Genomic DNA, 57,671 nt, shown 5'->3' with positions numbered 1-57,671 from the left:
ATTATTACGGTAATAAATTTGTCAAATTCTGCCGCTACGCTTCCTGATCCCGCGCAACAAAGTGCCTGGTGATGCACTAAGGCAGTTGGCAACCGGGCTGACTCCTGTTAAAACGTTCGTTCGACATTACTTTCCCTTATCGTTGAACGGCAGAGAATCATGAGTGACAGCCAGACGCTGGTGGTAAAACTCGGTACCAGTGTGTTAACAGGCGGATCGCGCCGCCTAAATCGCGCCCACATTGTTGAGCTTGTACGCCAGTGCGCTCAGCTGCATGCCGCAGGGCACCGTATTGTGATTGTGACCTCCGGGGCGATTGCCGCCGGGCGTGAACACCTGGGTTATCCCGAACTTCCCGCGACGATCGCCTCTAAACAGCTGCTGGCCGCCGTGGGACAAAGCCGACTCATTCAACTCTGGGAACAGCTGTTCTCTATCTACGGTATTCACGTCGGGCAGATGCTGCTGACGCGTGCGGATATGGAAGACAGAGAGCGCTTCCTGAACGCCCGCGATACCCTGCGCGCGCTGCTGGACAACAATATCGTTCCGGTCATTAACGAGAACGATGCCGTTGCTACCGCTGAAATAAAAGTGGGCGATAACGATAACCTCTCTGCGCTGGCCGCCATTCTGGCCGGTGCCGATAAACTCCTGCTTCTGACCGATCAGCAGGGGCTGTTCACCGCGGACCCGCGCTCCAACCCGGAAGCCGAGCTGATTACCGATGTTCATGGTATCGACGATGCGCTGCGCGCCATCGCCGGTGACAGCGTGTCCGGCCTCGGAACGGGCGGGATGGGGACCAAGCTGCAGGCCGCCGACGTGGCGTGCCGCGCCGGTATCGACACCATCATTGCCGCGGGCAGCCGCCCTGGCGTGATTGGCGACGTGATGGAAGGCATTTCCGTCGGCACCCGCTTCCACGCCCAGGAATCCCCGCTGGAGAACCGCAAGCGCTGGATCTTTGGCGCGCCGCCTGCCGGTGAACTCACCGTTGATGAAGGGGCAACCGCGGCGATTCTGGAACGAGGGAGTTCATTGCTTCCTAAAGGAATTAAAAGCGTGACAGGAAACTTCTCCCGTGGTGAAGTGATCCGCATCCGTAACCTTGAAGGTCGCGACATCGCGCATGGCGTAAGCCGCTATAACAGCGATGCCCTGCGCCGCATTGCGGGCCACCACTCGCAGCAGATCGACGCCATTCTGGGCTATGAATATGGCCCGGTTGCCGTGCATCGCGATGACATGATTATTCGTTAAGGAGCCAGAACATGCTGGAACAAATGGGCGCAGCCGCGAAGGCCGCCTCTTACAAACTGGCGCTCCTTTCCAGCCGCGAGAAAAACCGCGTGCTGGAAAAAATCGCTGATTATCTGGAAGCTCAGTCTCAGGACATTTTGCTTGCCAACGAGCAGGATCTGCTGGAAGCGCGTCGAAACGGCCTGAGCGAAGCGATGCTCGACCGCCTGGCGCTGAACCCGGCGCGTCTTAAAAGTATCGCCGACGATGTCCGTCAGGTTTGTAACCTGGCCGACCCGGTAGGACAGGTGATTGACGGTGGGCTGCTCGACAGCGGTTTGCGTCTGGAGCGTCGCCGCGTGCCGCTCGGCGTCATCGGCGTGATTTATGAAGCCCGTCCAAACGTGACGGTTGACGTCGCTTCCCTGTGCCTGAAAACCGGTAATGCCGCCATTCTGCGCGGTGGGAAAGAGACCTGGCGCACCAACGCCGCGACGGTGAAAGTCATCCAGCAGGCGCTGGAAGAGTGCGGCTTGCCGGCTGGTGCCGTGCAGGCGATTGAGAGCCCTGACCGCGCACTGGTCAACGAGATGCTGCGCATGGACAAATACATCGACATGCTGATCCCACGCGGTGGCGCGGGCCTGCACAAACTGTGCCGCGAGCAGTCGACCATTCCGGTCATCACGGGCGGCATCGGCGTATGCCATATCGTGGTGGACGACAGCGCCGAAATTGAGCCAGCGCTGAAGATTATCGTCAACGCCAAAACCCAGCGCCCAAGCACCTGTAACACCGTGGAAACGCTGCTGGTGCACCAGGGGATTGCGAGCGCCTTCCTGCCAGCCCTGAGCAAACAGATGGCGGAGAGCGGGGTGACGCTGCACGCTGATACCAATGCCCTCGCGCTGCTCCAGGGGGGCCCGGCTAGCGTGGTTCCCGTAAAAGCGGAGCAGTACGACGACGAGTTCCTGTCGCTGGATCTGAACGTAAAGGTGGTTGCGGATCTCGACGACGCTATTGCGCACATTCGTGAACACGGCACGCAGCATTCTGACGCGATCCTGACGCGTACGCTGCGCAATGCCGATCGCTTTGTGAATGAAGTGGATTCCTCTGCGGTATATGTGAACGCCTCCACCCGCTTCACGGACGGCGGCCAGTTCGGACTTGGCGCAGAAGTGGCGGTCAGCACGCAGAAACTGCACGCGCGCGGTCCGATGGGCCTTGAAGCGCTGACCACCTATAAGTGGATCGGCTTCGGTGACGATACGATTCGTGCGTAAATAGTCACGGGTGATGCAAAAATAGCCGTTTGATTCAAAAGGGCATTGACGCATCACCCGGTTAGATCTAACCTTTTGCCCCGTGGTTACACTCGTAACCGGCCTCTCAGGGCCGATATAGCTCAGTTGGTAGAGCAGCGCATTCGTAATGCGAAGGTCGTAGGTTCGACTCCTATTATCGGCACTCACACAACAAAATCCTATAAAAACAATGACTTAAGGCGATTGTCGCTCTCAAGGTACAGTCTTTTTTTAAGGGATTCTATGACCAACAGTTGCCGCTATGGTTAACAGTGGCTATTCAGGGATGTTAGCATGTAGCGGCCTGTAGTTGTAAAGCTCGAACAGGTACAAAGCGTGAACAGTCCCCACGAACCGCTATCAACTCGAAGCTGATGACGCTGCCAACGTCTCTAAAACCTCCCGAAACAGATTGATCACACGCATTTAAGCCCGATGTGTGGCCGTATGAGCCACGTAAACAGGTGAATAGTGGTAAACGTACCTGCACACGACATGCAGGCTCTGCCAGCGTTTCGCTCACGCTCCGAAAGGTACACGAGCACCCTGATAAGGTTGATCCCTCTGACAATCTGATTTGGTCACTGGTGACTTCCGCAAAGCGAAACCAACCAGGTTGGCCAGATGAAGTCGCTACGCTCCGCTTGTCTTCTTACCACTAACGGGGCTTTATGGCTTCTATTGTCTGAAATCTGCTACATTGCACAAACATCATATGGATTACTGTAAAGTTCATCATTATGATTATGTGTGCCATTGCCAGTTAAGAAATGCGGAGAGGACAATATGGATGTTACTGATGAGGCTTTGTTGAGTTCTGGCTTTACACCATCGGATTTGAAGAAGATAAAGAACAACGTTGAAAGCTATGGTGGAACGTTGGGGAATGCAATCAGGGACCTGGCCAGGCGATTTATTCTAGCCGTGTGGGTTGTATCCGGTTGCCTTGCTGTATTCATTTTTCTTGTGATGTTCGCATCTGAGCAGAGTGTTTTCTCTGGTGCTATTGGCCTTTCTTGTGGCGCAGCGGTTGCAATTTTTATACAACCGCCTGTACTTGCTTATAAATCTTGGCGATTCTGTAGAGCGAACAAATCTTAATTAGTACTGTTATCAGTAGCCAGAAGATCAAAAATGACTTTCGCTTTGACACCATATCCAGCGATTTTCATCGTTAGCTTAGGCTTGCTCATTGTGTCAACTTTTCGGTAGTAATCACGCGGCAGCCAACGGAATAATCGCCAAGCTCCGGGTTTCCTTGCTAAGCCGAAGATACTATAGACACTCACCCCTAGAGTCACCGTATTATAAAGAGCTAATCCACTTTCTGGGCTAAACCCCATAAATTGTGCGGTCTCCATTGCGCCATCAGCAAAAATTCCTTCCGATTTGGATTGTTCACCATAGCGAAGATGGCTTGCTTCTTTTGTTATACCGTTAATACCATCAACAAATAAAACGGCTCCTGCAAGAACTCCAACAGGGGTCATAGTGGACATCATAACCATCCCACCAAATAATGCTGCTCCAGATACCACTATATGGATTGCCGAAATAACGTATCCGACGATTTTATTGTTTTCCCTGACAAACTCGACCTTTGCATAAAGTTGGGCGGCTCTGGTTCTTAACAGGCGTTCTTGTTCTTGCAGATTATCTGTTTCGGCACGCAGATTTTTGATGCATGCAATGCATTCTTCATCGGTTTTGGCCCGTCGTGCAGTTTCAAATTCTTTCTCTACGACCTGCCTTATCTCTTCGACAAACTTGATACGTGTTATCCCATCTTGCAAATAGAATGCTGATAGCCGATTTGCAGTTTCGACGAGTTTCCGGGCTTCCAGATTTACCATGGTATCTGACCATGTTCTGTTCCAGCCCCTGTTGAGCAGCGCAATATCCATTAAAGACTCCTTCCCAAAATGTGTCTGGTCATTTTACGTGCAATAAAGTCGAAGATAACAGGAAATACTTTCACAACCCGCCACTGTGGGTGTCCCGTTCCTTTATCCTTCCAGTTTACATTCTCCTGTTCAAAATATCCCCGGCTCTGTTGGTGATCTGCTAGACCGTCAGCCCAGGCTCTCGGTGAAAAGCGCTTTTCTTCGCCAAATATCGCTACGTGATGCCTTCAGCGACACGCCTCACTGCAACAAGGAGTGCAGTTACACAATGCTGCTTTGGGCTGACGCAAGGGAGATAACTTGATGTTTTGAAGTGCATCTGTTCACTAATTGTACAGCAATTTAACATGTTGTATCTTATAAGTACTTGGCTTTTTTGGTCAGGTATTGCTTTTCGGCGCGTTGGCGTGAAGCGGGGTATACAACAGCGATTTGATCAACAGAAGGATAGCATTCGGGAGGATTTGAGGTGAGTTTACTTGTTCAAGGATTTTGGATGAGTTTATCTGGTCACCCCACAACTTCGGGTTTCAGGCCTTTGATCCTGCCAGAGCATTAAACGCCATAAAAGCATATTTTTCTATTCACCAGCAGATGCAAAGTCACCACGGCGACGTTACCACAACGGGTAGAAGGTCTACCCTCACCTGGCGAAATTCTCCCGTCCTGGCGGTCATAGATGCGTATCTTTTTCCACACCAGCGCATGCAGTCCCATCAATCCCTTCTACGCTTCACCAGAAGCCCTCAGCTGCGATTTCTAGCACCAGATATAACTGGCGTAACGATAATCCATGACTTCCCACAGCGCGATACAGGATTCACCAGAGGGCATCTGTCTTGATGACAGTACGTCGTCTTGCCCTTGAATAGCAATAAGTGTCGCGGCATAAGCAACTTAATCCTCGTCATCATTCTGTAATACCCTACGCAGGATTCGGCTCGATTCCAGTATCGGCAGATCTTCCATTAATAACGCTGATCGCGATGGCAATTTATTAAACAAGCGCTCTGTTTGCGAGGCGAGATAGGCCACCAGAGGATGTGCGTCAGGGTCGCCTGAAATCAACTCCACGTTGTATTGCGTGACCGTGCCTTCACCAAAGACCCCCGAGCAGTAGTTGGTCCCGCCCAAATATCTGAAGTCTTCAATAAAAAAGCTGAACATGCGCATTATTTTGTGAGCATCGCGTTGGTCAGTGCGGTTGTCTGCTATCCGAAACAGTATGGTATTACCTTCAATGTCATATTGATAACGAAGGCGGTGCTGCTTAAATAGCAAGATAAGCAGTAAACGATTTATCCTGCTGAACTGTTCCGTCACCCTGACAACGTTGTTAATCATAGTATCTGACTGTTTTTTCATTTTCGCGTGGCGATGCGCCGCGCTTTTGCCGGGCCGAAGCTGTGGCTTTTCGATTCCCTGAAGGAGCTGAGCATCAATGACCCCATGCTCAATGACGTAATGAATATGCTTAATGGCGGGCTCCAGCGCCTCAATGGAAAACAGCTCGGTATAGCCGTCGCCGGCATCAATGCCCGTTTGATATTTGGCCAAAAGAAAATGCAGCATTTTTTCCAGCTTAAAGACCTCGGACTGCGGTAACGCAATGCGGTAAGAATGGGCATAATCCACATCGCCCCAGACCCGTTTTAGCGACTGAATGCGGTTATAGATATTATTGGCTTTACCCACTTTCATCATCTTTTTGGCCGGGAAAAGCAATAAATAGAGAAAAGAAGGGGTGTCCATAAAGCGCCTGTGAATGCGGTAACGGAAAAAGCAATGATAGAAGTTTTTTCATGCCAGGCGTAGCGTAGCGTTCACAATGCTGAGCGCTTCATGCTTAAGGCCGGTATAGCCCCAAAAGGCTATACCGCCACTCCCTCCTATCGTGCAATTAACGCAAACACGCCCCAGCCAATATATTCCCTTGTGTAAGCCACATGGCGCTTAGGCGCTGCCGTCAGCTCCGCGCGCACCTCCTGTGCAAAATCATCGTCGGGGTTTTGATCCAGCCAGCGGCGCAGGGTCATCCATTTCGCGGCTTCGTATCTGTCCCAGCCTTCCTGATCTGCCAGCACCATTTCGACCAGGTCATAGCCCTGGCGATCGAAAGACGCGACAAGGTCGGGCAGGGTGAGAAAGTCTGCGGTGGACGAGACGCCGCAAGCCCGAGCCGTCTCCTCCGTTGCGGGAACCTGTCGCCAGTAAGGTTCACCGATGAGCATGATTCCCCCGGGCTTAAGGCTTTGTGCCAGCAGGTCCATCGTCCCGGCAACGCCGCCCGCAATCCATGTGGCGCCAACACAGGCCGCCACGTCGCATTGTTCATCAGCCACGTAGCCCGCCGCGTCGTTATGCACAAAATGGACGCGTTCGCTGACGCCGAGCGCCTCTGCGCGCCGCGTTGCCTGCGCGGTAAAGATTGGGCTCATGTCGATACCGGTACCGGTAATCCCGTGATCGCGCGCCCAGGTGCAAAGCATCTCTCCCGAACCGCTGCCGAGATCGAGAAGGCGCGCGCCTGGCTTCATGCGTAACACGCGCCCCAGCGTGGCGTACTTTTCTGGCGTGAAGGGGTTATGAATGCGGTGTTCGCTTTCGCTAACAGTAAATATGCGTGGGATATCCATCATCCTCTCCTTAACGATTATCAGGCTGGGCACGGACGTTGTTCAGCCCGGTAGTATTGATACGGTAGGGCTGACCGTTAACGGATTTGATCAGCTTTTTGGTTTTGAGCTTTTTGAAGACGGCGAGCGTGCAGTCGCTGAGCAATAGCCCTTCGCGGCTGTAACATTCAACGGCGGTGACGCGGCCGGACGTATCGCGGACGTGCACAATACGGCCACCTTTGGCGAGAACGTGTAAGGTACGCTGTTCCTGACGGGATAAATTCATACTGGAAAACCTGTTTAATCATCATGTGCAAAACGTGCAAACACACAGCGGTGTCCGCATTCGATTTCGGCGCATTGATAATCAGTCCGGCCTGAAAAGGTCGGGGAGCTGATTATCGGATGATTACATTCTCCAGCATCAAAGCCTCGGATTGAGTTGAAAGGTATTTACGGGGTGAATGATAACACCCGGTCATTGTATGTGTATACCCAGGGTTGAAAAGTGTGATCCCGGTAAGATCACACTGTACCGTTTTTTATATTTTTATCGATTTCAGCCTGTGGCTTTCCGAACAGATAGCCCTGCACGAGATCGCAGCCCAGCGCCTGAAGCCGTTCAAGCTGCGCTTCGGTTTCCACACCTTCTGCAATGACCCGCATATTGAGGCTCTTCGCCATGCCGGTAATCAGTTTAACGATATTAAGCGCATCGTCTTGGGTGGATATCGGATTCACAAAGGATTTATCAATTTTAATTTTATCAAAATTGAGTTCACTCAGCCTCGAGAGCGAGGAATAACCCGTTCCGAAATCATCAATGGAAATTTTTACCCCCAGCGATCTGAGCTTTTTGAGAATAGTGAGCGGCGTGTTGCTGTCACTGAAGAGCGAAGACTCCGTAACTTCCAGCTCAAGGCGGCTGGCCGGCAAGCCCGTCTCTTTCAGGATGGACTGAACCATTGCAGTAAATGATTTAGTCCCCAGCTGAACAGGTGAGACGTTTACCGAGATTCTGGCCGGAACCGCCCAGGAAGCTGCCTCCCGGCAGGCAAGTTCAAGCACATTTTTGCCAATCTCATTAATCATCCCTGTTTTTTCAGCAACAGAAATAAAGTAATCAGGCGACAAAATCCCCTTTACCGGGTGTATCCAGCGAATAAGCGCTTCATAGCCGTAAATTTCATTGCTGAATGAATCGACAATAGGCTGGTAATAAACAACGAATTCATGGTTGCTGATCGCGAGAGCCATATCATGCTCAAGGGTTCTGCTTTCCTGCAGCTTCTGCAGCATCCACTGACGGAAGACTTTTATCTGCTGTGAGCCCTCTTTTTTGGCTTCGTAGAGGGCCAGATCGGCAAATTTATAGAGATAATCCGAGCGCCGCTCATTATCAGATAAGACGATACCTACACAGGTGGCAATTTTTATCAGCTGGTTATTGATTGTATAGGGCAGACTGATGTGAGCGCTGATCTCTTTGGCGCGCGAAACCGCTGCGTTCTCGGTCAGGCCGCTGGAGAGAAGTGCAAATTCGTCACCGCCCAGGCGGTAAAACGTATCCGTCGCGTTACTCATTGAGGTAAGCCGTCGGGATACCTGATTCAACAGTAAATCGCCGGCGTCATGGCCATAGGTATCGTTGACCTCTTTGAACCGGTCTAAATCAAATAACATCACCGTGACAGGGGTATGGTTTTTATCTGCCTGAAGGGTAATTTTATTGAGATCGTCCCAGAAGAACAGACGGTTTTTCATGCCGGTAAGGGAGTCATGATACACATCATATTCCAGCTTCGAATTCTGTATTTGCAGCGTTTCTTTTGAACGCTGAAGTTCGTCAGCGAGGGTTTTAACCTGCATGTGGGCTTTAAGAATATTTTTATTCTGATAGATCATTAAGAACCCCAGAATAAAGCTTAATATCACCAGAAGTAACGAAAGTACAGAGTAAATATAATATAGGATCTGTATTTTATGGTTAGATTCATTAATTGTGTTAATATCTTTGGTTAATGCGCTTGAAGACAGTTGACTGAGCGGCGCGTCGAGCAGATGCATATTTGCCAGGTACTTTTTTAATTCTTCATGGCTCATTTTTTCCAGGTTACTGTCCAGATACGCCAGTATTTCTTTCAGGCGTGCAGCGATTTCTTGATGCGTTTTATCGCTCTCAATATAGCGGCCTAAGTCTCCCCCGTTCAGTAACTCGCCCTGGCTGAGCATAATTTCGAGCCGCATGCGGGCCTGGTCTATCGTAACGTCATCAGTATCGGTTGCGTATAGACCAAGCCATGATTCAAATCGGTAGTACTCTGATACCAGTTGAGCCACGGACCAGGACTCAGTGTAGTGAGTCAGTTTTTGCAGCTCTTGCTGACGATCGTAAACAAGAAATGCAATATATCCCGTCGTGATAAAAAGAGAAAAAATGATACCAACCAGTATCCTGTTCATTATGTTCTCCTGAACTGCTATTCAATCTTCATTTTGCTAACCTGCCATGCTGAACGCGAGTAATAAATTTGATTATTCAACTCAGGAAGACTGTCATAAGGGTATACAATGAATGATGGGCCTTTATCGCGGATACGCATATATTCGCCATTAATCTTTAAGGCAAGAATAGCATTATATTTCTTAAAATCGCTGAGAGGAATAGCGGTAGCGTAATCATTAAGGGCAATAACATTAACGACAGAACCCTTTGCTCCAACATAATCCATGAGTTTGTTCATTGGAACACCCTCAAACTTCGTCCTGCCCGTATACCAGGGAGATGTCGTCTCGAAACTCACCATGCCGAGTTTTTCAAGGCTTGCGAGATCAAACACTGCTTTTCCATCTTCGTTAGTATTTTCTATATTCCCGTAAATCGTCAAAATGGGTTTTCCGGCGGGTTTCGGCAGTTCACCCGCCCAGGCTAAACTCTGAACCAGACAGCATACCAGCATTAGGATTAATCGCATTATGGCCTCCACTTTTGCACAGAAGTATATGAATTATAATTTAGTTATCCTACTAGTTTATGTATTTTGTTGAGACGCTACCGTTTTTGGATATGCGTTGCAGGAAAATGTTTTAAAATCATCGAGTTGAAGTGGTTTGGTGCGAGCGGGTTTTACAGCACTGTGAGTGCTTCTTTTTTTAAGTACGCGACCATTATGTGAATAAAGTCGCTTTCGGCTAAAAAACGATCGTTTTTTATTGACGCGCACGAGGCATCGCCCGGGCAGCGTTGCTAACCATAACGTCGGATGCCCCAGACTGCAGGTTACCGGGACAACGACGCCTGGTTATTTTTCGCCAATTTATATGTCGCGCTAATTGTGCCGTTTAATTATCACACTCCGGCGATTTTTTATTCGAGAGCGGATAAAAAGGCCTTTTTTTTATTTAATTTTTCTGGTTGCCGCTTTTCGTCATGCTGGCAAAAACGCTATCCCGGTAGATCCAGGCATGTACTAATGCAGCAGAAATATGTAATAGCACCACGGCAAAAAGGAGTTTTGCCAGAAGGCTATGCGCATCGTGACACCAGGCGAAAAGGGTTGGGCTTACTGGCAAAATCGGTGGGAGATTAAATCCCTCGAACATGACGACGGGCAAGCCTGCTGCCGACAGCTGCGCCCAGCCCAAAAATGGCATTGCCAGCATGAGCGCATACAGCAGCCAGTGCGACGCTTTAGCCGCAAGCACTTGCCAGAAGGGTAAATCAGCAGGCAGCCGGGGCGTCTTGCTACGAAGTCGGTTCACCAGACGGAGCAGCGCCAGCAGTAATATGGCAATCCCCAGAGGGCGATGCAGGTCGATAAGCGCAATCCGGTGATGAAGCGTCGTCATCATTGCGGTACCAATAAACAGCATGGCCAGAATCATCGCCGCCATTAGCCAGTGTAGTCCTCTTGCCAGGGCGTTGAAATGCTGCGGCGCTTTTCCGTGTTCTTGATTCGGGTTCATTTTATCTCCTGCTTTTCAACAGCTTCGGTGGCTTTGCCGTAACCAATTTCCCGTTCCCGGCGACTAAAGGAGTGTGAATACGCGGCGGAACGCGCGTTTAACACCGGATCGTCAGACACGTTCACACCCGAAGGAACCGTCGAGGGGTCGAAGTTAACGTCGCGGCACGGACCGTCAGCCTGGGCTTCGACGCGCACCACTTCCAGCGTACCGGCCACGATCTGCCTGCGATCGTTAGGCCACGGCCGGGAAGGGTCATCCACCGGATCGCCCGGCTGGGCGAGTTGCAGAACAAAATCCCAGTAGAGAGGCTTCTGAGCAAGCCTCTGGCTGACGCCCTCGAACATGATGTTGCGATCGGCCTTCTGGCGCTGCTCCTCGCTCAGCGACACAAAAGGATCGTGCGGGCGCATCATCCAGCGTACCGCCTGGCGATTTCCGAGACCGTCCACGAGGTAAAAGGCGTTAATGCTGTAGAACGTTGCGCCGGCAAAGCTCCCGGGGGCGGGCTTTTGTGCCGCCCATTTGAGGTATTTCTCTGCTTCCGGATAGGCTTTTAAGAATGCCGCGAGGCGCTGTGGATCCGGCTTGCCGGTGGCCGGGTCTGGCGCGGTTGCCTGGTGCAGCGCCAGAAATCCTTCAGGGTCCCGGGTCGCAAAGAAGGGTTCGTTGTTCATCGCCATACGCCACTGCTGGTTATCGTCTGTTCTGAACATCAGGGCCATGCTCAGGGTTTTCGTTGAGCTATCCGCCGCGTGGGGGTCGCCAGTGCCGATGGAAAACCGTCCGACAACAGGGGTATGCTGCTGGGAAAAAAGGCGCGCGGTTGACAAAGACGTTGCTGAACCGGCTGGAATGAAGTTTCCCGTAAAACACATTCCTTTGCCGTGTGCCCGGCGAAATCCGGGAGGAAACGGCGTTGGTGTTTCCGAGACTAATGCCTGACTGGTGGTGCGAGAACCGATCCAACCCGCCGTCCACGCAAATGCGGATGCTATCGCGCCCACGATCGCGGCGATGATGGCCAGCGCTCCCCAGGATTTTTTGGATCGTAAATCCACATTAGACATAGACGTTTTTCCAGTGTGAAAGAATAATACCTGTCACGCGCACGAACATCGGCGAGCCACGCATTAATACAGGGATAAAGTTGAGGCGATTATTTTTTTATAATCGCGGTAATATGCCAGAGGATATTTTTATGATGAGGCGATTATAGACGCGCTAAAGAATAATAGACTGAAAAGCCACTATTTTTATAACGTGCGTTTTACGCTCTGAGAAGAGTATATAAGGTAAACTTTATTAAAAAAGAATATCACGAAAAGTTTATAATTTTTGATGCCAGATATTTTCGCGTTCGCCACCCGGCGGGCGGTCTAACCCGCCTCCAGCATCCCAAAACTCACAATTCGCGAGCGTCCCAGCTCTTTCGCCCGGTACAGTGCCACGTCCGCGGCGCGCAGCAGGTTGTCACTTTGAGCATGCTCTGGATAGCTGGCGATACCAATCGACACATCCACCGGCCCAATCTCGGTCAGCCCGTAGCGAAGCGATAGCGCATGCACGCCGTTGTAAATCTTCTGCGCGCAGGCGTGCGCTTCTGCTTCACCGGCCCCGGGAAGCAGAACCAGAAACTCCTCGCCCCCGTAGCGGAATGCCAGCCCGCCGTCGTGCGCGGCCCGCTGAACAATCGTCGCCACGTTTTTGATTACCTGATCGCCGGCCTCGTGACCAAAGCGGTCGTTAATGCTTTTAAAGTGATCGATGTCGATCATCATGCAGCTTAACGGCTCGCCGTTGCGCATGGCCTGCGTCATTTGCGTGTGCAGGGTGTCTTCCAGATGGTGACGGTTACGCAGGCCGGTGAGCGGGTCAAACAAAGCTTTTTCCAGCAGCGCGTCGCGCAGGCGCTGATTCGCCAGCGCCAGTCCGAGCGCCTCGGCCATCAGCTCCAGATACGCGCGTGCAGGAGCATTTTCCGGGGTGATGTTCTGGAACGAGAGCAACCCAATGGCCTCGCCCTGGGCGATAAGCGGTACGCACAGCGCGCTTTCCGCCTGTGATGCCGGGAGATGATAGCAGGCGACATCCGGTTCACCGTTAACCGGCGGGTGGCTCTGACCGCGACGCACGGCCCAGCACGCATCGGGGTGGAATGTGGCCTTATCATCTGCCGGTGAAAGCCACTGGGCGACGCAGCGCATTTGCCACGGATCGCGGTCAAAAACGTAGAGCCGGCCCGCTATCCCCGGCGCGATATTGGGCGCAAACAGCTCCGCCACGTTGATCACATCGTCAAAGTTTTCACACCCCTGCAGCCGCTGGGTCATGCGCGCCAGCAGCTCGCGGATGGCCCAGTCGGCGTCGCGCTCTTTTTCCAGACGCTGTCGCGCAAGGCCGTTTTCACGAAAGATGCGGATGGCCTGGGCCATATCGCCAATCTCATCAATCTGGTTAAAGTTGGGCGTTTCAACGGCGAAGTCCTGAGAGGCCAGACGGTGAACCACGTCGCTCAGGCGTACCACCGGGCGCAGCACGCGGCGTTTTAATATAAAGCCGAGCACAAACAAGAACAGCAGGGCGGTCAGGCCAACCATCACTTCAGAAGCCGTGCGCAGCGCTTTCGATTTTTTCGTCGCCTCCCGCACGGAGGCAATGACACGTTTGTCGAGTATCTGGCGAAAGCGATCGATTTGGGTTTGTGCGCGCTCAAGCTCCTGCTCGTAGGGCATGCCATAGAGCAGGGCAACGGCCTGCGCATCTTCACCCCGGGCCGCGCTCGTCAGTGCCGCCTGCTGCTCATCCTGCAGTGCATCAATGATTTTTAAACCATCATGCAGCAGGGCCAGCTCGTCATCTGAAGCGCCGGTGTCCTGCAGTTTCTCCAGCTTCAGCTCGATGCTCTTCAGTTTTTTCTCTGACGCATTGTACTCATCCAGGATTTGCGGATTTTTTTTGATGACATACAGGCGCGCTAAATCGGACTGTATCCAGGCGTCGGTTTCAATATTTTCTGTAAGCTCATCAAAACGCTGGCGTTGTTCAATGGCCTGACGTTCGGCGGTGTCAGCACCGGAGGCCATCAGCATGATAATGCCGGAGGCGATAGTTAGGCAGACCGTGGCACCGTAGGCCCAGTTGGTTATTGTCGCGATTCGCACCTGGAGATCCTTTTACTGCATAAAGAGGATGGCGTTCTTCAAATTATAGAAAACGTATGATTTAAGGCGAAAAAAAAGGCGGCACAGCGCCGCCTGATGTGGTCGTTATCGTCACGTCCCTACAAATCTGGAGAGTTTTTTCCCTCTTCGATGAACTCGGCGTCCAGCTCTTCGGCATTCCCCGCGTGATCGCGGCCGGAGAAGAGGTTCCAGCAGGCGATAAACAGCGCGGCGATGAGCGGCCCAATCACAAAGCCGTTAATGCCGTACAGCTCCATACCGCCGAGGGTAGTGATCAAAATCAGGTAATCCGGCATTTTGGTGTCTTTTCCCACCAGCAGCGGGCGCAGGATATTGTCCACCAGCCCGACAATAATCACGAAGAAGCCAACAATAAACAGCCCCTGCCAGATCTGGTGCGTGGCGAACAGGTAAATGGCGGCTGGCACCCAGACAATCGCCGAGCCGACGGCGGGGACCAGCGAGAGGAACGCCATCAGCGCACCCCAGAGCACGCTGCCGTCGATGCCCACGATGGCAAACGCGATCCCGCCGAGCGTGCCCTGAACGACGGCCACCACCGCCGTCCCTTTCACCGTCGCCCGGGAGACGCCGACGAACTTGGCGAACAGGTGCTGTTTAACAAAATCAGACAGCGGCAGGGAGTCGAGGATCTGGCGTACCAGATACGGTCCATCCTTCAGCAGGAAGAACAGCAGGTAAAGCATGATGCCGAAGCTAATCGCAAAGCCAAACGTGCCTTTGCCGATCAGGAACGCGCTGCCTGCCAGATACTGCCCGCCCTGCAGCGCAACGTCGGAGAGTTTTTTCTGGATCTGCGCCGCGTTGGTCAGGTTGTGATCCGCCAGGAAGCCGCTGGCCCAGTCCGGCAAGTGGTTGAAGATGCTCGCCACTACCTCCGGGAATTGGGTGTTGTTCTCCTGAAGCTTCGTGTAAACCACGTTCAGCTCAATGGCGAGCGAGGAGAGGATCACCATCAGCGGGATAAAGACAATCAGGCAGATAATGCCGATGGTCAGCAGCGAGGCCAGCCCGTTGCGCTCCCCCAGCGCGGTGCGCAGCTTGTTTTTTACCGGGTTGAAGATGACGGTCAGAATGGCGGCCCACAGTATCGCGGAGAAGTAGGGCGACAGCACGTCAAAGAAGGCCCAGGTCACAAGGGCGAGAATGAAAATAAAGAAACCTTTAGTCAGTCCGTTAAAGCGCATCAGTCAGTCCTGGTTACTAAGAAACTGTGACGACTATAGAACCGATTGCGAGAATTACCAACCCGGCGGCCAGTTCAGCAATATCGCAGTATGAATTTGCGCTTCACGGATAGCACTTTCGACTGACCGAAGATCGCACGCTCCCGCACCATGCTGTTAGTATCTGCTTGCGGAGGTGCTTATGGCCTGGCGTCCCATTCTTTATGTCATCCTCACAACCCACCCCAGACTCAGCGCGCGGCGCGCCCGTTTGCGTCTGGTCATCTAGCTTTTTATTAACAATCGCGGTATAACACCTTCTTTGGATGTTTAGATGTCCATACGTATAGAAGGTAATATGCAAACACAACAAGAAAATGGACAGCTTAAGCGCACCATGAAAACACGCCACCTGATTATGCTCTCGCTGGGCGGCGTGATTGGGACAGGGTTATTCTTCAATACCGGATACATCATTTCCACCACCGGTGCGGCGGGCACGCTGCTGGCGTACCTGATCGGCGCGCTGGTGGTCTGGCTGGTGATGCAGTGTCTGGGCGAACTCTCCGTGGCGATGCCGGAAACCGGCGCGTTCCACGTCTATGCCGCCCGATATCTCGGCCCGGCGACGGGCTATACCGTGGCGTGGCTCTACTGGCTTACCTGGACGGTGGCGCTCGGCTCGAGCTTTACCGCCGCCGGGTTCTGTATGCAGTACTGGTTCCCGCAGGTGCCCGTCTGGGCGTGGTGCGTGGTCTTTTGCGTGGTGATATTCGGCCTTAACGTCATCTCCACGCGCTTCTTTGCCGAAGGGGAATTCTGGTTCTCGCTGGTGAAGGTCATCACCATCATCGCCTTTATCATCCTCGGCGGGGCGGCCGTCTTTGGTTTCATTCCGATGCAGGACGGTTCACCCGCGCCGGGCTTAAGCAACATCACCGCCGAGGGCTGGTTCCCGCACGGCGGTCTGCCGATCCTGATGACCATGGTGGCGGTGAATTTTGCCTTCTCCGGGACCGAGCTTATCGGTATCGCGGCGGGTGAAACGGAAAATCCGCACAAGGTCATTCCGGTTGCGATCCGCACCACCATCGCGCGGCTGATCATCTTCTTTATCGGCACCGTGTTTGTGCTGGCGGCGCTGATCCCGATGCAGCAGGCGGGCGTGGAAAAAAGCCCGTTCGTGCTGGTGTTTGAAAAGGTCGGTATTCCTTATGCCGCTGATATCTTTAACTTCGTGATCCTGACGGCGATCCTCTCGGCGGCGAACTCTGGCTTATATGCGTCCGGGCGCATGCTGTGGTCGCTCTCGAATGAGAAAACGCTCCCGCGCTGTTTTGCCCGCGTGAACAAAAACGGCGTGCCGCTGACGGCGCTCTCGGTTTCCATGCTCGGCGGCGTGCTGGCGCTGTTCTCAAGCGTGGTGGCCCCGGACACGGTGTTTGTCGCACTCTCGGCCATTTCTGGCTTTGCGGTGGTGGCGGTGTGGATCAGCATCTGCGCGTCGCACTTCGTTTTCCGTCGCCGTCATCTGCAGTCCGGCCAGCCGCTCTCTGCGCTGCAGTACCGCGCGCCGTGGTATCCGCTGGTGCCGGTGCTCGGTTTTATCCTCTGCGTGGTGGCCTGCGTCGGCCTGTGGTTTGACCCCAGCCAGCGCATTGCCCTTTATTGCGGGCTTCCGTTCGTCGCCCTGTGTTATGGTGCCTACTACCTGACCCGAAATATGACATCGCAGGAGCCTGAACATGTCGCAGAATAATCCGCTTACCGCCATCCTTGAAAAACAGCCGTTTGTGGTGCTGGATGGCGCAATGGCAACGGAGCTGGAAGCGCGCGGCTGTAACCTTGCAGACAGCCTCTGGTCGGCCAAAGTGCTGGTGGAAAACCCGGATCTTATCCGTGAAGTGCATCTTGATTACTACCGCGCGGGCGCGCAGGTGGCGATCACCGCCAGCTACCAGGCCACGCCTGCGGGCTTTGCGGCACGCGGTCTGGATGAGGCGCAGTCCCGCGCGCTGATTGGCAAAAGCGTGGAGCTGGCGCGTAAGGCGCGCGAAGCGTACCTGGCCGAAAACCCGCACGCGGGCACGCTGCTGGTAGCGGGCTCCGTAGGGCCGTACGGCGCGTATCTGGCGGATGGCTCAGAGTATCGCGGCGACTACGTGCGCAGTGCCGAAGAATTCACAGAATTCCATCGCCCGCGCGTGGAAGCGCTGCTGGACGCGGGTGCAGACCTGCTGGCCTGCGAAACGCTGCCGTCGTTCACGGAAATAAAGGCGCTGGCCGCGTTGCTGACGGCGTATCCCCGCGCGCGGGCGTGGTTCTCCTTCACCCTGCGCGACAGCGAGCACCTGAGCGACGGCACGCCGCTGCGGGAGGTGGTTTCTTCTCTGGAGGACTATCCGCAGGTCGTCGCGCTGGGCATCAACTGTATCGCGCTGGAAAACACCACGGCGGCGCTGAAGCAGTTGCAAAGCCTGACGCCGCTGCCGCTGGTGGTCTACCCGAACTCGGGCGAGCATTATGATGCGGTAACCAAAACCTGGCACCACCACGGCGAAGCGTGCGAGACGCTGGCGGGGTATCTGCCGCAGTGGCTGGCGGCGGGAGCGAAGTTAATCGGCGGATGTTGTCGCACCACGCCAAAGGATATTGCAGAGCTGAACGCGCAGCGCTGAGTTTGTGCCGGGTAAGGCGCAGGCGCCACCCGGCACAAACCAACCGCACAAAATCAACTATCCTTTCCCGCTTTTTTTCTAAAAACGAATCGTCATTAGCGATTCTTTTTTATTCCTTTATCAAAATTCCCGCGCCGGAAATACTGCCCTCATAACAACAGGGGAGCAGGCACTATGGCAATTTCATCGCGAATCACACTTCTCGGCGCGCTGGCGCTGTGGGCATTTCAGGCGCAGGCGGTGGACGTTACCGTCGCGTATCAAACGTCGGCTGAGCCGGCGAAGGTTGCGCAGGCGGATAATACCTTTGCGAAAGAGAGCGGCGCGAAAGTCGACTGGCGCAAGTTCGACAGCGGCGCGTCCGTCGTGCGTGCGTTAGCGTCCGGCGACGTGCAGATTGGCAATATCGGCTCCAGCCCGCTGGCGGTCGCGGCCACCCAGCAGGTACCGATTGAGGTTTTCCTCCTCGCCTCGCAGCTCGGTAACTCTGAAGCGCTGGTGGTAAAGAAAAACATCACCAAACCGGAGGATCTGATCGGCAAACGCATCGCCGTGCCGTTTATCTCCACCACCCACTACAGCCTGCTGGCGGCGCTCAAACACTGGGGCATCAAGCCGGGGCAGGTGCAAATCATCAATCTTCAGCCGCCGGCGATTATCGCCGCCTGGCAGCGCGGGGATATTGACGGGGCCTACGTGTGGGCACCGGCAGTAAACGAGCTGGAAAAAGACGGCACCGTGCTGACCGACTCCGAGAAAGTGGGCCAGTGGGGCGCGCCGACCCTCGACGTGTGGGTGGTGCGCAAAGACTTTGCCGAGAAACATCCTGAGGTGGTGAAAGCCTTCGCGAAAAGCGCGATTGACGCCCAGCAGCCGTACATCAGCAACCCGGATGAGTGGCTGAAGCAGCCCGCCAATCTGGAAAAACTCTCCCGCCTGAGCGGCGTGCAGGAAGCGGACGTGCCGGGGCTGGTGAGGGGCAATACCTATCTGACCCCCGCGCAGCAGGTGCAGCAGCTAAACGGGCCGGTGAGCAAAGCGATTGTAGATACCGCCACCTTCCTGAAAGAGCAGGGCAAAGTGCCTGCGGTCGCGGCGGATTACAGTCAGTACGTCACCGACCGCTTTGTGAAATAAGGAGTCCGCCATGCTGAACATTACGAACCTGTATGCCGATTACGGTGGTAAACCCGCGCTGGAGGACATCAACCTGACGCTGGGCAGCGGTGAACTGCTGGTGGTGCTCGGCCCGTCCGGCTGCGGAAAAACCACGCTGCTGAATCTGATTGCCGGGTTTGTACCGTATCAGCACGGCACCATTCAGCTGGAAGGCAAAAAGGTGGATGGCCCTGGCGCCGAGCGCGGCGTGGTCTTTCAGAACGAAGGATTGCTTCCGTGGCGCAACGTGCAGGAGAACGTGGCGTTTGGGCTACAGCTTGCGGGTGTGAACCGTGAACAGCGGCTGGCAACCGCGCGGGCGATGCTGAAAAAAGTGGGGCTGGAAGGGGCGGAAAAACGCTTTATCTGGCAGCTTTCCGGCGGCCAGCGTCAGCGCGTCGGGATCGCCCGCGCGCTGGCGGCGAATCCGCAGCTGTTGCTGCTGGACGAGCCGTTCGGGGCGCTGGACGCCTTTACCCGCGAGCAGATGCAAACCCTGCTGCTGCGCCTGTGGCATGAGACGGGCAAGCAGGTGCTGTTAATTACCCACGATATCGAAGAGGCGGTGTTTATGGCGACCGAGCTGGTGCTGCTCTCGCCGGGGCCGGGGCGCGTGCTGGAGCGGCTGCCGCTGGATTTCGCCCGTCGCTACGTCGCGGGGGAGCCGGTGCGCAGCATCAAATCAGATCCGCGGTTTATTGAGCAGCGTGAATACGTCTTAAGCCGCGTGTTCGAACAGCGGGAGGCCTTCTCATGAGCATCGTCTTTAGTGAAAAAACGCGCCGCACGCGTCTGGCGCTGCGCTGGCCTTTCTCACGTCAAATTACGCTGAGCGTCGGTACGCTGCTGGTGCTGCTGGCAGCGTGGTGGGCGGTTGCGGCCCAGCAGTGGGTCAGCCCGCTGTTTCTGCCGCCGCCGGGACAGGTGCTGGCGAAACTCATCTCCATCGCCGGGCCGCAGGGCTTTATGGACGCGACGCTCTGGCAGCATCTCGGCGCAAGCCTGACGCGCATTCTGGTGGCGCTGCTGGCGGCGGTGGTTATCGGTATCCCGGTCGGGATCGCGATGGGCCTAAGCCCGACGGTGCGCGGCATCCTTGACCCGCTGATTGAGCTTTACCGCCCGGTGCCGCCGCTGGCCTATTTGCCGCTGATGGTAATCTGGTTCGGTATCGGCGAAACGTCGAAAATTCTGCTGATTTATCTGGCGATTTTCGCGCCGGTTGCCATGTCGGCGCTGGCGGGCGTGAAGAGTGCCCAGCAGGTGCGCATTCGTGCGGCGCAGTCGCTGGGGGCCAGCCGTACGCAGGTGCTGCTGTTTGTGATTCTACCCGGCGCGCTGCCGGAGATTTTAACCGGACTGCGCATCGGCCTCGGCGTGGGCTGGTCCACGCTGGTGGCGGCAGAGCTGATCGCCGCCACGCGAGGATTAGGGTTTATGGTGCAGTCGGCGGGAGAGTTCCTGGCGACTGACGTGGTGCTGGCAGGGATCGCGGTGATTGCCGCGATCGCCTTCGGATTAGAACTGGGGCTGCGCGCGCTACAGCGCCGCCTGACGCCCTGGCATGGAGAAATACAATGAGTGAACGACTGACCATCACCCCGCTGGGGCCGTACATTGGCGCGCAGGTATCGGGCCTGGATGTGTCCCGCCCGCTGAGCGATAACCAGTTTGAGCAGCTGTACCACGCGGTGCTGCGCCATCAGGTGGTGTTCCTTCGCGAGCAGGCGATCACCCCGCAGCAGCAGCGCGCGCTGGCGTTGCGTTTTGGCGACCTGCATATTCACCCGGTCTATCCGCATGCGGAAGGGGTGGAGGAGATTATCGTTCTGGATACCCACAACGATAACCCGCCGGACAATGACAACTGGCACACGGACGTCACCTTTATCGAAACGCCGCCCGCCGGGGCAATTCTGGCAGCAAAATTACTGCCAGAGACCGGCGGCGATACGCTGTGGGCGAGCGGGATTGCGGCGTTTGAGGCGCTCTCTGCGCCGTTCCGGGCACTGCTGAGCGGCCTGCGGGCGGAGCACGACTTCAAAAAATCGTTCCCGGAATATAAGTACCGTAAAAGCGAAGAGGAGCATCAGCGCTGGCTGGAAGCGGTGGCGAAGCATCCGCCGCTGCTGCACCCGGTGGTGCGCACCCATCCGGTCACGGGCAAGCAGGCGCTGTTCGTGAACGAAGGATTCACGACGCGCATTGTGGACGTGACGGAAAAAGAGAGCGACGCGCTGTTAGGTTTCCTGTTCGCACATATCACTAAACCGGAGTTTCAGGTGCGCTGGCGCTGGCAGGAGAACGACCTGGCGATCTGGGATAACCGCGTGACGCAGCACTACGCCAACGCGGACTATCTGCCGCAGCGAAGGATTATGCAGCGGGCGACGATTTTGGGGGATAAGCCGTTTTACCGCCCTTAACTCCGTCGCACCCGGCGAAAACGGTGCACAATTGCCGGGTGGCGGCTTCGCCTTACCCGGCCTACCAATCCGCGGCCAATTAAAGGTGCGCCTCAATATACCGCTGATAGCGGTTCGCCTTCAGGTAGCACAAATCCACCAGCACCAGACCGTCTACGCAGTTGTTGAACGCCGGGTCGCTGCCAAAATCAATAAACTGCACGCCGCCGGGCTCGCATAGCTCGGAATACTGTTTATACAGCGGCGGTATGCCGCAGCCCAGATTGCCGAGCAGGGATTTCAGCTTCGTCAGATCGTCCACGTAATCCACGCCGCCAAACTGTGCCAGCACGTCCGGTAAGGATGCCGGATACGGCTGACGTGACGCGGCTAGCGGATGCGTCGCGGGGAACCACAGGCGGTAAAAGGCGACCAGCAGATCCCGTGCCGCAGGCGGTAAGCCGCCGGAGATGGAGACGGGTCCAAACAGGTAGCGATAATGTGGGTAACGCGCCAGGTAAGCCCCGATGCCGGACCATAAATAGTCCAGACCGCGACGCCCCCAGTAGCGCGGCTGGATAAAGCTGCGCCCGAGCTCAATGCCGTGCTCAAGCACGTCATGCATTTTGTCGTCGTAGTGGAACAGGCTGTAGCTGTACAGACCTTCAACGCCGCGTTTTTGGATCTGCATGGCCGTCGGCATAAAGCGATACGCCCCGACGATCTCCAGATCCTCTTCATCCCAGAGGATCAGGTGCAGATAATCGTCATCGTAGCTGTCGGTGTCCCGGCGTTTACCGCTCCCTTCCTCCACCGCGCGAAACGCAATCTCGCGCAGGCGGCCCAGTTCGCGCAGAAGAGGTGCCTCTTCCTGCCCGTTGCGCTGCCACAGGTAGATGGTTTTACCGTCGCTGGTTTTACCCAGACACTCCGCCTGCGCCAGCTCGCGTTTCAGGGTGGCCCGGTCTTCCGGACGGGCAATGGCGCACTGGGTTTTGAAGACGCCAGGCAATCCCTTGCCAAGACGCATCACGTGCTGACGGCACTGCTCGGCCATCTCACGTGACGAAAGAGTGGCACTATGCCAGTGATGCCAGGCGATTTGCTGGCCGATTTTAATCGGCAGCTGGCTGTGGCGGCGGCGGAACATCTGCTGCATTAGCAGCAGCATCGACAATGTCGGTGACACCAGCGTGCTGGCATAAAAGAGCAGGCTGTTATGCGCCTGAATATGCACCGGCAGCAGCGGGGCGCGCAGCTTGCTGGCGAGTTTGATAAAGCCGGAGTGCCATTTTTTATCTCGAATGCCTTTGCGCGTGGGGCGTGAAACTTCACCCGCCGGGAAGAAGATCAGCACGCCCGCGTTTTGCAGATGCTGCTCCATCTGAACCAGAGACGATTTCGCCGTCCTGCCGCCCATATTGTCCACCGGAATAAACAGCGAACTGAGAGGCTCAAGGTGGGTCAGCATCCGGTTGGTCACGACTTTAACGTCGCGCCGCACGCGGGAGACGGCGTACATCAGCGCCAGCCCGTCCAGCGTGCCTGTCGGGTGGTTGGCAATAATAACCAGTGGGCCATGTTCGGGGATTTGTTCGAGATCGCGGGCGGAAACGGTGCAGAGAATATCAAGGTGCTCCAGAACTTGCTCCACCATATCCAGTCCTTTCAGGTGGCGGTGAGCGGCGGCAAACTGCTGGAATTCTTCTTCGTAAAACAGCCTTTTTAACAGACTTTTTTGCCAGGGTGCAGGCCTCGCCTGAGGCCAAAGATCGTCGAGAACGCTATCGAGGCTAAACATGATTACTCCTCCTGCCGTCTTGCGAAGACAGTAGAAGGAGCAGATGTCGGTTGTATTGCAGTTTGGTGAAGATTAGCGGAGGATTTTTTTCTCGGCCAGATCCAGCGCGAAGTAGCTGAAGATCAGATCCGCGCCCGCGCGTTTGATCGCGCCCAGGCTTTCGAGGATCACTTTCTCTTCGTCGATGGCACCGGCCAGCGCGGCGAATTTGATCATCGCGTATTCACCGCTCACCTGGTATGCCCCCAGCGGCAGTTCGGTGCGCTCGCGAATGTCGCGCAGAATATCGAGATAGGCGCCAGCAGGTTTCACCATCAGGCAGTCTGCGCCCTGGGCTTCATCAAGCAGGGATTCACGAATCGCTTCCCGGCGGTTCAGCGGGTTCATCTGGTAGGTCTTACGATCGCCCTTCAGCGCCGTACCCGCTGCTTCACGGAACGGACCGTAGAAGGAGGAGGCAAACTTGGTGGAGTAGGACATGATGGCGGTGTCGGTAAAGCCTGCCGCATCCAGCGCCTGACGGATAGCCTGAACCTGTCCGTCCATCGCCGCAGACGGCGCGATGAAGTCCGCACCCGCAGCGGCAGCCACGACCGCCTGCTTGCCGAGGTTCAGCAGGGTGGCATCGTTGTCCACGCCGTGATCGCACAGCACGCCGCAGTGCCCGTGGGAGGTGTATTCGCAGAAGCAGGTGTCGGACATGACCACCATTTCTGGCACGGTATCTTTGCAGATGCGGGACATGCGGGCCACGAGGCCATCCTCTTTCCATGCATCGCTGCCGGTGGCGTCGGTATGGTGGGAGATGCCGAAGGTCATCACCGAGCGGATCCCCGCGTTGGCAATGCGTTCAATCTCGCGGGCCAGATGCTTCTCAGGAATGCGCATCACGCCCGGCATGGCTTCGATGGCTTTGTAGTCATCAATCTCTTCTTCAACAAAAATCGGCAACACCAGATCGTTTAAGGTCAGTGTTGTCTCTTCAAACATAGCGCGCAGTGCGGGTGACTTACGCAGGCGGCGGGGACGTGCAATTAAATCGGTCATGGTATGCCTGATGTTTGTGGAACAAAGAAGGTTAGTGTACCTCAAAGTGAAGTGAGGTGTTTTACTAAAGTGGGCATTTTGATACCGATTAATGCGGCCTGTCTATGATTGCCAGTGAAATATATATAATTAACTAATCCTGCGGAATGTCGGTTCGAATTATTGATGTTAATTCTATTACGAAGGGAATGTATAAATAAAAATGATCTGTTTATAAAACTTATATCACCTTTGCTTGTTTTGTTTATTTTGAATTTTTCTTTATAGTATTTATATTTAGCGCTCCTTTTTTCTCGTTTTACTTCTGCTGTTTGTCTGGATACGGACTTAAATGAATCATTCATTGAACCTTTTCTGAATGAAACTGCATAATTCACTCCGCAATTAAACATTGCTAATTGATTTACGGACAAACATGCTTACGTCCCTGAGGAGGGATGACCCAATGCAAACATGGAAAAAGAAACTGGTTGTATCTCAACTTGCATTAGCTTGTACGCTGGCTATCGCTTCTCAGGCTAATGCGAAAGATATTTCCGGTACGACATATAATACTTTTGGATATGATAATACCGCATCTACGCCGTGGTATTATGGCTACGCAGATTGGGATTACTCGGATGCCACCCATGATGGTGACATTTATCCGGTCATCAATAAATCAACCGTAAACGGTGTTATTTCGACTTACTATCTGGATGATGGGGTCAATGGCCGTACGAACGCGTTGAGTATTTCTAACAGCACCATTAACGGCATGATCACGTCAGAGTGTATGACCACGACGTGTGCAGATGGCGTGGATACTGACGGCACCAGTCATACCCAGTACGATCGTTTTAGCCTGACCGTTGATAACTCCACCATCAACGATGCCTACGAGCATTACGCGTATGATGTCGTCAATGGCGAGAATACTGAAACGCATTATCTGGACACCTATGGTCTGGGTAACGCAATTACCCTGGACGTTGAATCTGATATCGTTATTCAGAACAACTCCCACGTCGCGGGTATCACGCTGACGCAGGGTTATCAGGAACTGGATAACACACCATACGACGGCGTTGAAGGCGTTGCTAACAGCAGCAATGTCTTTACCGATACGCTGGTGGTGAAAGACTCCGTGCTGACCTCTGGTGCGTACAGCGATCTGGGCACCAACGGGTTCTACGGTCAAACGGCGAAGCCGAGCGACTACGGTGAAACCAACGCCTCGGCTGCGGATGATGCGGCGTTGATCGTTGCGGCCGGCGCGTCTGATAACGCCATGCAGACCACCGCTACCTTCGATCACTCTACCGTAACGGGTGACATTCTTTTCTCCAGCACCTTTGATAACAACTTCTACGAGAATGGCGATCCGGCAACGGATACCACTGAAGATGGTGTCTATAACCCAACCACCAACGGCTGGGACGGTACCGATACACTGGATGTTACGCTGACTAACGGCAGTAAGTGGGTCGGTGCAGCGCAGTCCAGCGTTGAAGCTATCGGCACTGCGCAGATGTATGGCCAGGGCTACAGCAACGTTGACTGGCACGCTCTGTCCCCGAACAGCATCTGGCCTGATTCTACCTTCGACAGCAACGGTCACGTTGCCGGTGAAGAGGTGTACCAAAGCGGCCTGTTCAATGTGGCGCTGGATAACGGTTCCGAGTGGGATACCCGCAAGGTCTCCAACATTGATGCGCTGACGGTGAACAACCAGTCTTAGGTCAATGTTGAAAACTCCGGCCTGCTGGCGGATTCAATCACCCTGACCAATGCTTCAACCATGAATATTGGCGACAGCGGAGCCGTGGCAACCGACAGCCTGTATCTGGACAGCTATAGCCGTGCGGCACTGACTGAAGAGACAGCAGAGCTGTATGCCAACACCATTACCGTAGACAACGGTGCCGAGCTGGCGCTGGGTCTGGGTCAGGTTGATACGCACAATATGGTACTGACCGATGGCGGCGTGCTCAACGTTGCCAGCCGCGATTATGTGCTGAACAGCGATCTGAACAACGCACGCTATATCACCAACGATCGCTACAACGCGGAGTATGACTACGGTGTTGTCGCGCTGAACTCCGACGGCCATCTGGCGGTGAACGGTGACGTTGCCGGTAACTACAAGGTGCGCATCGACGATGCAACCGGCGCTGGTTCAGTTGCCGACTACAAAAACAAAGAGATCATTCGCGTCTACGACAATAACGCAGATACCGCAGCCAGCTTTACTGCTGCAAACAAAGCTGATTTAGGTGCTTACACCTATCAGGCGCAGCAGGAGGGTGACACCGTTGTTCTTCAGCAGAAAGAGCTGACTGACTACGCCAACATGGCGCTGAGCATTCCTTCTGCCAACACCAATATCTGGAATCTCCAGCAGGATACCGTGGGTACGCGTCTGACCAATAGCCGTCATGGCCTGGCAGACAACGGCGGAGCGTGGGTGAGCTATTTCGGCGGCAATTTTGACGCGGATAACGGCACCGTCAGCTACGATCAGGACGTAAGCGGCATTATGGTCGGTCTGGACACGCAGATTGACGGTAATAATGCGAAGTGGATCGTCGGTGGTGCAGCTGGTTTTGCGAAAGGCGATATCAGCGATCGTACGGGTCAGGTCGATCAGGACAGCCAGACTGCGATGATCTACGCGTCTGCGACGTTTGCGAACAACGTCTTCCTCGACAGCTCACTGAACTACACCCGCTTTAACAATGACCTCTCTGCAACCATGAGCAACGGTCAGTATGTTGACGGTGACACCACCTCTGACGCTGTTGGCTTCGGGATGAAGCTGGGCTATGACTGGAAACCAAACCTCTCAGGCTATATCACCCCTTATGCGGCGATTTCCGGCCTGTTCCAGTCAGGCGACGACTACCAGCTGAGCAACGACATGCGTATCGATGGTCAGTCTTACGACAGCATGCGTTATGAACTTGGCCTGGATGCGGGTTATACCTTCAACTACGGCGGCGAACAGGCTCTGACCCCGTACTTCAAGCTGGCTTACGTCTATGACGATGCTGACAATAATGCTGATATCAACTCTGACAGCATTGATAACGGCGTCGAAGGCTCTGCGGTTCGCGTGGGGCTGGGCACCCAGTTCAGCTTCACCAAAAACTTCAGTGCTTACACCGATGCGACTTATCTGGGCGGCGGCGACGTTGACCAGAACTGGGGAGCAAACCTGGGTGTGAAATATACCTGGTAAATAGAAAGCGCGGGGGATATTTTCCCCCGCTTTTTTATATGGTTTAAAAATAATAAAGAACCGACAGATACAGATGCTTTGAGGTATGCATGAACGTTAATGCGAAACCACTTTCTGAATTAAGCCGGCTCGCAAAATGTCTGGAAGTCGCCGGTACCCCCTTTAAGATCGAACCACAGCAATTAATAACAACCGGCAATAATGATGATGAGCCATTTACTTTTATAATACAGTCTGGTCTTACTGCTATCCATCGTAAATCTGATGAACTTCTGATGGGCATTGCGCAGGCACCTTTTATCTATGGTTTGAATGCATGGATAAATGATAGTTATCTGGAATATTCCATGATGACACACACAACCTGTTCTGGATTTTATTTACCGGCCTCTGCCACGCGTCAACTTATTCAGCAAAATCATCTCTGGCAGGATGCTTTCTGCTGGGTGTCATGGATTAACCATATTCTGGGCAAGCGTGACCTGCAGCTGGTGGGAAATAACTCTTATAGTCAGATCCGGGCGATGTTGATCAATATGGCCGAGTGGGATGACTCGCTGCGCTCAAAAATTGGCGTTATGAATCATATTCAGCGTAGCACACGTATTTCACGTTCGGTCGTTGCAGAAGTCCTGGCTGCGCTGCGTCAGGGGAACTACATCAATATGAGCCGGGGCAAGCTGGTCAGCATCAACCGCTTGCCCACGGAATATTAAGATCAGTTAGACGCAGTAAGCACCTGGGCTTTATTGGCGCTCAGTTCGGCCACCAGGTTATTGATGCCGTCACTCATATTAACGAAGCGCGTGTTCGGAGAACGGGTGACCACCACAAACGCGCCCACGTTGGACTGCGGAATCATTGCCATGTAGGTAATGAATCCGCCGCCGCCGCCGGTTTTCTGAATGATGCCCGGACGGCCATTTTTCGGCGCCATATAGACCCAGCCCAGGCCGAGCGCATCGGCTTTACCCGGCACGTCCATCCCGATGACGCGATGCAGCTGAGTACGCTGATAGATAAGGGTCTGCATACGATCGGCCTGGCTGCTGCGGGAGTAAAAATCCGAAGAAAGGAACTGCTGCATCCAGCGCATCATGTCGCCAGGGGTGGAATAGACCCCGCCGCTGCCCACGGCCGCCAGCGTGTTGTTACAGGGGCTTGCGCCTTTCTCTGCCACCATCAGGCGTTTGCACTGGTCCGGGGAAGGGGTAAAGGTGGTGTCTTTCATGCCCAGCGGACGCGTGATCTGCTCTTCAAAAAGCTGCGGGTAAGGTTTGCCCGCCGCCGTTGAAAGCGCATCCGCCAGCAGATCGAACGCCAGGTTCGAGTAAGAGGCCTGCGAGCCCGGGGCGGATTTCAGCGTGGCGGTGCTCAGGTAGTTCCAGCGCTGTTGGCGCGTTGGCCAGACAAAAACGTCGCGGTGCGCCGCGCCGCCCGGCTGCTCGCGCGGCAGAGCGCTGGTGTGCGTCGCGAGGTTCACCAGGCGAATTGGCGTGCCCTGATACGTCGGCACGCGGGCACCCGGCGGGGCGTATTTGCTGAGCGGATCGTCGAGCTTTACCACGCCCTGGTCGAGCAACTTCACCAGCATTTCGCTGGTCATCAGCTTGGTTAAGGACGCGACGCGCACAACGGAATCCAGCTGCGGACGAACGTTATTACCTGGACGCGTTTCACCAAAGCTGCGGAAAACGCGCTGGTTGCCGTCGATGACCACCATTGCCATCCCTGTCGCGCCGCTGCCGTAATAGATAAGGTTCGCGTAGCGATCGGCAATATCGGAAGCCAAAACGGGCGCCGTCAGCGGCTGGGCTGCCTGGGCGGTGGAGAAGCTCACCGCACACAGCGCGGCAAAAGAGAGCAGACAACGTTTCAACGAAAAGCATCCATGAAGTGAATGAGGAAAGTAATGGGTATTTATACTACTAATCGGCACCGTGCAATGCCCCGAATAGCATAACCATAGCGAGAAAAACGTAACCATGGGTAAATATGAAGAATTTCCCTGCGAGCGCTCTCCCATTTTGTGACATCGGGCTTATGATAGGCACCAGTGTTACTCAATCTTGCGGAGAACGGTATGTCTGAAAAGCGTGTGGTAATGGTGGTTGATATGCAGAACGGGGTGTTTGAACCCCCGCGTCATCAGCGCGAGACGTGTGTCTCTCTGATCAACCAGCTTACGCAGGCTGCCGACACGGTGATTTTTATTCAGCATGCCGAGGCCGGGGGGCTGGAAGAGGGAAGTGACGGGTTTGCGTTGCTGCCTGAACTCCATCAACCTGCTGGCGCGCTGTACGTGACCAAAACCGCCTGCGATGCCTTCTATAACACCGGGCTTGAGGCGCTGTTACGCGAGCAGGGCATTCGCGAGTTTGTCATCTGCGGCTGCGCCACCGATTACTGCGTTGACGCCACGGTCAAGAATGGCGTCAGCCGGGGTTACCACATTACCGTGGCGGAAGATGCCCACACCACCGCCAACCGCCCGGCTGCCGAAGCACAGATCCTGATTCACCACCATAACGACGTCTGGCGCAACTTCATTGCGCCAGCGAACCCTGTCGCGGTGAAACGCACCGAAACAATTCTCGAAAACTGGAAAGCGAACTAATAATCAACCCACGGGTCTGACCTTTTTGCCCGAGCCGGGGTCCGGCTCGGGCAAGGTATTCGCGTGGTAATGTGTTGAGCACAGCAACAACCATAACAACAAGAAGGAAGTATCATGTTTAAGTCTTTTTTCCCAAAGCCGGGGCCTTTTTTCCTGTCGGCATTTATTTGGGCACTGATCGCAGTCGTGTTCTGGCTGGCGGGCGGCGGTGCATGGCTGACACGCATCGTGGGGGCGACAGGCGAGGTGCCGATTAGCGCGGCGCGCTTCTGGTCGTTCAGCTATCTGCTGTTTTATGCCTATTACGCGCTGTGCGTCGGGCTGTTTGCGCTGTTCTGGTTTAATTATTCCCCTCATCGCTGGCAGACATGGTCCATTCTCGGAACGTCGCTGATTATTTTTGTCACCTGGTTTCTGGTCGAAGTGAGCGTAGCCATTAACGCGTGGTATGCCCCGTTCTACGATCTCATCCAGAAAGCGCTTAGCGCCCCTAACAGGGTGCCAATCGGCGAGCTTTATAATCAGTTAAAAATTTTTATGGGCATTGCGATGATCGCTGTCACCGTGGCGGTGCTGAATAATTTCTTCGTCAGCCATTACGTCTTCCGCTGGCGAACGGCGATGAACGAATTCTACATGACCCACTGGGAGCGTCTGCGCCATATTGAAGGTGCTGCTCAGCGTGTTCAGGAAGACACCATGCGTTTTGCGTCAACGCTTGAGGATATGGGCGTCAGCCTGCTTAATGCCATCCTGAAACTGTTTGCGTTCTTACCGATTCTGGTCGCCCTTTCTCCCCATATTTCAGCATTGCCGATTGTCGGACATTTACCGTACGGCCTGCTCATCCCGGCGCTGATTTGGTCGCTTATGGGCACAGGCCTGCTTGCCGTCGTCGGGATTAAGCTGCCGGGCTTAGAGTTTAAGAATCAGCGTGTGGAAGCTGCCTATCGTAAGGAGCTGGTCTACGGAGAGGACGACCCAACGCGCGCTGCGCCCCCGACGATAAAAGAGCTGTTCCGCAACGTCCGTTTCAACTATTTCCGGCTCTATTTCCACTACATGTATTTCAATATTGCCCGTATTTTCTATCTGCAGGTCGATACTGTTTTTGGACTATTCCTGTTGTTCCCGTCTATTGTTGCGGGAACAATCACGCTGGGCTTACTGACCCAGATTACCAACGTGTTCGATCAGGTCAGAAACTCGTTCCAGTATCTGATCAACTCCTGGACCACGCTGGTGGAGCTGATGTCCATCTACAAACGTCTGCGCAGCTTTGAACATGAACTGGACGATCGGGACCTGCAGGAAGTCACCAACACATTTAGCTAATACAGGGAGTTGCTATGTCTTTTGCCGTACCGCGTGCGTTACCGCTGTCCTTGCTGGCTGCCCTCGTTCTGGCGGGCTGCGCCGAAAAAGGGGCCGCTCCGCTTAAAAAGGGCGAGAAGCCCGTGGATGTCGCAAGCGTTGTGCGGCAAAAAATGCCCGCCAGCGTGAAGGATCGAAATGCGTGGGCGGATGCGCTGGCAAAAACCTTTGAAAGCCAGAAGATTGCCCCAACCGAGGAGAATATCTGCTCGGTGCTGGCGGTGGCGCAGCAGGAGTCGATGTACCAGTCAGACCCGGTGGTGCCGGGTCTTAACAAAATTGCCTGGAAAGAGATCGACCGCCGCGCGGAATCGATGCATATCCCGGTGTTCCTCGTGCATACCGCGCTGAAAATCACCTCGCCAAACGGCAAAAGTTACAGCGAGCGGCTGGACACGGTGAAAACCGAAAAACAGCTCAGCGCCATCTTTGATGATTTCATTAACATGGTGCCGATGGGGCAGAAACTGTTTGGCTCACTGAACCCGGTTCACACCGGCGGCCCGATGCAGGTGAGCATTGCGTTTGCCGAGAAGCATACCGACGGCTACCCGTGGGAAATTGACGGTACGGTGCGTCAGGAGGTCTTCTCCCTGCGCGGCGGGCTATGGTTCGGCACGTATCATCTGCTGAACTATCCGGCGAACTACAGCGAGCCCTTGTACCGCTTTGCAGACTTTAACGCGGGCTGGTATGCCAGCCGTAACGCGGCGTTTCAGAGCGCGGTCAGCCGCGCAAGCGGCGTCAAGCTGGCGCTGGACGGCGATCTTATCGCCTACGGCAGCAGCGAGGCGGGAAGCACCGAGCGGGCGATCCGGAAATTATCGACAACGCTTGATATGAGCAACAGCGACATTCGCCGTCAGCTTGAGAAAGGCGACAGCCTGGCATTTGAGAAAACGGATCTCTACAAGAAAGTGTTTGCGCTTGCCGATAAGAAGAGTGGGAAAACGTTGCCGAGGGCAATTCTGCCGGGGATTCAGCTGGAAAGCCCGAAGATCACGCGTAACCTGACCACCGCCTGGTTCGCAAAACGCGTGGACGATCGCCGGGCTCGCTGTATGGGGCTTTAATGGCGACGACGAAAGCGCAGGACGAGCGCGACAACGCCTAAAATCATACACCCCGCGAGGAAGGGAACGAGGCCAAACAGCGTGCTCACGCCAAAGCCGATTTCAACCCGCGGGCGTCCGTTATCCTGCACCTGCATCAGGTGTTCATAAACGCCCGGCGCGTGCACCAGCATATTAAGCAGCTGGGAGCCAGCCCAGAAGCAGAACAGGACAAACAGGGCATACGCGATATTACCCGCCGTGGAGGTTTTTGGTTTGCCGCCAAAAATCGGTTTCGACAATGTAAAGTCAGCCATGTTGACCTCCCGAAATATCACTCTGTTTTAATACGCGTCTTACGGGGTGAGTTTGACAGGTCATCGCATTTGTCAATATCAGAATCGTGGTAATTTTCGCTCAGGATTTCTCCTGGATTGTTGATTTCTGCAGCATGTCACAATTTGTTAACTTAAATGAAACTGCACCGCATTTCAGAATTTCCGCATCTGCCACAGACCTGGCGGTGAAACTGTGAGAGGATGTCTTTTTTCCTGCCGGAGTTGTTATGAAGCTCACGTCCAAACTTCGCCGTGACTGGCACTACTACGCCTTTGCTATCGGGCTGATCTTTATTCTTAACGGCGTCGTGGGGCTGTTGGGATTTGAAGCAAAAGGCTGGCAAACCTATGCCGTGGGCCTGGTGACCTGGGTAATCAGTTTCTGGCTGGCAGGGCTGATAATCCGCCGCCGTCCGGAAGAGACGACAGCGGAGGAGACGGCTAAGGGTGCCGATTAGCCGTTAACGGAACTTTTCAGAGCGCTGTCGGCGGCATGACGCTCCAGCGCCAGCTCGATCAGGCGGGTGATCAGCTCAGAGTAGCCAAGCCCGCTGGCCTGCCACAGTTTTGGATACATGCTGATATTGGTGAAACCCGGCAGCGTGTTGATTTCATTGATCACCACCTCGTTCTCCGGCGTCAGGAACACGTCCACGCGCGCCATGCCGCTGCAGCCGAGCGTCTGATAGGCCTGAATGGCGAGCGCCCGGATCTTATCGTTAATGGCCGGATCGATATCCGCAGGAACAACAACCTGGGCGCCTTTATCATCAATGTATTTGGTGTCGTACGAGTAGAAGTCGCTGTTTAAGACCACTTCACCGCAGGTGCTGGCCTGTGGGAAATCGTTGCCCAGCACCGCGCACTCAATTTCGCGGCCTTTGATCCCCTGCTCAACCACCACTTTATGGTCGAACTCGAATGCCAGACGGACGGCTTGCGTGAACTCTGTTTCGGTGGTGACTTTGCTGACGCCCACGGAGGAGCCCTGGTTGGCTGGCTTCACAAACAGCGGCAGACCCAGTTCAGCGCTAATTTGCGCGAAGCTGTGTTTGTCGCGGTTGGCGCGGGTGAGCGTCACGAACGGCGCGATATTCAGCCCGGCATCGCGCAGCAGGCGTTTGGTAACGTCTTTGTCCATGCAGGCGGCGGAGCCCAGCACGTCCGAGCCCACGAACGGCAGGTTGGCCATGCGTAACATTCCCTGCAGGGAACCGTCTTCGCCGAGGGTGCCGTGCACGATGGGGAAGACTACGTCGATCTGGGCGAGAGCCTGCGCGTTGCCTGCGTCGATGAGCTGACCCTTCACGACGCCGGGTACGGTGGCGACGCTAATTTCCGAAGGATTAAGGGCGATGTGTGCCGGATCGTGGGCATTCAGCAGATACTGGCTGGCATCGTTAACATGCCACTGGCCCTGTTTATCAATGCCCAACAGCACCACGTCGAAACGGCTTTTATCGATCGCATCGACGATATTTTTAGCCGATTGCAATGACACCTCGTGCTCCGCTGATTTTCCCCCAAAGACAATACCTACGCGCTGCTTTGCCATCTCACTCTCTTCCAGTCTGACGAAAAGCCAATAACATACCACGATGCCCTGCGGGTTTCGCGGCCTTCTGCCATAATGTTTTGGGGAACAGTGAGGGGGGAGAGTGAAAGGAAAAACGCTGCTGACCATTTTCATCCTTGGGGCAATCGCAACGGCGGGCTATCGCTGGCTGCCGTCTTATTACAACCCTTTCACGCCGCTGAACCTGGACGACCCGCCTGGCCGCATTACCCAGTATAAGCTGCGGCACTTAACGCCCGAAGCCTGCGCGAGCCTGTTAGCGCAGGCTAATCAAAAAAACCTGATCCGCACCCAGGCGGTCGCTGACAGCGGCGGGGAATGCCCGCTGAACAACGTCGTGCGCGTGCGTGACTTTGGCCCGGTGAGCCTGAACGGCAGTTTTCTTGCCAGCTGTCCGCTGGCGCTCAGCTCAGCCCTGTTTGTCAGCCAGCAGGCCCGGCCCCTGACTAAACGCTTTACCGGCAGTGAACTGACGCGCATTGAGCACCTCGGCAGCTTTGCCTGCCGCAATATCTACCACCGGCCCGATGCGCGGCGCAGCGAGCATGCCACGGCAGAGGCGCTGGATATCGCCGCTTTTCGGCTGGCGAACGGAGAGCGCGTTACGGTACTTAACGGCTGGAAATCGGCAAAAACGCAGCCCTGGCTGAAGGCTCTGCTGGCGGCAAGCTGCGGTTACTACGGAAACGGTCTTGGGCCGGAATATAACGCGGCGCACGCCAGCCATTTTCATCTGGGAATGCGCGGCTTTGGTCTCTGCCGCTGAAGCATAATCTTCCGCCAGAAAATGGATGAATTGTGACTTATTTCACAAATATGATGACTGGGAAGATAAAACACCAAAGTCAGCGAGGCCGCATCTCTGGTGCGACGTTAAGGCGCGTAACTTGCTAATCTGACGGCGAATTCGCCTAAAAATGAAGACTATTTCTGTATGGAATCCTGGAAAGTTAATCTCATCTCGGTCTGGTTCGGCTGCTTCTTCACCGGGCTTGCCATCAGCCAGATCCTGCCGTTCCTGCCGCTGTACGTGTCACAGCTGGGGGTCAGCTCCCACGAAGCGCTGTCCATGTGGTCCGGGCTGACGTTCAGCGTCACGTTTCTGGTCTCCGCCATTGTGTCACCGATGTGGGGCAGCCTGGCGGATCGGAAAGGGCGCAAGCTGATGCTGCTGCGCGCCTCCCTCGGGATGGCGATTGCTATTCTGCTCCAGGCCTTCGCCACCAACGTCTGGCAGCTGTTTTTCCTGCGGGCGGTGATGGGGCTGACGTCTGGGTATATTCCCAACGCCATGGCGCTGGTTGCCTCTCAGGTGCCGCGCGAGCGCAGCGGCTGGGCGCTGAGTACGCTCTCCACCGCCCAGATCAGCGGCGTTATCGGCGGCCCGCTGCTGGGAGGCTTTCTGGCTGACCATGTCGGTCTGCGCGCGGTATTCATCATCACCGCAATCCTGCTGGTGATCAGCTTTCTGGTTACGCTCTTTCTTATCAAAGAGGGGGGCCGCCCCGTTATCAGTAAATCTGAGCACCTGAGCGGCAAGGCCGTCTTCGCCTCGCTGCCATACCCGGGACTCGTAATTAGCCTGTTTGTCACCACCATGGTGATCCAGCTCTGCAACGGTTCGGTCGGCCCGATTCTGGCGCTGTTTATCAAGTCGATGGAGCCGGACAGCAACAATATCGCCTTTCTCAGCGGCATGATTGCCGCCGTGCCGGGCGTCTCCGCGCTGATCTCTGCCCCGCGTCTGGGAAAACTGGGCGACAGGATCGGCACGGCGCGCATCCTGATGGCGACGCTGATATTTGCGGTGGTGCTCTTTTTCGCCATGTCGTTTGTTACCTCTCCGCTTCAGCTGGGCGTGCTGCGGTTTTTACTCGGCTTTGCGGATGGCGCTATGTTGCCCGCCGTACAGACATTGCTGGTCAAATATTCCAGCGACCAGGTCACGGGGCGTATTTTTGGCTATAACCAGTCGTTTATGTATTTAGGCAACGTCGCCGGTCCGCTTATTGGTGCGTCCGTTTCTGCAATGGCGGGTTTTCGCTGGGTATTTGCCGCGACGGCGATTGTCGTTTTAATCAATATTATCCAGCTGGCTATTGCCCTGCGTCGCCGCAGGCAATTAGCGGAGGCGAAATCAGCGAAATAATCTTTTCGCAGATGTATTATATATTCTTATGGTAGCCGCATTTTTATATAACAAAATGCGGCGTTTTTTTATAGGAAAACGTTTCGCTGAAAAGATCGCTGCGCTAATTTGGCGGCAATGTCACTTTTGCATAAGATAATACTTTTCTCCGCTTTGCATATTTCATTCCTGGTGTTAATTTCAGAGGAAATCCCATAAGGAAATAGCACGATGAAAAATCTCATTGCTGAGTTGCTGGTTAAGCTTGCACAAAAGGAAGAGGAGTCGAAAGAGCTGGTCGCCCAGGTCGAAGCGCTGGAAATAGTTGTCACCGCGCTGCTGCGGCAGATGGCAACATCGGATCAGCAGGCGTTAATTGAAAGCATTGAAGGAGCGCTGGATAAGGCGCGGCCCGATACGCAGGTTCCGCCAGAAGATGCCGAGTTGCTGCAGCAATACGTAAAGAAGCTGTTGAGGCATCCGCGCAGTTAAGCCGTTACTGACATGTCATAGGATTGTCATGCAGGATGCCTGGAGTCGCTCTGTTTTATTTTTGTATTTGTACATGAAGAAAATAAATTGAAACAGAGCGCGCTTTTTAGCGCGTTACATTCCCTGTTAATTACCTCTGCCAGTTATGCCGATACCGTCAATTCCTGCTCGCTGGAACTGAAATGATAAATTCCCGGCCGAAATCACATCTGCCGGGTGGTTTTTTTCCTGTCACGAACCAGACTTACAGGGAATGTTCACAAAAGGATGGTGCAATGAAAACAACATTACTGGTTACTCTGCTCTCCGGCCTGTTCCTGATCTCCTCGGCGAACGCGGAAGAAAAAACATTAACGCCGCAACAGCAACGCATGACCACCTGTAATCAACAGGCGACGTCCCAGAGTCTGAAGGGGGATGCACGTAAAACCTACATGAGCGACTGCCTGAAAAACGGCGCCGCGAAACCCGGCGAAAAAAGCCTGACGCCGCAGCAGCAAAAAATGCGCGAGTGTAATGCGAAAGCAACCGAACAGTCCCTCAAGGGCGACGATCGCAGCAAGTTCATGAGTGCCTGCCTGAAGAAAAAAGTGTAGTTCTAACGGGTGAGCGGCTCCGGCGGCTCACCCGAAATTTCATACTTTCCCCGCAGTCCCCCTCTCTATAATTTGGGAAAATGTTTCAGAATATTCCCAAAAATGATGAATGATGACATTTATTACTACAAAAAGCGCATTCGGGAAGAGTGGAGTTTAACCCTTTCTCAGGATGACCCTCACCGTACCGGCATCCAGTTTGCCAGGCGAGCCCGGCTGTCGCGCGTTGTCGGGCTGGCGGCGATGTTTGTCCCGGTGGCGGAAATTCTGGTCAGCCATTTTTTACCCGGCGGCTGGTGGTTGTTGCTGGTGGGGTGGGCATTCATCTGGCCGCACTTTGCCTGGCAGTTATCCTGCCGCGCCGCTTCACCTCATCAGCAGGAAATTTTTAACCTCAAGATGGATGCCGTTATCGCCGGGGTCTGGATCGGCGTGATGGGGATGTATGTATTACCCACAGCGGCGCTGGTGATGATGGTGGGGATGAATATGATGGGCTCTGGCGGCTGCCGCCTTTTTATCGCGGGGATCGTGCTCACCCTGCTTACTGCGCTGCTTACGTTACCGCTTGCTGGCAGAGCGCAGCCCTTTAATCCGGGGGCGCTGGAGTGGGGCTTAACGCTTCCTGTCCTTATGCTTTATCCCATGCTGTTTGCCTGGCTTAGCCATCGAACGGCCGTCAGGCTGGCGGAACATAAGCGGCGGCTGGAAATGATGAGCACCCGTGACGGTATGACCGGGGTCTTTAACCGCCGACATTGGGAAATGCTGCTGCGCAATGAATTTGAGCACTGTCGCCGGAGCCACTGCACCGCCACGATATTGCTGATTGATATCGACCACTTTAAAAACATCAACGATACCTGGGGGCACGACGCAGGCGACAAGGCCATCGTGGCCATTACCCGCCAGCTTCAGATGTCGGTACGGTCAGGCGATGCGATAGGCCGGTTTGGCGGGGATGAGTTCGCGGTGATTATGTCCCAGACGGCCGCTGAAAGCGCCATCGCCGTCATGTCGCGGGTTCACGCGCGGCTGGAAACGCTGTCGTTACCGTGTGCGCCGAAGGAGCCTCTGCGCATCAGCGTGGGCGTGGCCCCCTGGGGGCCGCAGTTCGTACACTATCGGGAATGGCTGAAGGCGGCAGATGTGGCGCTGTATAAGGCGAAAAATGCCGGGCGCGGCCGCACCGAAGTGGCCGCCTGACGCCCGGCCAGACATCAGGATTTACTCAGCTTCTCTGATTTTTCCATGCATTTTGCCATCGCTTCGATAACCGCAGAACGGAACCCGCGTTCTTCCAGCACCCGCACCGCTTCGATGGTGGTACCGGCCGGGGAGCAGACCATATCCTTCAGTTCACCCGGGTGTTTACCGGTCTCCAGCACCATTTTGGCGGAGCCCATCACTGCCTGCGCGGCGAATTTATACGCCTGCGCGCGCGGCATACCGCCAAGCACGGCGGCGTCCGCCATCGCTTCTAAAAACATGAAAACGTACGCGGGGGCTGAACCGCTCACGCCGACCACTGGATGGATCATGGATTCTGCAATCACTTCCGCCTCGCCGAAGCAGCGGAAAATGTTTAGCACGTCCGCCACCTCTTCTGAAGTCACCAGCGCGTTAGGGGTGACGGAGGTCATACCGGCGTTGACCAGTGAGGGGGTATTCGGCATCGCGCGGACGATTTTACGATCGTGGCCCAGCGCGCGCGCCAGCTGATCGAGCGTCACGCCTGCGGCAATCGACACGACCAGCGTCTCTTTATTCAGGCTGGAGGTGATGTCGCTTAACACTTTGATCATGATGTTCGGCTTAACGGCACCAAAGACGATATCGGCAACCTGGGCCACCTCCTGCGCGCTTTCGGCGGCGTTGATCCCGTATTGATCGCGCAACGCGGCGACGTTATCCGGTGACGGGGTATAAACCCAAATCTGACCCGGCAGAACCTGCCCGCTGGCGATCAGGCCGCCCAGGATGGCTTTGCCCATGTTACCGCAGCCGATAAACCCGATTTTCTTGTCCATCATGATTCTCCGTCATTATGCGTTGTTTTCTCTGATTGATAGCTTAACAACGAAATGCAGGCGACAATAGTCGGCAGAGTCATTATGGGGAGACAACATGGCGATTTGGGTTGATGCGGACGCGTGTCCGAATGTGATTAAAGAGATTTTATTCCGCGCCGCCGAGCGCGTTCAGATGCCGCTGACGCTGGTGGCGAACCAGAATATTCGCGTCCCGCCTTCGCGGTTCATTCGCTCCCTCCGCGTGCCGGCCGGGTTCGACGTGGCGGATAATGAAATTGTTCGTCTGTGCAGCGCGGAAGATCTGGTCATCACCGCCGATATTCCGCTGGCGGCGGAAGTGCTGGAGAAAGGGGCAGCGGCGCTCAATCCTCGCGGCGAGCGTTATTCGCCTTCAACCATCCGGGAAAAACTCACTATGCGTGATTTTATGGATACGATGCGGGCCAGCGGCGTGCAGACCGGTGGACCGGACAGCCTGTCCCAGCGCGATCGCCAGCAGTTTGCTGCCGAACTGGATAAATGGCTGCTGGAAGTGAAGCGCCGTACGGCGTAATGATAATTATTGTCAATATGTGGTACAGTGTGGCCTCCACAGGGTTGTCATCCCGTACCGCTTTGCAGTAAAGTAATCGACACATCTTCTGCAATTATTTCTTTACACTCTTCAGCCATTCGGCATCAAGGGGAACACCTGGCTATGACCCAACCCATCTTTTTAGTTGGCCCCCGCGGCTGTGGGAAAACCACCGTTGGCGTGGAACTGGCACGCGCATGTCATCGTCAGTTTGTTGATACCGACCACTGGCTGCAGACCGAGGCCGGCAAAACCATCGCAGACATCGTGGAGCAAGAGGGATGGGAAAGCTTTCGCGCCCGCGAAGCGGCCGCGCTGAAAGCGGTCACCACGCCGTCAGCCGTCATTGCGACGGGAGGCGGTATTGTTTTGGCCGAATGTAATCGTCACTTTATGCGCGAAAAAGGCATTGTGATCTATCTTTGCGCGCCGGTGGCGGCTCTGGTAGGGCGACTTGAAGCATTTCCTGAAGAGGGACAACGCCCGGCGCTGACGTCACGACCGCTCAGCGAAGAGGTGAGCGAAGTGCTGGCCGAGCGTGATGCCCTCTACCGTGAAGCTGCACACCATGTCGTGGATGCCTCTGCGGCCCCGGAAGATGTGGTAATTCAGATTATTACCGCCCTGCGTCTGGCGTGTGCCAGCTAACCGCCGTCTATACTGATAGCTCAGACATAAAAAAAGGATGAGCTATGCCAACCAGACCTCCCTATCCGCGCGAAGCACGTATTGTTACCGTTGAAAAAGGCAATGGCGACCAGACCGTCACCTGGTACCAGCTGCGTGCCGATCACCCCAAACCGGACTCGCTGATCAGTGAGCATGAGACTGAACAGGAAGCGCTGGATGCCAAGCGGCGCTACGAAGATCCCGAAAAGTCGTGAATGTTTTCCTAAACGCTCCAATACCGTGCCTGAATCACACTTTTTATTCATCGCAAATGTTAAGCAGGAGTTAATATTTAGTTATTACAGGTAGCTCCGTTATCGGCAGGCGATCTTTACATTTCAGGGCAGAGATCGCCTGCTACGCTTGGTGCTGTTTTGTTGAAAAAACGAACTGTACAGCGTAGAGAGCCTGTACCTGTGTATACGTTTTTGTAGTGATGGAAGGCGAAGAAGATGAAGGCAACGTTGGCGATCCTCACCATTGGTGTGGTCCCTGTAAGCGAAGTGTTACCGCTCTTAACCGAGCATGTATCTGAACAACAGATCACGCATCTCAGCCTGCTGGGTAAGATGAGCCGGGAAGAGGTCATGGAAGACTACGCTGTAGAGGCGGGGGAGGATCCCCTGGCGACGTTATTAAGCGACGGTAAACTGGCGCATGTTTCTCGGCAGAAAATTGAGCGTTCGCTGCAGGCAGTAATAGAAGTACTCGATAATCAGCAATATGACGTTATTTTGCTGATGAGCACCGCCCCCATTAAGGGGCTCATCGCGCGCAATGCGATTTTGCTTGAGCCGATGCGCATTATTCCTCCGCTGGTAGCCTCCATTGTTGACGGCCATCAGGTGGGGGTCATTGTGCCCATCGAGGAGCTTATGGACAATCAGGAAGCAAAGTGGCACGTGCTCGAAAAAACGCCCCTGTATGCGCTGGCAAACCCCTTCTGGGACAGCGAGGCTAAACTCATTGCTGCCGGGAAGGATCTGCTGGAGAGAGGGGCGGATGTATTGATTCTGGACTGTCTTGGTTTTCACCAGCATCACCGGGATTTACTGCAAAAGGCGCTGGACGTGCCGGTGCTGTTATCCAACGTTCTGATGGCTCGCCTGGCCTCAGAACTTCTGACGTAATGATTTTGCGTGACAGGTGATGAGCATGGCCCCTATAGTGAATTTTTATCTCTGAATATAAGGGCCAGTTCATGCTTCAAAGTAACGAATACTTTTCCGGTAAAGTGAAATCCATCGGTTTTACCAGCAGCAGCACTGGCCGCGCCAGTGTGGGCGTTATGGCTGAAGGGGAATACACCTTTGGCACGGCGGAAGCGGAAGAGATGACGGTGGTCAGCGGCGCGCTGAACGTCTTACTGCCGGGTGAAACGGAATGGAAAGTTTACGCTGCCGGACAAGTTTTCAACGTCCCTGGCCACAGCGAATTTCATTTGCAGGTCGCTGAACCGACCTCTTATCTGTGCCGCTACCTGAAATAATCGTCTTTCCTCTCCCCTTTGGGGAGAGGATCAGGGTGAAGGGAAATTATCTCTGCGCTTCGCCGCCGAGACCTTCCACCAGATTCTGAATTAACGCGGCCAGTTCGCCGGTCATCAGGATAAAGTCCGCGTCAAAGCGCTGGGCGTAATCTTCCCGGTCGATATCTTCGTTTTGATCGCGCAGCTCGTCGCAGAACTTCAGACGCTTCACGGAACCGTCGTCGCACATCACGAACTGAATGCGCTGCTGCCAGTCGAGCGCCAGTTTGGTGACCACTTTGCCCGCTTCAATGTGTACGGCAATCTCGTCGCTCACCAGATCCTGCTTTTTCGCGCGGATCACGCCGCCATCTTCCAGCAGGGCTTTCAGCTCGGCTTCGTCCAGAATCTGGAAACCTTGCGCCGCGGTACCGCTGCGGACCCACTCGGTCAGGGTCAGCTCAATCGGCGTTTCCAGCGCCAGCGGTACGACCGGTAAAGAGCCGATGCTTTTACGCAGCAGGGCCAGCGTATCTTCCGCTTTTTTGGCGCTGGCGCAGTCCACCATGATCAGCCCATTAACGGTATCGATCCACATCATCGTCTGGCTGAAGCGGCTGAAGGCGCGCGGCAGCAGAGAGTGCAGCACTTCATCTTTCAGCGAGTCTTTTTCGGTTTTCTTCAGCTTGCGGCCCTGCTCGGCTTCCAGCTTGAAAATTTTTGCTTCAAGCGCCTGCTTAACCACCGGCGTGGGCAGAATTTTCTCTTCTTTGCGGGCGCAGACGATGATTTGACCCGTGCTGCTGGCGTGGGTCAGTGCATCGCTTTGCGAACCCATTGGCGGAACCCAACCGGTTTTCGCCATATCCTGGCTACCGCAAGGGGAAAAGCTATAAGCGGCTAACTGTTTTTCCATCTCTTCTGCGCGCAGCGAAACGTCGCGGCTGAGACGGTAAACCATCAAATTTTTGAACCACAGCATGATAATTTCCACGGCCTTGTCGTTAAATCAGCGGGCATGATAACGAATTGTCGCATCGCTTGCATTGCTAATCGGGAAGCGTGCTTCTACTCTGTTGATAATCAAAATAATGAGGAGAGTCTTGTGCGTATTGGGATTGATTTGGGCGGCACCAAAACAGAAGTCATCGCATTAAGCGAGCAGGGGGAACAGCTGTTCCGCCACCGTCTGCCGACGCCGCGCGATGATTATCACCAGACGATCGAGACGATTGCCCGGCTGGTTGATATGGCCGAGCAGGCGACGGGCGAGAGGGGCACGGTCGGGATGGGGATCCCCGGCTCCATTTCGCCTTATACGGGTGTGGTGAAAAATGCCAACTCTACCTGGCTCAACGGTCAGCCGTTTGATAAGGATTTGAGCCAGCGTCTGAACCGGGAAGTGCGTCTGGCGAATGACGCAAACTGCCTGGCGGTCTCAGAGGCCGTTGATGGTGCAGCCGCAGGAGCGCAGACCGTGTTTGCGGTGATTATCGGTACCGGCTGCGGCGCGGGCGTGGCCTTTGGCGGACGTTCACATATTGGCGGCAACGGCACGGCGGGTGAGTGGGGGCACAACCCGCTGCCGTGGATGGATGAAGATGAACTCAAATACCGCGCCGAGGTGCCGTGCTACTGCGGCAAGCAGGGCTGTATCGAGACCTTTATCTCCGGCACCGGTTTTGCAACCGACTACCACCGCCTGAGCGGCCAGCCGCTCAAGGGGAACGAGATTATGCGTTTGGTGGAAGAACAGGATCCGGTGGCCGAATTGGCGCTTAGCCGCTACGAAATGCGTCTGGCGAAATCGCTGGCGCACGTAGTGAACATTCTCGATCCGGACGTGATTGTGCTCGGCGGTGGGATGAGCAACGTTGACCGGCTGTACGCCACGGTACCAAATCTGGTGAAACAGTGGGTCTTCGGCGGCGAGTGCGAAACCCCGATCCGCAAAGCCGTCCACGGCGACTCCAGCGGCGTGCGCGGCGCGGCGTGGTTATGGCCGGAGTAAACGCAAAACGGCAACTTGCGTTGCCGTTTTTGATGTTTAGAGGGCCAGGGTGAGGGCACCAGACCGAATCGACCCAACACTCACCCCACCGCAAACTCCCTGTCCAGCCTGCTATACCCCAGTCCGTTGATCTTCTTCACCTTGATCTGCACCGGAATGCGCTCTTTCATCGCCTCGACGTGGCTAATCACCCCGATGGTTTTCCCGGTGGCGTTCAGCGCGTCGAGCGCATCCAGCGCGGTATCCAGCGTTTCACTGTCGAGCGTGCCGAATCCCTCATCCAGGAACAGGGAATCAATCCGCGTTTTGTGACTGACCAGGTCAGAAAGCGCTAACGCCAGCGCAAGGCTCACCAGGAAGCTCTCGCCGCCGGAGAGCGTGCGCGTATCGCGCACCGCATCGGCCTGCCAGGTGTCGACCACTTCCAGCTCCAGCGCCTCGCTGGCCTTACGCTGTAGGAGATAACGGCCGTGCAGGCGGTTAAGCTGCTGGTTTGCGAGCCAGACCAGGTTATCCAGCGTCAGCCCCTGAGCGAACTTGCGGAACTTGTCGCCGGTGCTGGAGCCGATCAGCGCGTTGAGATAGCCCCAGTCGTCGGCCTGGCGCGCGGCCTCTTCAATTTGCAGCATTAACGCCTGCTGATGCTGGCGGTTATCGCTGTCCTGTTTAAGCTGCTGGCGGATCTCGCCCTGATGCGTGGTGTTCTCACGAAGCCGTTGCGCCAGCTGCTGCAGCTGGCTTTGCAGGGTAGACACATCCGCGTCAAGTTCTTCCGGGCGCAGCGCAAGGTGCGCCTGCAGCTGCTGATTAGCCTGGCCGGAAAGGGCCGCGGCCTGCTGTATCTGGTTTTCAAGCGACTGTTTCAGCTGTTCGAGGCGGCGAATAGCATCGTCATCCAGCAGCGCGGCAAGGAAAGCATCCCGATCGGCAAAACAGCTTGCGGAGAGCGCCGCGGTGAACTGCGTCTGCGATTGCTGCAGGCGCTCGCGCTCCAGCGCCTCCTGCTGCTGCAGGGCGGCGAGCTGGCTTTGCAGCGACACGCATTCATTGTGGATGGCGCGCCAGTCATCAGGAATGGCCGGCTCAGCCTCTTCACCGTGTGTTGCCGGAAGCGTGTCGAGCAGCGGCTTCAGCGCGCTCATGCGTTCCTGAAGCACGCCGTGCTGCGTTTGCTTCTCCTGCCAGTGGGCAAATTCCGCTTCGCGGGCGTGCAGCCAGTCGGCTTCATTGCCCTCTTCGGGAACGCTAAGCGAGAGCGCGAGCAGAGTATGTTCCAGCGCCTGGCGCGTTGCGGTGCGCTGCTGCTGATACTGGCGTTCCTGCGCTTCCTGCTCGTTCAGCTGGTTTTGCAGGTTCAGACGCTGGCTGAGCTGGTAAAGCTGGCGCTCGTAGTGTTCCTGCTCGTTCATCCATGGCGCGATATCCTCCTGAATATTCAAAGCGATATTCAAAGACGCGCACGCCTCCAGCCACGCTTTAGTGAGCGCTTGCTCTTCCTGAGAAAGCGTCTGCGCGTCGTCTGTCTCACGCTGGATCTGCTGAGCCAGGGCATTAACCTGCCCCAGCACCAGCAGGCCTTCCTCTTTAAGCGCGGCGACCTCTTTTTCGAGTGCATCACGGCGACGCTGGTTATCCGTCAGCTCAAGCGAACGGTAGGTCTCCACGGCAGGATGCTCGTGGGAGCCGCACAGCGGGCAGGGTTTGCCTGCCTCAAGCCGTGAGCGATAGCTTTCCAGATTTTTAATCGTCGCTTCACGTTCGCACAGGGCTTTCAGGTCCAGATAGTGCTGGTGTTTCTCTTTGTACTGCTGGCGGCGCAGCGCCAGGGTTTCATTGAGCTTGCTCTGCTCCGCCTGGGCTTTCTGCACGCTTTCACCGTTCTGGCTTAGGCGCTTTTGCAGCGGCTGATAGCGGGCATGCAGCGACGTCAGCTGCTGGCGCAGCGTGCGGGACCGGGACTGCTGCTCCATGGCCGCGCTGACCTCATCCGCCGTCAGCGTCAGCGTATTTTCCGGCATCTCAGCCAGCTTCTGACGTAGCTCAGTCATCCGCGCAGCAAGCGCGACGAGCTGACTTTTGTCACGGTTTAGCTGTGAGAACTGGGCGCGCCAGCCGGCAATTTCCTGGCCCAGCAGGCGATAACGCTCATTCTCCGTCAGCCACTGCGCCAGCGCCGTCAGTTCGGCCTGTAGCCGCTCATGGGTACGCAGGGCGGTATTGCGGATCCGCGCGCGCAGTGCGGTTTTGGTCTGTAAGCGAGTATTTACTTCGTTAATTCGCTGCTGGGTTTGCGTCAGACGTGCGGTTTGCTCCTGCTGATGCTCCCAGAGCGGACGAAGCTGGGCGGCGGGCTGGGCAAGCTGGAGTTTTGCCAGTTCCGGCGCCGCGTTCGCCTGCGCCTGTTGCGCCTGCTGCTGCAGGGCGGCAACGCGCTGCTGCTCCCGCACGAGCTCGTCATGACGCGTAAGCCACTGAAAATCTTTCTGTTGGCTGTGCTGCTGGGCCAGCAGGGTTTTCTCTTCGTCAGTAAGTGCCTGCAAACTTTGCTGCAACTGCTGCTGTTGTTCTTCGCTGAGCAGCACGACACCCGCCGCCTGCGCCTCGCATTTTTCCAGCACGCTGCGGGCGGCTTTGTGTTTCTCAAACACCATCGCGGAAATCTGGCCGTAGATTTCGGTGCCGGTGAGTTCTTCCAGCAGTTCTGCGCGGTCGGCAGGTTTGGCATTCAGGAAGGCGGCAAATTGCCCCTGCGAGAGCAGCATTGAGCGGGTAAAACGGCCGTAGTCCAGCCCGGTGAGCGCCGCGGTTTGCTCCAGTTTATCCGACACCTTATCGGCCAGAATCTTGCCATCCTCGCAGCGGGCCAGCTCCACGCGCGGTGCCTGCAAGTTCCCGTCCGGCTGGTTGCGCGCCCGGTTCTGGCTCCAGAAGGCGCGATAGGCAACGCCTTTCACCTCAAATTCCACTTCCGCCAGGCACTCGGCGGTATCGCGCGTCATCAGATCGTTTTGCGCCTGAGAGACCTTATTCAGGCGCGGGGTTTCGTGGTAGAGCGCCAGGCAGATGGCATCGAGCAGGGTGGTTTTACCCGCGCCGGTTGCGCCAGTGATGGCAAACAGGCCGTTGCTGGCAAAAGGCTCCGCGGTGAAGTCAATTTTCCACTCGCCCTTGAGGGAGTTGAGATTTTTCAGGCGCAGGCTCAGAATTTTCATGCGTTTTCTTCCTCGTCATTGAGGGCGTGCAGAGTATGGCTGAACAGCTCGTTGAGCCTGACGCGTTTCGCATCATCGATCTCTTCCTGCGACAGTCGGCGCTCGAACACCTCTTCAACGCGCAGTTCGCTAAGCGTTTCGCGCTGGGCGCCGAGCAGAATTTTCTCGCGCTGCTCGCGGCTGCGGCGCACCAGCAGCACCTCAACCGGCAACTCTTCGGTCAGCGCCTGAATTTTCCGCTGCATATCGTGCAGGTAGTCATCGGTGGTGATTTCAATATCCAGCCAGACGGGCGGGTTAAGCTCAGCGCCGCGCCACTGCTCAAGCTGGGCGGTGATGGCAGCCAGATCGCCCTTCAGCACCGCCAGCGGCTGGGTGACCGGCACTTCCAGCGTCTCGACGGCGCTGAGTTTGCCCTCATCAAAGCTCACCAGATGCACGGATTTGGCTTTTCCGGTTTCATCGAAGCTGAGCGAAATAGGGGAGCCACAGTAGCGGATATGCTCGCAGCCGCCGATGACCTGGGCGCGGTGAATGTGCCCGAGCGCGATGTAGTCCGCGGGCGGGAAGTTTTGCGCCGGAAAGGCGTCCAGCGTACCGATATAGATCTCGCGGACTGCGTCACTTTTGCTGGCCCCGACGGTGGTGAGGTGCCCGGTGGCAATGACCGGAATGGTCTGTTCACCGCGCAGGGCACAGGCTTCCGCGTGCTGCTGGTGATAGTAGTCGGTGATGGCCTGCAATAAATGCTGCTGCTTTTCCGCGCCCGACAGTCCCGCCTGGCTTTGCACGATGTCGCGCGGACGTAAAAAGGGAATCGGGCACAGTACCGCGCCCGGCGACCCGTCGCGTTTTTTCAGGATCTGCGGCGCGTGCCCGGCGCTGGCGATCACGGTGGTATTGAGAAACGCCAGGATATCGCGGGATTCATTGAGCGTGGCGACGGAGTCATGGTTACCGGCGACAATCACCAGATGACAGCCGGTCTGCTGCAGGTTGACCACGAAGCGGTTATACAGTTCACGCGCATAGCTCGGCGGCGAACCGGTATCAAAGATGTCACCCGCCACAATAATGGCATCCACCTCGTGCGCCTGGGCCGTTTCCAGAAGCCAGTTCAGGAACGCTTCATGTTCAGCCGCACGGCTTTTGCTGTAAAAATTTTGACCCAGATGCCAGTCCGAGGTGTGAAGTATGCGCATAGGAGATCCGTGGCGAAAAACGATGCGGGCGATTATAAACTGTCAGGGAAAGGAAAATAACCGCTGTAATAAAACAACAGTTTGCCATTTATAGTGGTACTGTTTTTCATAAATCTGTCATAAATCTGACGCATAATGGCGCCGCATTACAAACTTGTAACTTAAATAAGATAAGACAGGGCAAAGTATGGCGAGACGTATTCTGGTCGTAGAAGATGAAGCTCCAATTCGTGAAATGGTGTGCTTCGTGCTCGAACAAAATGGCTTCCAGCCGGTTGAAGCGGAAGATTATGACAGCGCGGTGAACCAGCTGAATGAACCCTGGCCCGATCTGATTCTGCTTGACTGGATGTTGCCCGGCGGCTCCGGACTGCAGTTTATCAAACATCTGAAGCGTGAAGCGCTGACCCGCGACATCCCGGTGGTGATGCTCACGGCGCGCGGAGAGGAAGAGGATCGCGTGCGCGGTCTGGAGACCGGCGCGGACGATTACATTACCAAACCTTTCTCCCCGAAAGAGCTGGTTGCCCGCATTAAGGCCGTCATGCGCCGTATTTCCCCGATGGCGGTGGAAGAGGTGATCGAGATGCAGGGCCTCAGCCTTGACCCAACGTCACACCGCGTGATGACCGGCGAAAATCCCCTCGACATGGGGCCTACCGAATTTAAACTCCTGCACTTCTTTATGACCCATCCGGAACGCGTTTACAGCCGCGAGCAGTTGCTGAATAACGTCTGGGGAACTAACGTGTATGTCGAAGACCGGACGGTTGACGTACATATCCGCCGCCTGCGAAAAGCGCTGGAACTGAGCGGCCACGATCGCATGGTACAGACGGTCCGCGGTACGGGTTATCGTTTCTCGACCCGTTTCTGAATAATGACAGGAGTGTGACGCGTGCTGGAACGTCTGTCATGGAAAAGGCTCGTCTTTGAACTGATCTTATGCTGTATTCCGGCCCTTCTTCTGGGGGCCTTACTTGGGCATCTGCCGTGGTTTCTGCTGGCGGCGGTCACCGGGCTGTTAGCCTGGCATTTCTGGAACCTGCTGCGTCTCTCCTGGTGGCTATGGGTGGACCGCAGTATGACCCCGCCGCCGGGAAGCGGTAGCTGGGAGCCGCTGCTGTACGGCCTGCACCAGATGCAGATGCGTAATAAAAAGCGTCGCCGCGAGCTGGGAAGCCTGATCAAACGCTTTCGCAGCGGTGCAGAGTCGCTGCCCGATGCCGTTATTCTGACGACCGAAGAAGGGACGATCTTCTGGTGTAACGGCCTGGCGCAGCAACTGCTGGGCCTGCGCTGGCCGGATGACAATGGTCAGAACATCCTCAACCTTCTGCGTTATCCCGAGTTCACGCTGTATCTGAAAAAGCGTGATTTCACCCGTCCCCACAATCTGAAGCTGAATAACGGTCGCCATCTGGAAATCCGCGTGATGCCCTACAGCGATCGCCAGTGGCTGATGGTGGCGCGCGACGTCACCCAGATGCACCAGCTGGAAGGGGCGCGTCGTAACTTCTTCGCCAACGTCAGCCACGAACTACGCACCCCGTTGACCGTGCTGCAGGGCTACCTGGAGATGATGCAGGAGCAAACCCTGGAAGGCGCGCCGCGTGAAAAAGCGCTGCATACGATGCGCGAGCAAACGCACCGTATGGAAGGGCTGGTGAAGCAGCTGCTGACGCTGTCAAAGATTGAAGCGGCGCCTTCTCTTGCGCTGAATGACACCATTGATGTGCCAATGATGCTGCGCGTCGTCGAGCGTGAAGCGCAGACGTTAAGCCATAAAAAACATCAGCTGACCTTTGACGTCGACAACACGCTGAAGGTGCTGGGCAGCGAGGATGAACTGCGTAGCGCCATCTCCAACCTGGTGTACAACGCGGTAAACCATACGCCGGAAGGAACGGATATCGTGGTGCGCTGGCAGCATACGCCGGCAGGTGCCGAGTTTAGCGTTGAGGATAACGGGCCGGGGATCGCCCCGGAGCATATTCCGCGTCTGACCGAGCGCTTCTACCGGGTGGATAAAGCGCGATCGCGGCAGACGGGGGGGAGCGGCCTGGGGCTGGCGATTGTGAAACACGCGGTGAATCACCATGAAAGCCGTCTTGATATCCAGAGTACCCTGGGTAAGGGAACCCGCTTTAGTTTCGTTATCCCGGAACGATTAATTGCCAAAAAGAGCGCCTGACGGCAGGCGTGTCATTTTACCTTTCCACGGGTCAGCCATCGCTGGCCCGTTTGCTTTGCAGTCAAGCGAAACGCGTGTGAATTTTATACGGTTGGCTGTTTTTTGTTCGCATGATTAGCCATGGGTTTTTCCTATAATTAGCGCATTGTTCTGGTGCGCGTTTTCATACTGGCATATTGTTCTGGTTTTGCGATCCCTCCTTGCCTTTAAACGTTATAAGCGTTTAAATTGCCCCCCAGATACTGTCAGACCGACTGTATTTGCGTGGTAAATCGAAAAACTATTCTTCTCCACGCCAGGACGGGAGCATTTCCCGCTGAAATTGAGCAAATTTTCGGCTGTATCGTCCCGTCAGGGAAATCGAAAAATCTCAACGTTTTCAACACCACATCCACAGGCAGTAAGGTTTTATGACCCATCACTTAAAATCGCGTGACATTATCGCGCTGGGCTTTATGACATTTGCGCTGTTCGTTGGCGCAGGCAACATCATTTTCCCTCCAATGGTTGGCTTACAGGCGGGTGAACACGTCTGGACCGCCGCGTTCGGTTTCCTGATTACTGCCGTGGGTCTGCCGGTACTGACCGTTATCGCACTGGCGAAAGTCGGTGGCGGCGTGGATAGCCTTAGCACCCCGATTGGCAAAGTGGCTGGCGTTCTGCTGGCTACCGTCTGCTATCTGGCCGTTGGTCCGCTGTTTGCCACCCCGCGTACCGCGACCGTTTCCTTCGAAGTGGGCATCGCCCCGCTGACCGGTGACGGCGCGATGCCGCTGTTCATCTACAGCCTGATTTATTTCGCCATCGTGATTCTGGTTTCCCTCTATCCGGGCAAGCTGCTGGACACGGTAGGTAACTTCCTGGCGCCGCTGAAAATTGTAGCGCTGATCGTGCTGGCCGTGGCGGCCATCATCTGGCCAGCCGGCCCGATTAGCGACGCGATGGATGCCTATAAAAACGCCGCGTTCTCTAACGGCTTTGTGAACGGCTACCTGACGATGGATACGCTGGGCGCGATGGTGTTTGGTATCGTTATCGTTAACGCCGCGCGTTCCCGCGGCGTGACCGAAGCGCGTTTGCTGACCCGTTATACCATCTGGGCTGGCCTGATGGCCGGTGTGGGCCTGACGCTGCTGTATCTGGCGCTGTTCCGCCTGGGCTCTGACAGCGCGATGCTGGTTGATCAGAACGCGAACGGTGCGGCTATCCTGCACGCTTACGTTCAGCATACCTTCGGTGGGGCGGGCAGCATGCTGCTGGCGGCGCTGATCTTCCTGGCGTGTCTGGTAACCGCGGTTGGCCTGACCTGCGCCTGCGCAGAGTTCTTTGCGCAGTATCTGCCGCTCTCTTACCGTACCCTGGTGTTTATCCTCGGTATCTTCTCCATGGCGGTGTCTAACCTCGGTCTGAGCCACCTGATTCAGGTCTCTATTCCGGTGCTGACGGCGATCTATCCGCCGTGCATCGTGCTGGTGGTGCTGAGCTTCACCCGTCCGTGGTGGCATAACTCCTCACGAATTATTGCGCCAGCCATGTTTATCAGCCTGATTTTTGGTATCCTTGACGGGATTAAAGCATCAGCGTTCGCTGAAATTCTGCCAGCCTGGACACAGCGTCTGCCGCTGTCCGAGCAGGGCCTGGCCTGGCTGATGCCTACCGTTGTTGCACTGGTTCTGGCGGTTATCTGGGACCGTGCTGCAGGGCGTCAGGTCACATCGAACGCTCATTAATCAACGGCAACAAACTGTTTAACCACGGGGCTTAAGGCCCCGTGGTTTTTTGTTTTTTTCGTGTTGAATGGCAAGATTTAAATGGAAAGCACTAACAAACTTAAACGTGGATTGAGCACGCGCCACATCCGCTTTATGGCGCTGGGCTCTGCTATCGGCACCGGTCTTTTTTATGGCTCGGCAGATGCCATCAAAATGGCCGGTCCAAGCGTGCTGCTGGCGTACATCATCGGCGGCGTGGCGGCGTATATCATCATGCGCGCCCTCGGCGAAATGTCGGTTCACAACCCGTCTGCCAGCTCCTTCTCCCGCTACGCGCAGGAAAACCTCGGCCCGCTGGCCGGGTTTATCACCGGCTGGACCTACTGCTTCGAAATTTTGATTGTGGCGATTGCCGACGTAACCGCATTCGGCATCTACATGGGCGTCTGGTTCCCGGCGGTACCGCACTGGATCTGGGTGCTGAGCGTGGTGTTGCTCATTTGCGCCGTTAATCTGATGAGCGTGAAGGTGTTCGGCGAGCTGGAGTTCTGGTTCTCCTTCTTCAAGGTCGCGACCATCATCATCATGATTGTGGCGGGTTTCGGGATCATCATCTGGGGGATTGGCAACGGCGGCCAGCCGACCGGCATCCATAACCTCTGGAGCAACGGCGGCTTCTTCAGCAACGGCTGGCTCGGGATGGTGATGTCGCTACAGATGGTAATGTTCGCCTACGGCGGCATCGAGATTATCGGCATCACCGCCGGGGAAGCGAAAGATCCGGAGAAATCCATTCCCCGCGCCATCAACTCGGTGCCGATGCGTATTCTGGTGTTTTACGTGGGTACGCTGTTCGTGATTATGTCCATCTACCCGTGGAACCAGGTGGGCACTAATGGTAGCCCGTTTGTCCTGACCTTCCAGCATATGGGCATTGCCTTTGCTGCCAGCATTCTGAACTTTGTGGTGCTGACCGCGTCGCTTTCGGCCATCAACAGTGACGTCTTTGGCGTGGGCCGCATGCTGCACGGCATGGCGGAGCAGGGCAGCGCACCGAAGGTATTCGCCAAAACTTCACGCCGCGGCACGCCGTGGGTGACGGTGGTGGTGATGACCGTAGCGCTGCTGTTCTCGGTTTACCTGAACTACATCATGCCGGAGAACGTCTTCCTGGTGATTGCGTCCCTGGCGACCTTCGCGACCGTGTGGGTGTGGATCATGATCCTGCTGTCGCAGATTGCCTTCCGCCGCCGTCTGTCGCCGGATGAGGCGAAAGCGCTGAAGTTTAAGGTGCCGGGCGGGGTGGCGACGACCGTGGTCGGGCTGATCTTCCTGGTGTTTATCATTGGCCTGATTGGCTACCATCCGGATACCCGCATTTCCCTGTACGTGGGCTGTGCGTGGATCGTTCTGCTGCTGATCGGCTGGGTGTTTAAGTGCCGCCGTGACCGTCAATTGGCAGAAGCACAGTAATATTTTTATCCCCCCTCCCTCCCGGGAGAGGGGATTTTTGCCTCCTCCCCCGTCCTCCTCCCCCAATAAATTTCGTCATGGTGAGCTATCCTTAACCACCCTGTGGCAAGGTGACGTCAATTTCATCAGAGGGGATTCGTGATGTTAAATGCCTGGCACCTTCCGGTTGCCCCATTTGTTAAGCAAAACAAAGACAACCTTGTGATTACGCTCTGGCTGGCGGGGGAAAATCAGCCGGAACGCGTGACGCTCCGCGCCGAAATTGATAACGAAGAGACCGGGCTGAAAATGCACAAGCTGCGCAGCCAGCCGCAGCCGGGGATTACGGCGTGGCGGGCGAATATCGATTTGCGCACCGGGCAGCCGCGCCGTCGCTATAGCTTTAAGCTTTTATGGAACAACCGCCAGCTGTGGTTTACCCCGCAGGGGTTTAGCCGTTTCCCACCGGCCCGGCTGGAGCAGTTCGCCGTCGATTACCCGAATAACGGCCCGCAGTGGGTTAACGATCAGGTCTTTTATCAGATTTTCCCGGACCGCTTTGCGCGCAGCGAAAAACGCACCGCCGGCCAGGACAAGGTCTATTACCATCATGCCGCGGGTCACGACATCATCCTGAAAAAATGGGATGAACCGGTGACGGCGCAGGCGGGCGGCTCGACGTTCTACGGCGGCGATCTCGACGGCATCAGCGAAAAGCTGCCGTACCTGAAAAAACTCGGCGTGACGGCGCTGTACCTCAACCCGGTGTTTAAAGCCCCGAGCGTACACAAATACGATACCGAAGATTATCGTCACGTTGACGAGCAGTTTGGCGGTGACGAGGCGCTGCTGCGCCTGCGTAAGAACACCCAAAAAGAAGGCATGCGCCTCATTCTGGACGGTGTGTTCAACCACAGCGGAGATTCGCACGCGTGGTTTGACCGTCATAACCAGTCGATGGGCGGAGCATGTCATAACCCGGATTCGCCGCAGCGCGACTGGTACAGCTTTAGCGAGGAGGGCCGCGCGCTGGACTGGCTGGGCTACCCGAGCCTGCCGAAGCTGGACTTCCAGTCGCCGTCACTGGTGAACGAGATTTACGGCGGGGAAGACAGCATCGTGCGTCACTGGCTGAAGGCACCGTGGAATATGGACGGCTGGCGTCTGGATGTAGTGCATATGCTCGGTGAAGCGGGCGGGGCGCGAAATAACCTTCAGCACGTGGCCGGGATCGCGCGTTCGGCGAAAGCGGCTCAGCCGGAGGCGTTTGTCTTTGGCGAACACTTTGGCGACGCGCGCCAGTGGCTGCAAAATGATGCCGAAGATGCGGCGATGAACTATCGCGGCTTTACCTTCCCGCTGTGGGGATTCCTGGCTAACACCGATATCTCCTACGATCCGAACCATATCGACGCCGAAACCTGCGCCGCGTGGATGGATAACTATCGCGCTGGCCTGTCGCATCAGCAGCAGCTGCGGATGTTTAACCAGCTCGATAGCCACGACACCGCGCGCTTTAAATCCCTGCTCGGCAAGGATGTGGCGCGTCTGCCGCTGGCGGTCACCTGGCTCTTCACCTGGCCGGGCGTACCGTGCATTTACTACGGAGACGAAGTGGGGCTGGACGGCAACAACGATCCGTTCTGCCGCAAAACCTTCCCGTGGGAGGCAGAGAAACAGGATAAGGTGCTGTTCAGCCTGTATCAGCGGCTGGCGAAGCTGCGCAAACAGAGTCTCGCCCTGCGCTACGGCGGCTGTCAGGTGGCGTACGCCCACGATAATGTGGTGGTCTTTGTCCGCGTCTATAATCAGCAGCGCGTACTGGTGGCGATTAACCGGGGCGAGGCCTGCGAAGTAGTGCTGGAGGATTCGCCGCTGCTTAAGGTGGCGACGTGGACGAACAAAGAGGGCAAGGCAACGATACAGGATGGCGTGCTCGCGCTGCCTGCGGTATCCGCGACGGTCTGGCTCGGCAGCTAATGCGCTAAAGTTTCCCCTTTTAAGATGGCGCAAATGCAACGATTTGTGTCAATCTTAACGGATCGTTTACGGTGAAGGTGGAAACATGGACGAGCTTTACATCCTTGGCTGTTTATTCCTGGTTTTTGCGCTGCTGGTTGCGCCCGTGCTTGCGGTTATCGGGTTTAATCGAAGCACGGCGGCGCAGCAGGAGATCGCCCGGCTACGCCAGCGCATTGAGGTGCTTGAGCAGCGCGGCGCAGCTCAGGTAGCGCCGGAGACAGAACAGGTGCAAGCGGTCACTCCGGCTGTCGTGACCGCGCCGGTGGCTGAGGACGCGCCCGCGTCTGTCGATCCCTGGCGTCCCGACATTCCCGCACCCGAGGCAAAACCCGCTCCGGCCCCTGCGCCTGCGGCTAAACAGCCATCTGCCTTTGGCGGCATTGTGACGTCGCTGACGCGCTGGTTTATGCAGGGTAATCCCCTGGCGAAGCTTGGCATTCTGTTGCTCTTCCTCGGCCTCTCTTTCCTGCTGCGCTATACCGTTGAACACTCCCTGTTCCCGCTTGAGCTACGCCTGGTGGCGACGGCGCTGTTTGCCATCGTGCTGCTGGCGGTTGGGTGGCGGCTGCGGCACAAGCAGCCGATCTACGCGCTTATCTTACAGGGCGGGGCGACGGGCATTCTCTACCTGACGGTCTTCGGCGCCTTCCGGCTCTGGCAGATGCTGCCGATGACGCTGGCCTTTGCGCTACTGGTGGTGATTTGCGCCGCGAGCGTTGGGCTGGCCGTGCTGCAGAAAGCGCTGAGCCTTGCTATGCTGGCGAGCCTCGGCGGGTATCTTGCGCCGCTGCTGCTATCTACCGGGGGCGGCAGCTTTGTGGCGCTGTTTTCCTTCTATCTCCTGCTTTCCATCGGCATTCTCGCCATCAGCATCTGGCAGCACTGGCGCGAGCTCAACCTGCTCGGGCTGCTCTTCACCTTTGGCGTGGGCGGCCTGTGGGGGGTGAGTGAGTACCAGCCTGAAGACTATTGGATCTGCCAGCTGTTCCTGATTGCCAATACGCTGATATTCGGCGTGCTGAGCGTGGCGCTGTCGCTGCGGGCGCAGGAGAAAGGAAAGCAGATTATTGACGGCGTGCTGCTGTTTGCCCCGCCGCTGATAGGCTTTGGGATGCAGTACGGTATGACCCGGCACTGGGAATATGGTCCGGCCCTGAGCGCTTTGGGATACGGCGCATTTTATCTGGCCCTCGCTTTCCTTGCCCTGCGCCGCTATCCGTCCATCGGGCGA

General features: G+C 55.7%; 50 protein-coding genes, 1 tRNA gene and 1 pseudogene (1 of these 52 cut by a window edge). 33 read left to right on the top strand and 19 right to left on the bottom strand.

What is annotated here, in order from left to right; all coding sequences use genetic code 11:
• Window positions 1–159 precede the first annotated feature (159 nt).
• The 4 genes from proB (at window position 160) to IM291_RS05870 (ending at window position 3,650) form a co-directional block, all read left to right on the top strand.
• Window positions 160–1,263 (top strand): glutamate 5-kinase, encoded by a 1,104-nt coding sequence (gene proB / locus IM291_RS05885; RefSeq protein ID WP_014882684.1) that lies wholly within the window; start codon window positions 160–162, stop codon window positions 1,261–1,263.
• Window positions 1,264–1,274: 11 nt separating this feature from the next.
• The gene (gene proA / locus IM291_RS05880; protein WP_059357359.1) at window positions 1,275–2,528 is read left to right on the top strand and encodes a glutamate-5-semialdehyde dehydrogenase; all 1,254 of its coding nucleotides are present in this window, start codon (window positions 1,275–1,277) and stop codon (window positions 2,526–2,528) included.
• Window positions 2,529–2,639: 111 nt separating this feature from the next.
• Window positions 2,640–2,712: transfer RNA gene (locus tag IM291_RS05875), tRNA-Thr, on the top strand.
• A gap of 623 nt (window positions 2,713–3,335) precedes the next feature.
• Window positions 3,336–3,650: a hypothetical protein gene (locus IM291_RS05870; protein WP_015673660.1), complete on the top strand. Its 315-nt coding sequence runs from the start codon at window positions 3,336–3,338 to the stop codon at window positions 3,648–3,650.
• Here IM291_RS05870 and IM291_RS05865 read toward each other — a convergent pair.
• The 10 genes from IM291_RS05865 to IM291_RS05820 all read right to left on the bottom strand — a co-directional run bounded on the left by IM291_RS05865 (window position 3,647) and on the right by IM291_RS05820 (window position 15,430).
• Window positions 3,647–4,453 (bottom strand): DUF4225 domain-containing protein, encoded by an 807-nt coding sequence (locus IM291_RS05865; RefSeq protein WP_049119898.1) that lies wholly within the window; start codon window positions 4,451–4,453, stop codon window positions 3,647–3,649. The two genes, IM291_RS05870 and IM291_RS05865, sit on opposite strands and share 4 nt — an antisense overlap.
• 897 nt (window positions 4,454–5,350) lie before the next feature.
• Complete coding sequence (locus tag IM291_RS05860) at window positions 5,351–6,205, bottom strand: GIY-YIG nuclease family protein (protein ID WP_049001814.1); 855 nt, start codon at window positions 6,203–6,205, stop codon at window positions 5,351–5,353.
• A 137-nt stretch (window positions 6,206–6,342) separates the two neighbouring features.
• Window positions 6,343–7,089, bottom strand: coding sequence for a cyclopropane-fatty-acyl-phospholipid synthase family protein (locus IM291_RS05855; RefSeq protein WP_049001819.1), 747 nt, complete (start codon window positions 7,087–7,089; stop codon window positions 6,343–6,345).
• A 10-nt stretch (window positions 7,090–7,099) separates the two neighbouring features.
• Window positions 7,100–7,357, bottom strand: coding sequence for a YjhX family toxin (locus IM291_RS05850; RefSeq protein ID WP_028012097.1), 258 nt, complete (start codon window positions 7,355–7,357; stop codon window positions 7,100–7,102).
• A gap of 239 nt (window positions 7,358–7,596) precedes the next feature.
• The gene (locus IM291_RS05845; RefSeq protein WP_047367578.1) at window positions 7,597–9,534 is read right to left on the bottom strand and encodes a bifunctional diguanylate cyclase/phosphodiesterase; all 1,938 of its coding nucleotides are present in this window, start codon (window positions 9,532–9,534) and stop codon (window positions 7,597–7,599) included.
• Window positions 9,535–9,551: 17 nt separating this feature from the next.
• Window positions 9,552–10,046 carry a molybdopterin-dependent oxidoreductase gene (locus tag IM291_RS05840; RefSeq protein ID WP_028012099.1) on the bottom strand — a complete coding sequence of 165 codons (495 nt, stop codon included), beginning with the start codon at window positions 10,044–10,046 and terminating at the stop codon, window positions 9,552–9,554.
• A gap of 427 nt (window positions 10,047–10,473) precedes the next feature.
• On the bottom strand, window positions 10,474–11,037 hold the full coding sequence (locus IM291_RS05835; RefSeq protein WP_041911125.1) for a cytochrome b: 564 nt from the start codon (window positions 11,035–11,037) through the stop codon (window positions 10,474–10,476).
• A complete protein-coding gene (locus tag IM291_RS05830; protein WP_049001823.1) occupies window positions 11,034–12,107 on the bottom strand; it encodes a catalase family peroxidase in 1,074 nt (357 codons plus the stop codon). The genes IM291_RS05835 and IM291_RS05830 overlap by 4 nt, the downstream gene beginning before the upstream one ends.
• Before the next feature lie 309 nt (window positions 12,108–12,416).
• Window positions 12,417–14,201 carry a diguanylate cyclase gene (locus tag IM291_RS05825; RefSeq protein WP_192986336.1) on the bottom strand — a complete coding sequence of 595 codons (1,785 nt, stop codon included), beginning with the start codon at window positions 14,199–14,201 and terminating at the stop codon, window positions 12,417–12,419.
• Window positions 14,202–14,320: 119 nt separating this feature from the next.
• On the bottom strand, window positions 14,321–15,430 hold the full coding sequence (locus tag IM291_RS05820; protein WP_192986334.1) for an AI-2E family transporter: 1,110 nt from the start codon (window positions 15,428–15,430) through the stop codon (window positions 14,321–14,323).
• 337 nt (window positions 15,431–15,767) lie between these two features.
• On the opposite strand from IM291_RS05820, the gene mmuP reads away from it, so the two are divergent.
• The 6 genes from mmuP to tauD all read left to right on the top strand — a co-directional run bounded on the left by mmuP (window position 15,768) and on the right by tauD (window position 21,671).
• Complete coding sequence (gene mmuP, locus IM291_RS05815) at window positions 15,768–17,168, top strand: S-methylmethionine permease (protein WP_001194698.1); 1,401 nt, start codon at window positions 15,768–15,770, stop codon at window positions 17,166–17,168.
• Window positions 17,155–18,087 (top strand): homocysteine S-methyltransferase, encoded by a 933-nt coding sequence (gene mmuM / locus IM291_RS05810; RefSeq protein ID WP_048959544.1) that lies wholly within the window; start codon window positions 17,155–17,157, stop codon window positions 18,085–18,087. The genes mmuP and mmuM overlap by 14 nt, the downstream gene beginning before the upstream one ends.
• 174 nt (window positions 18,088–18,261) lie before the next feature.
• Window positions 18,262–19,224, top strand: coding sequence for a taurine ABC transporter substrate-binding protein (gene tauA / locus IM291_RS05805; protein WP_192986332.1), 963 nt, complete (start codon window positions 18,262–18,264; stop codon window positions 19,222–19,224).
• A gap of 10 nt (window positions 19,225–19,234) precedes the next feature.
• Entirely contained in the window at window positions 19,235–20,002 is a 768-nt protein-coding gene (gene tauB / locus IM291_RS05800; RefSeq protein WP_048957570.1) for a taurine ABC transporter ATP-binding subunit, read from the top strand.
• Window positions 19,999–20,826, top strand: coding sequence for a taurine ABC transporter permease TauC (gene tauC / locus IM291_RS05795; RefSeq protein ID WP_041911117.1), 828 nt, complete (start codon window positions 19,999–20,001; stop codon window positions 20,824–20,826). Before tauB ends, tauC begins: the two co-directional genes overlap by 4 nt.
• Window positions 20,823–21,671: a taurine dioxygenase gene (gene tauD / locus IM291_RS05790; protein WP_049001836.1), complete on the top strand. Its 849-nt coding sequence runs from the start codon at window positions 20,823–20,825 to the stop codon at window positions 21,669–21,671. Before tauC ends, tauD begins: the two co-directional genes overlap by 4 nt.
• A gap of 79 nt (window positions 21,672–21,750) precedes the next feature.
• On the opposite strand, the gene IM291_RS05785 is transcribed toward tauD, so the two are convergent.
• Both IM291_RS05785 and hemB read right to left on the bottom strand, forming a co-directional pair.
• Window positions 21,751–23,451 (bottom strand): lysophospholipid acyltransferase family protein, encoded by a 1,701-nt coding sequence (locus tag IM291_RS05785; RefSeq protein WP_192971495.1) that lies wholly within the window; start codon window positions 23,449–23,451, stop codon window positions 21,751–21,753.
• Between the two features lie 72 nt (window positions 23,452–23,523).
• The gene (gene hemB, locus IM291_RS05780; protein WP_028012112.1) at window positions 23,524–24,498 is read right to left on the bottom strand and encodes a porphobilinogen synthase; all 975 of its coding nucleotides are present in this window, start codon (window positions 24,496–24,498) and stop codon (window positions 23,524–23,526) included.
• A gap of 445 nt (window positions 24,499–24,943) precedes the next feature.
• Here hemB and IM291_RS05775 point away from each other — a divergent pair.
• Both IM291_RS05775 and IM291_RS05770 read left to right on the top strand, forming a co-directional pair.
• Window positions 24,944–27,718, top strand: a pseudogene (locus IM291_RS05775) (autotransporter outer membrane beta-barrel domain-containing protein).
• Window positions 27,719–27,807: 89 nt separating this feature from the next.
• Window positions 27,808–28,434: a helix-turn-helix domain-containing protein gene (locus IM291_RS05770; RefSeq protein ID WP_049001841.1), complete on the top strand. Its 627-nt coding sequence runs from the start codon at window positions 27,808–27,810 to the stop codon at window positions 28,432–28,434.
• A 2-nt stretch (window positions 28,435–28,436) separates the two neighbouring features.
• On the opposite strand, the gene ampH is transcribed toward IM291_RS05770, so the two are convergent.
• Window positions 28,437–29,597 (bottom strand): D-alanyl-D-alanine-carboxypeptidase/endopeptidase AmpH, encoded by a 1,161-nt coding sequence (ampH, locus tag IM291_RS05765; RefSeq protein WP_041911111.1) that lies wholly within the window; start codon window positions 29,595–29,597, stop codon window positions 28,437–28,439.
• Window positions 29,598–29,801: 204 nt separating this feature from the next.
• On the opposite strand from ampH, the gene IM291_RS05760 reads away from it, so the two are divergent.
• The 3 genes from IM291_RS05760 to IM291_RS05750 all read left to right on the top strand — a co-directional run bounded on the left by IM291_RS05760 (window position 29,802) and on the right by IM291_RS05750 (window position 32,782).
• Window positions 29,802–30,335 carry an isochorismatase family protein gene (locus IM291_RS05760; protein WP_192986331.1) on the top strand — a complete coding sequence of 178 codons (534 nt, stop codon included), beginning with the start codon at window positions 29,802–29,804 and terminating at the stop codon, window positions 30,333–30,335.
• A 114-nt stretch (window positions 30,336–30,449) separates the two neighbouring features.
• Complete coding sequence (gene sbmA / locus IM291_RS05755; RefSeq protein WP_028012117.1) at window positions 30,450–31,670, top strand: peptide antibiotic transporter SbmA; 1,221 nt, start codon at window positions 30,450–30,452, stop codon at window positions 31,668–31,670.
• Between the two features lie 14 nt (window positions 31,671–31,684).
• Window positions 31,685–32,782 (top strand): DUF1615 domain-containing protein, encoded by a 1,098-nt coding sequence (locus tag IM291_RS05750; protein WP_045259878.1) that lies wholly within the window; start codon window positions 31,685–31,687, stop codon window positions 32,780–32,782.
• Here IM291_RS05750 and IM291_RS05745 read toward each other — a convergent pair.
• On the bottom strand, window positions 32,779–33,078 hold the full coding sequence (locus IM291_RS05745; protein ID WP_014882725.1) for a DUF2755 family protein: 300 nt from the start codon (window positions 33,076–33,078) through the stop codon (window positions 32,779–32,781). The two genes, IM291_RS05750 and IM291_RS05745, sit on opposite strands and share 4 nt — an antisense overlap.
• Window positions 33,079–33,326: 248 nt before the next feature.
• Between IM291_RS05745 and IM291_RS05740 the strand changes: the two genes are divergently transcribed.
• The gene (locus IM291_RS05740) at window positions 33,327–33,557 is read left to right on the top strand and encodes a DUF2754 domain-containing protein (protein ID WP_028012119.1); all 231 of its coding nucleotides are present in this window, start codon (window positions 33,327–33,329) and stop codon (window positions 33,555–33,557) included.
• On the opposite strand, the gene ddlA is transcribed toward IM291_RS05740, so the two are convergent.
• Window positions 33,554–34,654 (bottom strand): D-alanine--D-alanine ligase, encoded by a 1,101-nt coding sequence (ddlA, locus tag IM291_RS05735; RefSeq protein ID WP_192986329.1) that lies wholly within the window; start codon window positions 34,652–34,654, stop codon window positions 33,554–33,556. The two genes, IM291_RS05740 and ddlA, sit on opposite strands and share 4 nt — an antisense overlap.
• A gap of 103 nt (window positions 34,655–34,757) precedes the next feature.
• Between ddlA and IM291_RS05730 the strand changes: the two genes are divergently transcribed.
• From IM291_RS05730 to adrA, 5 genes are all read left to right on the top strand, one after another.
• On the top strand, window positions 34,758–35,441 hold the full coding sequence (locus IM291_RS05730; RefSeq protein ID WP_063437824.1) for an extensin family protein: 684 nt from the start codon (window positions 34,758–34,760) through the stop codon (window positions 35,439–35,441).
• 168 nt (window positions 35,442–35,609) lie between these two features.
• Window positions 35,610–36,824, top strand: coding sequence for a multidrug efflux MFS transporter (locus IM291_RS05725; protein WP_192986327.1), 1,215 nt, complete (start codon window positions 35,610–35,612; stop codon window positions 36,822–36,824).
• Window positions 36,825–37,034: 210 nt separating this feature from the next.
• Window positions 37,035–37,295: an anti-adapter protein IraP gene (iraP, locus tag IM291_RS05720; protein WP_028012123.1), complete on the top strand. Its 261-nt coding sequence runs from the start codon at window positions 37,035–37,037 to the stop codon at window positions 37,293–37,295.
• Between the two features lie 275 nt (window positions 37,296–37,570).
• Window positions 37,571–37,891 carry a phosphate starvation-inducible protein PsiF gene (gene psiF / locus IM291_RS05715; protein ID WP_041911105.1) on the top strand — a complete coding sequence of 107 codons (321 nt, stop codon included), beginning with the start codon at window positions 37,571–37,573 and terminating at the stop codon, window positions 37,889–37,891.
• Window positions 37,892–37,993: 102 nt separating this feature from the next.
• A complete protein-coding gene (adrA, locus tag IM291_RS05710; RefSeq protein WP_100170698.1) occupies window positions 37,994–39,097 on the top strand; it encodes a diguanylate cyclase AdrA in 1,104 nt (367 codons plus the stop codon).
• Window positions 39,098–39,111: 14 nt separating this feature from the next.
• On the opposite strand, the gene proC is transcribed toward adrA, so the two are convergent.
• Window positions 39,112–39,921 (bottom strand): pyrroline-5-carboxylate reductase, encoded by an 810-nt coding sequence (proC, locus tag IM291_RS05705; protein WP_041911103.1) that lies wholly within the window; start codon window positions 39,919–39,921, stop codon window positions 39,112–39,114.
• 97 nt (window positions 39,922–40,018) lie between these two features.
• Here proC and IM291_RS05700 point away from each other — a divergent pair, with 97 nt between their 5' ends.
• The 5 genes from IM291_RS05700 (at window position 40,019) to ppnP (ending at window position 42,656) form a co-directional block, all read left to right on the top strand.
• Window positions 40,019–40,477: a YaiI/YqxD family protein gene (locus IM291_RS05700; RefSeq protein WP_010428006.1), complete on the top strand. Its 459-nt coding sequence runs from the start codon at window positions 40,019–40,021 to the stop codon at window positions 40,475–40,477.
• Window positions 40,478–40,621: 144 nt separating this feature from the next.
• On the top strand, window positions 40,622–41,146 hold the full coding sequence (aroL, locus tag IM291_RS05695; RefSeq protein ID WP_192986325.1) for a shikimate kinase AroL: 525 nt from the start codon (window positions 40,622–40,624) through the stop codon (window positions 41,144–41,146).
• A gap of 44 nt (window positions 41,147–41,190) precedes the next feature.
• The gene (gene yaiA / locus IM291_RS05690) at window positions 41,191–41,382 is read left to right on the top strand and encodes a protein YaiA (protein WP_003859135.1); all 192 of its coding nucleotides are present in this window, start codon (window positions 41,191–41,193) and stop codon (window positions 41,380–41,382) included.
• A 237-nt stretch (window positions 41,383–41,619) separates the two neighbouring features.
• Window positions 41,620–42,297, top strand: coding sequence for an AroM family protein (locus IM291_RS05685; protein ID WP_192986323.1), 678 nt, complete (start codon window positions 41,620–41,622; stop codon window positions 42,295–42,297).
• 71 nt (window positions 42,298–42,368) lie between these two features.
• A complete protein-coding gene (gene ppnP, locus IM291_RS05680; RefSeq protein WP_008503270.1) occupies window positions 42,369–42,656 on the top strand; it encodes a pyrimidine/purine nucleoside phosphorylase in 288 nt (95 codons plus the stop codon).
• Window positions 42,657–42,702: 46 nt separating this feature from the next.
• Here ppnP and rdgC read toward each other — a convergent pair whose 3' ends face one another.
• Window positions 42,703–43,617, bottom strand: a complete 915-nt coding sequence (rdgC, locus tag IM291_RS05675; RefSeq protein ID WP_014882739.1) for a recombination-associated protein RdgC — start codon at window positions 43,615–43,617, stop codon at window positions 42,703–42,705.
• A 123-nt stretch (window positions 43,618–43,740) separates the two neighbouring features.
• On the opposite strand from rdgC, the gene mak reads away from it, so the two are divergent.
• Window positions 43,741–44,646 carry a fructokinase gene (gene mak, locus IM291_RS05670; protein ID WP_045259882.1) on the top strand — a complete coding sequence of 302 codons (906 nt, stop codon included), beginning with the start codon at window positions 43,741–43,743 and terminating at the stop codon, window positions 44,644–44,646.
• 80 nt (window positions 44,647–44,726) lie between these two features.
• Here the strand turns inward: mak and sbcC are convergent, their stop codons facing one another.
• Window positions 44,727–47,858 (bottom strand): exonuclease subunit SbcC, encoded by a 3,132-nt coding sequence (gene sbcC, locus IM291_RS05665; protein ID WP_192986321.1) that lies wholly within the window; start codon window positions 47,856–47,858, stop codon window positions 44,727–44,729.
• On the bottom strand, window positions 47,855–49,060 hold the full coding sequence (gene sbcD / locus IM291_RS05660; RefSeq protein WP_192986320.1) for an exonuclease subunit SbcD: 1,206 nt from the start codon (window positions 49,058–49,060) through the stop codon (window positions 47,855–47,857). The genes sbcC and sbcD overlap by 4 nt, the downstream gene beginning before the upstream one ends.
• A 187-nt stretch (window positions 49,061–49,247) precedes the next feature.
• On the opposite strand from sbcD, the gene phoB reads away from it, so the two are divergent.
• The 6 genes from phoB to IM291_RS05630 all read left to right on the top strand — a co-directional run.
• Window positions 49,248–49,937 carry a phosphate response regulator transcription factor PhoB gene (gene phoB / locus IM291_RS05655; protein WP_008503265.1) on the top strand — a complete coding sequence of 230 codons (690 nt, stop codon included), beginning with the start codon at window positions 49,248–49,250 and terminating at the stop codon, window positions 49,935–49,937.
• Between the two features lie 21 nt (window positions 49,938–49,958).
• The gene (gene phoR / locus IM291_RS05650; protein WP_047363942.1) at window positions 49,959–51,254 is read left to right on the top strand and encodes a phosphate regulon sensor histidine kinase PhoR; all 1,296 of its coding nucleotides are present in this window, start codon (window positions 49,959–49,961) and stop codon (window positions 51,252–51,254) included.
• A gap of 410 nt (window positions 51,255–51,664) precedes the next feature.
• Window positions 51,665–52,984: a branched-chain amino acid transporter carrier protein BrnQ gene (brnQ, locus tag IM291_RS05645; protein ID WP_028012134.1), complete on the top strand. Its 1,320-nt coding sequence runs from the start codon at window positions 51,665–51,667 to the stop codon at window positions 52,982–52,984.
• 81 nt (window positions 52,985–53,065) lie between these two features.
• Complete coding sequence (gene proY / locus IM291_RS05640; RefSeq protein WP_028012135.1) at window positions 53,066–54,439, top strand: proline-specific permease ProY; 1,374 nt, start codon at window positions 53,066–53,068, stop codon at window positions 54,437–54,439.
• 141 nt (window positions 54,440–54,580) lie between these two features.
• Complete coding sequence (malZ, locus tag IM291_RS05635) at window positions 54,581–56,398, top strand: maltodextrin glucosidase (RefSeq protein WP_192986318.1); 1,818 nt, start codon at window positions 54,581–54,583, stop codon at window positions 56,396–56,398.
• 85 nt (window positions 56,399–56,483) lie between these two features.
• Window positions 56,484–57,671, top strand: partial view of a DUF2339 domain-containing protein gene (locus IM291_RS05630; protein ID WP_192986316.1) — the 5' end (the start) only. Its footprint extends 1,434 nt past the window's final position; 1,188 of the gene's 2,622 nt are visible here — the first part of the coding sequence; its start codon is at window positions 56,484–56,486; the stop codon falls past the right edge of the window.

Origin of the sequence: Enterobacter cloacae complex sp. P27C (assembly GCF_014895705.1) — a bacterium.
GTDB classification, from domain to species: domain Bacteria; phylum Pseudomonadota; class Gammaproteobacteria; order Enterobacterales; family Enterobacteriaceae; genus Enterobacter; species Enterobacter bugandensis.
Note: the sequence above shows the minus strand (reverse complement) of the source record. Positions and strands in the feature narration are given on the sequence as shown.

What these genes read in the sequence shown, in the direction of transcription:
- IM291_RS05750 (WP_045259878.1), top strand. Translation starts at nt 31,685, where the DNA reads ATGTCTTTTGCCGTACCGCGTGCGTTACCGCTGTCCTTGCTGGCTGCC.
- proY (WP_028012135.1), top strand. Translation starts at nt 53,066, where the DNA reads ATGGAAAGCACTAACAAACTTAAACGTGGATTGAGCACGCGCCACATC.
- IM291_RS05830 (WP_049001823.1), bottom strand. Translation starts at nt 12,107, where the DNA reads ATGTCTAATGTGGATTTACGATCCAAAAAATCCTGGGGAGCGCTGGCC.
- IM291_RS05850 (WP_028012097.1), bottom strand. Translation starts at nt 7,357, where the DNA reads ATGAATTTATCCCGTCAGGAACAGCGTACCTTACACGTTCTCGCCAAA.
- brnQ (WP_028012134.1), top strand. Translation starts at nt 51,665, where the DNA reads ATGACCCATCACTTAAAATCGCGTGACATTATCGCGCTGGGCTTTATG.
- ppnP (WP_008503270.1), top strand. Translation starts at nt 42,369, where the DNA reads ATGCTTCAAAGTAACGAATACTTTTCCGGTAAAGTGAAATCCATCGGT.
- phoB (WP_008503265.1), top strand. Translation starts at nt 49,248, where the DNA reads ATGGCGAGACGTATTCTGGTCGTAGAAGATGAAGCTCCAATTCGTGAA.
- iraP (WP_028012123.1), top strand. Translation starts at nt 37,035, where the DNA reads ATGAAAAATCTCATTGCTGAGTTGCTGGTTAAGCTTGCACAAAAGGAA.
- psiF (WP_041911105.1), top strand. Translation starts at nt 37,571, where the DNA reads ATGAAAACAACATTACTGGTTACTCTGCTCTCCGGCCTGTTCCTGATC.
- hemB (WP_028012112.1), bottom strand. Translation starts at nt 24,498, where the DNA reads ATGACCGATTTAATTGCACGTCCCCGCCGCCTGCGTAAGTCACCCGCA.
- ddlA (WP_192986329.1), bottom strand. Translation starts at nt 34,654, where the DNA reads ATGGCAAAGCAGCGCGTAGGTATTGTCTTTGGGGGAAAATCAGCGGAG.
- IM291_RS05855 (WP_049001819.1), bottom strand. Translation starts at nt 7,089, where the DNA reads ATGGATATCCCACGCATATTTACTGTTAGCGAAAGCGAACACCGCATT.
- IM291_RS05785 (WP_192971495.1), bottom strand. Translation starts at nt 23,451, where the DNA reads ATGTTTAGCCTCGATAGCGTTCTCGACGATCTTTGGCCTCAGGCGAGG.
- IM291_RS05745 (WP_014882725.1), bottom strand. Translation starts at nt 33,078, where the DNA reads ATGGCTGACTTTACATTGTCGAAACCGATTTTTGGCGGCAAACCAAAA.
- mmuP (WP_001194698.1), top strand. Translation starts at nt 15,768, where the DNA reads ATGCAAACACAACAAGAAAATGGACAGCTTAAGCGCACCATGAAAACA.
- IM291_RS05860 (WP_049001814.1), bottom strand. Translation starts at nt 6,205, where the DNA reads ATGGACACCCCTTCTTTTCTCTATTTATTGCTTTTCCCGGCCAAAAAG.
- proB (WP_014882684.1), top strand. Translation starts at nt 160, where the DNA reads ATGAGTGACAGCCAGACGCTGGTGGTAAAACTCGGTACCAGTGTGTTA.
- IM291_RS05770 (WP_049001841.1), top strand. Translation starts at nt 27,808, where the DNA reads ATGAACGTTAATGCGAAACCACTTTCTGAATTAAGCCGGCTCGCAAAA.
- IM291_RS05700 (WP_010428006.1), top strand. Translation starts at nt 40,019, where the DNA reads ATGGCGATTTGGGTTGATGCGGACGCGTGTCCGAATGTGATTAAAGAG.
- IM291_RS05740 (WP_028012119.1), top strand. Translation starts at nt 33,327, where the DNA reads ATGAAGCTCACGTCCAAACTTCGCCGTGACTGGCACTACTACGCCTTT.
- proA (WP_059357359.1), top strand. Translation starts at nt 1,275, where the DNA reads ATGCTGGAACAAATGGGCGCAGCCGCGAAGGCCGCCTCTTACAAACTG.
- sbcC (WP_192986321.1), bottom strand. Translation starts at nt 47,858, where the DNA reads ATGAAAATTCTGAGCCTGCGCCTGAAAAATCTCAACTCCCTCAAGGGC.
- IM291_RS05725 (WP_192986327.1), top strand. Translation starts at nt 35,610, where the DNA reads ATGGAATCCTGGAAAGTTAATCTCATCTCGGTCTGGTTCGGCTGCTTC.
- IM291_RS05845 (WP_047367578.1), bottom strand. Translation starts at nt 9,534, where the DNA reads ATGAACAGGATACTGGTTGGTATCATTTTTTCTCTTTTTATCACGACG.
- adrA (WP_100170698.1), top strand. Translation starts at nt 37,994, where the DNA reads ATGATGAATGATGACATTTATTACTACAAAAAGCGCATTCGGGAAGAG.
- tauD (WP_049001836.1), top strand. Translation starts at nt 20,823, where the DNA reads ATGAGTGAACGACTGACCATCACCCCGCTGGGGCCGTACATTGGCGCG.
- sbcD (WP_192986320.1), bottom strand. Translation starts at nt 49,060, where the DNA reads ATGCGCATACTTCACACCTCGGACTGGCATCTGGGTCAAAATTTTTAC.
- IM291_RS05685 (WP_192986323.1), top strand. Translation starts at nt 41,620, where the DNA reads ATGAAGGCAACGTTGGCGATCCTCACCATTGGTGTGGTCCCTGTAAGC.
- tauC (WP_041911117.1), top strand. Translation starts at nt 19,999, where the DNA reads ATGAGCATCGTCTTTAGTGAAAAAACGCGCCGCACGCGTCTGGCGCTG.
- IM291_RS05760 (WP_192986331.1), top strand. Translation starts at nt 29,802, where the DNA reads ATGTCTGAAAAGCGTGTGGTAATGGTGGTTGATATGCAGAACGGGGTG.
- proC (WP_041911103.1), bottom strand. Translation starts at nt 39,921, where the DNA reads ATGGACAAGAAAATCGGGTTTATCGGCTGCGGTAACATGGGCAAAGCC.
- IM291_RS05865 (WP_049119898.1), bottom strand. Translation starts at nt 4,453, where the DNA reads ATGGATATTGCGCTGCTCAACAGGGGCTGGAACAGAACATGGTCAGAT.
- aroL (WP_192986325.1), top strand. Translation starts at nt 40,622, where the DNA reads ATGACCCAACCCATCTTTTTAGTTGGCCCCCGCGGCTGTGGGAAAACC.
- tauB (WP_048957570.1), top strand. Translation starts at nt 19,235, where the DNA reads ATGCTGAACATTACGAACCTGTATGCCGATTACGGTGGTAAACCCGCG.
- IM291_RS05820 (WP_192986334.1), bottom strand. Translation starts at nt 15,430, where the DNA reads ATGCGCTTTAACGGACTGACTAAAGGTTTCTTTATTTTCATTCTCGCC.
- malZ (WP_192986318.1), top strand. Translation starts at nt 54,581, where the DNA reads ATGTTAAATGCCTGGCACCTTCCGGTTGCCCCATTTGTTAAGCAAAAC.
- rdgC (WP_014882739.1), bottom strand. Translation starts at nt 43,617, where the DNA reads ATGCTGTGGTTCAAAAATTTGATGGTTTACCGTCTCAGCCGCGACGTT.
- sbmA (WP_028012117.1), top strand. Translation starts at nt 30,450, where the DNA reads ATGTTTAAGTCTTTTTTCCCAAAGCCGGGGCCTTTTTTCCTGTCGGCA.
- IM291_RS05870 (WP_015673660.1), top strand. Translation starts at nt 3,336, where the DNA reads ATGGATGTTACTGATGAGGCTTTGTTGAGTTCTGGCTTTACACCATCG.
- mmuM (WP_048959544.1), top strand. Translation starts at nt 17,155, where the DNA reads ATGTCGCAGAATAATCCGCTTACCGCCATCCTTGAAAAACAGCCGTTT.
- yaiA (WP_003859135.1), top strand. Translation starts at nt 41,191, where the DNA reads ATGCCAACCAGACCTCCCTATCCGCGCGAAGCACGTATTGTTACCGTT.
- tauA (WP_192986332.1), top strand. Translation starts at nt 18,262, where the DNA reads ATGGCAATTTCATCGCGAATCACACTTCTCGGCGCGCTGGCGCTGTGG.
- IM291_RS05835 (WP_041911125.1), bottom strand. Translation starts at nt 11,037, where the DNA reads ATGAACCCGAATCAAGAACACGGAAAAGCGCCGCAGCATTTCAACGCC.
- IM291_RS05840 (WP_028012099.1), bottom strand. Translation starts at nt 10,046, where the DNA reads ATGCGATTAATCCTAATGCTGGTATGCTGTCTGGTTCAGAGTTTAGCC.